The sequence below is a fragment of the Mesorhizobium sp. B2-5-13 genome, from assembly GCF_006440535.1.
Taxonomy (GTDB): Bacteria; Pseudomonadota; Alphaproteobacteria; order Rhizobiales; family Rhizobiaceae; genus Mesorhizobium; species Mesorhizobium salmacidum.
The window spans coordinates 1-54,826 of sequence record NZ_VFUI01000015.1 but is presented as its reverse complement, the minus strand read 5'-3'; the positions used below and the strand labels follow the sequence as shown (position 1 = coordinate 54,826).

Annotated in this window: 58 protein-coding genes and 3 tRNA genes (1 of these 61 cut by a window edge); 36 read left to right on the top strand and 25 right to left on the bottom strand. The window is 61.8% G+C overall.

The annotated features are described in order from the left end of the window. Together hisI and folE are read right to left on the bottom strand one after the other, a co-directional pair. Positions 1-454, bottom strand: partial view of a phosphoribosyl-AMP cyclohydrolase gene (gene hisI / locus FJ434_RS21945; protein WP_140751232.1) — the 5' portion only. It extends 8 nt beyond the left edge of the window; the window shows 454 of its 462 coding nt (coding positions 1-454); the start codon lies at positions 452-454; the stop codon falls past the left edge of the window. 42 nt (positions 455-496) lie between these two features. Beyond that, positions 497-1,132, bottom strand: a complete 636-nt coding sequence (folE, locus tag FJ434_RS21940; protein WP_140508795.1) for a GTP cyclohydrolase I FolE — start codon at positions 1,130-1,132, stop codon at positions 497-499. Positions 1,133-1,372: 240 nt separating this feature from the next. Here folE and FJ434_RS21935 point away from each other — a divergent pair, with 240 nt between their 5' ends. Continuing rightward, positions 1,373-1,819: an iron-sulfur cluster assembly scaffold protein gene (locus FJ434_RS21935; RefSeq protein ID WP_015317578.1), complete on the top strand. Its 447-nt coding sequence runs from the start codon at positions 1,373-1,375 to the stop codon at positions 1,817-1,819. Positions 1,820-1,860: 41 nt separating this feature from the next. After that, positions 1,861-2,019: a hypothetical protein gene (locus FJ434_RS29895; protein ID WP_181166055.1), complete on the top strand. Its 159-nt coding sequence runs from the start codon at positions 1,861-1,863 to the stop codon at positions 2,017-2,019. Positions 2,020-2,069: 50 nt separating this feature from the next. On the opposite strand, the gene panC is transcribed toward FJ434_RS29895, so the two are convergent. Together panC and panB are read right to left on the bottom strand one after the other, a co-directional pair. Beyond that, positions 2,070-2,921, bottom strand: coding sequence for a pantoate--beta-alanine ligase (gene panC / locus FJ434_RS21930; protein WP_140751230.1), 852 nt, complete (start codon positions 2,919-2,921; stop codon positions 2,070-2,072). Continuing rightward, positions 2,918-3,760 carry a 3-methyl-2-oxobutanoate hydroxymethyltransferase gene (gene panB / locus FJ434_RS21925; protein ID WP_140751228.1) on the bottom strand — a complete coding sequence of 281 codons (843 nt, stop codon included), beginning with the start codon at positions 3,758-3,760 and terminating at the stop codon, positions 2,918-2,920. The genes panC and panB overlap by 4 nt, the downstream gene beginning before the upstream one ends. A gap of 226 nt (positions 3,761-3,986) precedes the next feature. Here panB and FJ434_RS21920 point away from each other — a divergent pair, with 226 nt between their 5' ends. From FJ434_RS21920 to FJ434_RS21910, 3 genes are all read left to right on the top strand, one after another. Further along, positions 3,987-4,385, top strand: coding sequence for an NADH:ubiquinone oxidoreductase subunit NDUFA12 (locus FJ434_RS21920; RefSeq protein WP_140711475.1), 399 nt, complete (start codon positions 3,987-3,989; stop codon positions 4,383-4,385). Positions 4,386-4,523: 138 nt separating this feature from the next. Continuing rightward, positions 4,524-5,141, top strand: coding sequence for a DUF2155 domain-containing protein (locus FJ434_RS21915; RefSeq protein ID WP_140751226.1), 618 nt, complete (start codon positions 4,524-4,526; stop codon positions 5,139-5,141). 63 nt (positions 5,142-5,204) lie between these two features. Beyond that, positions 5,205-5,588 carry a hypothetical protein gene (locus tag FJ434_RS21910; RefSeq protein ID WP_140711859.1) on the top strand — a complete coding sequence of 128 codons (384 nt, stop codon included), beginning with the start codon at positions 5,205-5,207 and terminating at the stop codon, positions 5,586-5,588. A 10-nt stretch (positions 5,589-5,598) separates the two neighbouring features. Here the strand turns inward: FJ434_RS21910 and aat are convergent, their stop codons facing one another. The 6 genes from aat to FJ434_RS21880 all read right to left on the bottom strand — a co-directional run bounded on the left by aat (position 5,599) and on the right by FJ434_RS21880 (position 10,978). After that, entirely contained in the window at positions 5,599-6,216 is a 618-nt protein-coding gene (aat, locus tag FJ434_RS21905; protein ID WP_140508804.1) for a leucyl/phenylalanyl-tRNA--protein transferase, read from the bottom strand. 26 nt (positions 6,217-6,242) lie between these two features. Then, positions 6,243-7,586 (bottom strand): acetyl-CoA carboxylase biotin carboxylase subunit, encoded by a 1,344-nt coding sequence (accC, locus tag FJ434_RS21900; RefSeq protein ID WP_015318039.1) that lies wholly within the window; start codon positions 7,584-7,586, stop codon positions 6,243-6,245. Between the two features lie 10 nt (positions 7,587-7,596). Beyond that, the gene (gene accB, locus FJ434_RS21895; protein WP_140508805.1) at positions 7,597-8,058 is read right to left on the bottom strand and encodes an acetyl-CoA carboxylase biotin carboxyl carrier protein; all 462 of its coding nucleotides are present in this window, start codon (positions 8,056-8,058) and stop codon (positions 7,597-7,599) included. Between the two features lie 26 nt (positions 8,059-8,084). Next, positions 8,085-8,519 (bottom strand): type II 3-dehydroquinate dehydratase, encoded by a 435-nt coding sequence (gene aroQ / locus FJ434_RS21890; protein WP_140751224.1) that lies wholly within the window; start codon positions 8,517-8,519, stop codon positions 8,085-8,087. Positions 8,520-8,662: 143 nt separating this feature from the next. Then, a complete protein-coding gene (locus FJ434_RS21885) occupies positions 8,663-9,520 on the bottom strand; it encodes a DsbA family protein (protein ID WP_140751222.1) in 858 nt (285 codons plus the stop codon). 63 nt (positions 9,521-9,583) lie between these two features. After that, positions 9,584-10,978 (bottom strand): M48 family metalloprotease, encoded by a 1,395-nt coding sequence (locus tag FJ434_RS21880; RefSeq protein ID WP_140751220.1) that lies wholly within the window; start codon positions 10,976-10,978, stop codon positions 9,584-9,586. A gap of 147 nt (positions 10,979-11,125) precedes the next feature. On the opposite strand from FJ434_RS21880, the gene FJ434_RS21875 reads away from it, so the two are divergent. Both FJ434_RS21875 and FJ434_RS21870 read left to right on the top strand, forming a co-directional pair. Continuing rightward, complete coding sequence (locus FJ434_RS21875) at positions 11,126-12,274, top strand: aminotransferase class I/II-fold pyridoxal phosphate-dependent enzyme (RefSeq protein ID WP_140751218.1); 1,149 nt, start codon at positions 11,126-11,128, stop codon at positions 12,272-12,274. A gap of 4 nt (positions 12,275-12,278) precedes the next feature. Further along, positions 12,279-13,205 carry a glutaminase gene (locus FJ434_RS21870; RefSeq protein WP_140508812.1) on the top strand — a complete coding sequence of 309 codons (927 nt, stop codon included), beginning with the start codon at positions 12,279-12,281 and terminating at the stop codon, positions 13,203-13,205. A gap of 97 nt (positions 13,206-13,302) precedes the next feature. Here the strand turns inward: FJ434_RS21870 and FJ434_RS21865 are convergent, their stop codons facing one another. After that, positions 13,303-16,233, bottom strand: a complete 2,931-nt coding sequence (locus FJ434_RS21865; RefSeq protein ID WP_140751216.1) for a ribonuclease E/G — start codon at positions 16,231-16,233, stop codon at positions 13,303-13,305. Between the two features lie 653 nt (positions 16,234-16,886). Between FJ434_RS21865 and FJ434_RS21860 the strand changes: the two genes are divergently transcribed. The 7 genes from FJ434_RS21860 to FJ434_RS21830 all read left to right on the top strand — a co-directional run bounded on the left by FJ434_RS21860 (position 16,887) and on the right by FJ434_RS21830 (position 25,189). Continuing rightward, entirely contained in the window at positions 16,887-18,149 is a 1,263-nt protein-coding gene (locus FJ434_RS21860; RefSeq protein WP_140751214.1) for an N-acetylmuramoyl-L-alanine amidase, read from the top strand. Positions 18,150-18,363: 214 nt separating this feature from the next. Then, entirely contained in the window at positions 18,364-20,808 is a 2,445-nt protein-coding gene (locus FJ434_RS21855; RefSeq protein WP_140711480.1) for a penicillin-binding protein 1A, read from the top strand. A 123-nt stretch (positions 20,809-20,931) separates the two neighbouring features. After that, positions 20,932-22,063, top strand: a protein-coding gene (gene prfB / locus FJ434_RS21850) for a peptide chain release factor 2 (protein ID WP_140508819.1) whose coding sequence is annotated in 2 segments (ribosomal slippage) — positions 20,932-20,997 and positions 20,999-22,063 — 1,131 coding nt in all. Because the reading frame shifts where the segments join, the coding sequence is not laid out codon by codon here. A gap of 603 nt (positions 22,064-22,666) precedes the next feature. Then, positions 22,667-23,044 carry a hypothetical protein gene (locus FJ434_RS21845; RefSeq protein WP_140508820.1) on the top strand — a complete coding sequence of 126 codons (378 nt, stop codon included), beginning with the start codon at positions 22,667-22,669 and terminating at the stop codon, positions 23,042-23,044. Positions 23,045-23,160: 116 nt separating this feature from the next. Beyond that, entirely contained in the window at positions 23,161-23,529 is a 369-nt protein-coding gene (locus FJ434_RS21840; protein ID WP_027146857.1) for a GFA family protein, read from the top strand. Between the two features lie 152 nt (positions 23,530-23,681). Then, positions 23,682-24,332: an OmpA family protein gene (locus FJ434_RS21835; protein WP_015318025.1), complete on the top strand. Its 651-nt coding sequence runs from the start codon at positions 23,682-23,684 to the stop codon at positions 24,330-24,332. 251 nt (positions 24,333-24,583) lie between these two features. Then, the gene (locus tag FJ434_RS21830; protein WP_140751283.1) at positions 24,584-25,189 is read left to right on the top strand and encodes a hypothetical protein; all 606 of its coding nucleotides are present in this window, start codon (positions 24,584-24,586) and stop codon (positions 25,187-25,189) included. A 158-nt stretch (positions 25,190-25,347) separates the two neighbouring features. Here FJ434_RS21830 and FJ434_RS21825 read toward each other — a convergent pair whose 3' ends face one another. Together FJ434_RS21825 and FJ434_RS21820 are read right to left on the bottom strand one after the other, a co-directional pair. After that, positions 25,348-26,925, bottom strand: a complete 1,578-nt coding sequence (locus FJ434_RS21825) for a DEAD/DEAH box helicase (RefSeq protein WP_181166054.1) — start codon at positions 26,923-26,925, stop codon at positions 25,348-25,350. A 192-nt stretch (positions 26,926-27,117) separates the two neighbouring features. Then, complete coding sequence (locus tag FJ434_RS21820) at positions 27,118-27,888, bottom strand: NAD kinase (RefSeq protein ID WP_140751212.1); 771 nt, start codon at positions 27,886-27,888, stop codon at positions 27,118-27,120. 305 nt (positions 27,889-28,193) lie between these two features. On the opposite strand from FJ434_RS21820, the gene FJ434_RS21815 reads away from it, so the two are divergent. Together FJ434_RS21815 and FJ434_RS21810 are read left to right on the top strand one after the other, a co-directional pair. Then, positions 28,194-28,415 carry a hypothetical protein gene (locus tag FJ434_RS21815; protein WP_246672578.1) on the top strand — a complete coding sequence of 74 codons (222 nt, stop codon included), beginning with the start codon at positions 28,194-28,196 and terminating at the stop codon, positions 28,413-28,415. Positions 28,416-28,677: 262 nt separating this feature from the next. Beyond that, positions 28,678-29,247, top strand: a complete 570-nt coding sequence (locus FJ434_RS21810; protein WP_140751210.1) for a DUF2569 family protein — start codon at positions 28,678-28,680, stop codon at positions 29,245-29,247. A 99-nt stretch (positions 29,248-29,346) separates the two neighbouring features. Here the strand turns inward: FJ434_RS21810 and FJ434_RS21805 are convergent. Further along, positions 29,347-29,422, bottom strand: a tRNA-Thr gene (locus tag FJ434_RS21805). Between the two features lie 156 nt (positions 29,423-29,578). Between FJ434_RS21805 and FJ434_RS21800 the strand changes: the two genes are divergently transcribed. From FJ434_RS21800 to FJ434_RS21790, 3 genes are all read left to right on the top strand, one after another. Then, on the top strand, positions 29,579-29,746 hold the full coding sequence (locus FJ434_RS21800) for a hypothetical protein (RefSeq protein WP_140508825.1): 168 nt from the start codon (positions 29,579-29,581) through the stop codon (positions 29,744-29,746). A 160-nt stretch (positions 29,747-29,906) separates the two neighbouring features. Next, entirely contained in the window at positions 29,907-30,128 is a 222-nt protein-coding gene (locus FJ434_RS21795; RefSeq protein ID WP_140508827.1) for a hypothetical protein, read from the top strand. Positions 30,129-30,412: 284 nt separating this feature from the next. Beyond that, on the top strand, positions 30,413-30,718 hold the full coding sequence (locus FJ434_RS21790; protein ID WP_140751208.1) for a BA14K family protein: 306 nt from the start codon (positions 30,413-30,415) through the stop codon (positions 30,716-30,718). A gap of 89 nt (positions 30,719-30,807) precedes the next feature. Here FJ434_RS21790 and FJ434_RS21785 read toward each other — a convergent pair whose 3' ends face one another. Further along, positions 30,808-31,227, bottom strand: coding sequence for a hypothetical protein (locus FJ434_RS21785; RefSeq protein WP_246672579.1), 420 nt, complete (start codon positions 31,225-31,227; stop codon positions 30,808-30,810). Between the two features lie 116 nt (positions 31,228-31,343). Continuing rightward, entirely contained in the window at positions 31,344-32,165 is an 822-nt protein-coding gene (gene bhcR / locus FJ434_RS21780; protein ID WP_140751206.1) for an HTH-type transcriptional regulator BhcR, read from the bottom strand. A gap of 208 nt (positions 32,166-32,373) precedes the next feature. Here bhcR and gcl point away from each other — a divergent pair, with 208 nt between their 5' ends. The 3 genes from gcl to FJ434_RS21765 all read left to right on the top strand — a co-directional run bounded on the left by gcl (position 32,374) and on the right by FJ434_RS21765 (position 35,993). Further along, positions 32,374-34,155 carry a glyoxylate carboligase gene (gene gcl, locus FJ434_RS21775; RefSeq protein ID WP_140751204.1) on the top strand — a complete coding sequence of 594 codons (1,782 nt, stop codon included), beginning with the start codon at positions 32,374-32,376 and terminating at the stop codon, positions 34,153-34,155. 72 nt (positions 34,156-34,227) lie between these two features. Next, positions 34,228-35,025, top strand: coding sequence for a 2-oxo-tetronate isomerase (otnI, locus tag FJ434_RS21770; protein WP_140751202.1), 798 nt, complete (start codon positions 34,228-34,230; stop codon positions 35,023-35,025). Positions 35,026-35,075: 50 nt separating this feature from the next. Then, on the top strand, positions 35,076-35,993 hold the full coding sequence (locus FJ434_RS21765; protein WP_140751201.1) for a 2-hydroxy-3-oxopropionate reductase: 918 nt from the start codon (positions 35,076-35,078) through the stop codon (positions 35,991-35,993). A gap of 147 nt (positions 35,994-36,140) precedes the next feature. Here the strand turns inward: FJ434_RS21765 and FJ434_RS21760 are convergent, their stop codons facing one another. Next, positions 36,141-36,989, bottom strand: a complete 849-nt coding sequence (locus tag FJ434_RS21760; RefSeq protein ID WP_140508841.1) for an RNA methyltransferase — start codon at positions 36,987-36,989, stop codon at positions 36,141-36,143. A 199-nt stretch (positions 36,990-37,188) separates the two neighbouring features. Here FJ434_RS21760 and FJ434_RS21755 point away from each other — a divergent pair. Both FJ434_RS21755 and FJ434_RS21750 read left to right on the top strand, forming a co-directional pair. Continuing rightward, positions 37,189-37,273 (top strand) — tRNA-Tyr (locus tag FJ434_RS21755). A gap of 196 nt (positions 37,274-37,469) precedes the next feature. Next, a complete protein-coding gene (locus FJ434_RS21750) occupies positions 37,470-37,682 on the top strand; it encodes a hypothetical protein (protein ID WP_181166063.1) in 213 nt (70 codons plus the stop codon). A gap of 105 nt (positions 37,683-37,787) precedes the next feature. On the opposite strand, the gene FJ434_RS21745 is transcribed toward FJ434_RS21750, so the two are convergent. Next, positions 37,788-39,662 (bottom strand): DUF4396 domain-containing protein, encoded by a 1,875-nt coding sequence (locus FJ434_RS21745; RefSeq protein WP_140751199.1) that lies wholly within the window; start codon positions 39,660-39,662, stop codon positions 37,788-37,790. A gap of 196 nt (positions 39,663-39,858) precedes the next feature. Between FJ434_RS21745 and FJ434_RS21740 the strand changes: the two genes are divergently transcribed. The 6 genes from FJ434_RS21740 to FJ434_RS21715 all read left to right on the top strand — a co-directional run bounded on the left by FJ434_RS21740 (position 39,859) and on the right by FJ434_RS21715 (position 43,307). Further along, positions 39,859-40,290: a hypothetical protein gene (locus FJ434_RS21740; RefSeq protein WP_140711492.1), complete on the top strand. Its 432-nt coding sequence runs from the start codon at positions 39,859-39,861 to the stop codon at positions 40,288-40,290. A gap of 205 nt (positions 40,291-40,495) precedes the next feature. Continuing rightward, positions 40,496-40,990: a DUF1772 domain-containing protein gene (locus FJ434_RS21735; RefSeq protein ID WP_140508847.1), complete on the top strand. Its 495-nt coding sequence runs from the start codon at positions 40,496-40,498 to the stop codon at positions 40,988-40,990. A gap of 79 nt (positions 40,991-41,069) precedes the next feature. Continuing rightward, positions 41,070-41,255: a hypothetical protein gene (locus FJ434_RS21730; RefSeq protein ID WP_027146879.1), complete on the top strand. Its 186-nt coding sequence runs from the start codon at positions 41,070-41,072 to the stop codon at positions 41,253-41,255. Next, positions 41,252-42,148: an alpha/beta hydrolase gene (locus tag FJ434_RS21725; protein WP_140751197.1), complete on the top strand. Its 897-nt coding sequence runs from the start codon at positions 41,252-41,254 to the stop codon at positions 42,146-42,148. Before FJ434_RS21730 ends, FJ434_RS21725 begins: the two co-directional genes overlap by 4 nt. A 128-nt stretch (positions 42,149-42,276) precedes the next feature. Continuing rightward, the gene (locus FJ434_RS21720; RefSeq protein WP_140711495.1) at positions 42,277-42,687 is read left to right on the top strand and encodes a DUF427 domain-containing protein; all 411 of its coding nucleotides are present in this window, start codon (positions 42,277-42,279) and stop codon (positions 42,685-42,687) included. Positions 42,688-42,698: 11 nt separating this feature from the next. Then, the gene (locus FJ434_RS21715) at positions 42,699-43,307 is read left to right on the top strand and encodes an isochorismatase family cysteine hydrolase (protein ID WP_140508853.1); all 609 of its coding nucleotides are present in this window, start codon (positions 42,699-42,701) and stop codon (positions 43,305-43,307) included. 98 nt (positions 43,308-43,405) lie between these two features. On the opposite strand, the gene FJ434_RS21710 is transcribed toward FJ434_RS21715, so the two are convergent. From FJ434_RS21710 to FJ434_RS21700, 3 genes are all read right to left on the bottom strand, one after another. Beyond that, on the bottom strand, positions 43,406-45,007 hold the full coding sequence (locus FJ434_RS21710; protein ID WP_181166053.1) for a DHA2 family efflux MFS transporter permease subunit: 1,602 nt from the start codon (positions 45,005-45,007) through the stop codon (positions 43,406-43,408). Beyond that, positions 45,004-46,197, bottom strand: coding sequence for an HlyD family secretion protein (locus tag FJ434_RS21705; protein ID WP_246678361.1), 1,194 nt, complete (start codon positions 46,195-46,197; stop codon positions 45,004-45,006). Before FJ434_RS21705 ends, FJ434_RS21710 begins: the two co-directional genes overlap by 4 nt. A 118-nt stretch (positions 46,198-46,315) precedes the next feature. Further along, positions 46,316-46,498, bottom strand: a complete 183-nt coding sequence (locus tag FJ434_RS21700; protein ID WP_140711497.1) for a hypothetical protein — start codon at positions 46,496-46,498, stop codon at positions 46,316-46,318. Between the two features lie 165 nt (positions 46,499-46,663). On the opposite strand from FJ434_RS21700, the gene FJ434_RS21695 reads away from it, so the two are divergent. Genes FJ434_RS21695 through FJ434_RS21685 form a run of 3 tightly spaced genes read left to right on the top strand, consistent with a single transcriptional unit; the run spans position 46,664 to position 50,590 of the window. Beyond that, positions 46,664-47,281 (top strand): (2Fe-2S)-binding protein, encoded by a 618-nt coding sequence (locus FJ434_RS21695; RefSeq protein WP_140508859.1) that lies wholly within the window; start codon positions 46,664-46,666, stop codon positions 47,279-47,281. Continuing rightward, complete coding sequence (locus FJ434_RS21690; protein ID WP_140751193.1) at positions 47,282-48,307, top strand: xanthine dehydrogenase family protein subunit M; 1,026 nt, start codon at positions 47,282-47,284, stop codon at positions 48,305-48,307. Between the two features lie 3 nt (positions 48,308-48,310). Continuing rightward, the gene (locus FJ434_RS21685) at positions 48,311-50,590 is read left to right on the top strand and encodes a xanthine dehydrogenase family protein molybdopterin-binding subunit (RefSeq protein WP_140751191.1); all 2,280 of its coding nucleotides are present in this window, start codon (positions 48,311-48,313) and stop codon (positions 50,588-50,590) included. A 125-nt stretch (positions 50,591-50,715) separates the two neighbouring features. On the opposite strand, the gene FJ434_RS21680 is transcribed toward FJ434_RS21685, so the two are convergent. Continuing rightward, positions 50,716-51,135, bottom strand: a complete 420-nt coding sequence (locus FJ434_RS21680; protein WP_140751189.1) for a GNAT family N-acetyltransferase — start codon at positions 51,133-51,135, stop codon at positions 50,716-50,718. Positions 51,136-51,204: 69 nt separating this feature from the next. Further along, on the bottom strand, positions 51,205-51,834 hold the full coding sequence (locus FJ434_RS21675; RefSeq protein WP_140508867.1) for a LysE family translocator: 630 nt from the start codon (positions 51,832-51,834) through the stop codon (positions 51,205-51,207). Between the two features lie 174 nt (positions 51,835-52,008). Here FJ434_RS21675 and FJ434_RS21670 point away from each other — a divergent pair. After that, positions 52,009-52,082 (top strand) — tRNA-Gly (locus FJ434_RS21670). Between the two features lie 78 nt (positions 52,083-52,160). Here the strand turns inward: FJ434_RS21670 and FJ434_RS21665 are convergent. After that, entirely contained in the window at positions 52,161-52,625 is a 465-nt protein-coding gene (locus tag FJ434_RS21665) for a YidB family protein (RefSeq protein WP_027146890.1), read from the bottom strand. A 130-nt stretch (positions 52,626-52,755) separates the two neighbouring features. Here FJ434_RS21665 and FJ434_RS21660 point away from each other — a divergent pair, with 130 nt between their 5' ends. Then, entirely contained in the window at positions 52,756-53,013 is a 258-nt protein-coding gene (locus FJ434_RS21660; protein WP_015318000.1) for a GlsB/YeaQ/YmgE family stress response membrane protein, read from the top strand. A gap of 109 nt (positions 53,014-53,122) precedes the next feature. Here the strand turns inward: FJ434_RS21660 and FJ434_RS21655 are convergent, their stop codons facing one another. Continuing rightward, the gene (locus tag FJ434_RS21655) at positions 53,123-54,010 is read right to left on the bottom strand and encodes a DMT family transporter (RefSeq protein ID WP_140508871.1); all 888 of its coding nucleotides are present in this window, start codon (positions 54,008-54,010) and stop codon (positions 53,123-53,125) included. A gap of 292 nt (positions 54,011-54,302) precedes the next feature. On the opposite strand from FJ434_RS21655, the gene FJ434_RS21650 reads away from it, so the two are divergent. Further along, positions 54,303-54,826 (top strand): GTP-binding protein (locus tag FJ434_RS21650; RefSeq protein ID WP_027146892.1); only part of this gene is annotated, 524 nt, incomplete at its 3' end.

Below are 54,826 nucleotides of genomic sequence, written 5' to 3'. Positions count from 1 at the left end.
ATGGCTTTCGATAGGTGTTTTCCGCATCGAACAGCGGCTTGCTGCCGTCGTCGGCAAGCGTCCCCTTGCCGTCGATCAGCCCCACCGTCCGATAAAAGCATGAACGCCGGCCAGTGTGACAAGTTGCGTCGTGGCCCAACACTTTGACGCGCAACCATATGGCGTCCTGGTCACAATCCGTGAGCATCTCGACGACATGCTGGAAATTGCCCGAGGTTTCGCCCTTCTTCCAGAGTGCGTTGCGCGAGCGCGACCAGTAATGGGCAATGCCGGTCTCCAGCGTCAGCGCCAGCGCCTGCGCATTCATATGCGCGACCATCAGCAGCATGCCGTCGGCGGCATCGGTTACGACGACGGTGACAAGACCAGCGGCATCGAAGCGCGGCGAGAACACCGTGCCTTCTTCCAGGATCTTCTTGTCCGAGGGAGCTTTCGGAAATTCCAGTGCCGACATTGCCGGTCCATTTTCCTGTTGACCGTGACGTCGGCAAGGGGCTTACGCCCTGCCGCCGCGCACCATGGTGACAAAACGAACCTGCTCTTCGGGCGTATCCTTGAAGACGCCGGTGAAGGTGGAGGTCAGCGTGGTTGAGCCCTGCTTGCGGATGCCGCGCATGGCCATGCACATGTGCTCGGCCTCGATCATGACAGCGACGCCGCGCGGGTTGAGCACGTCCTGGATGACCCCGGCAATCTGCGCGGTCAGGGCTTCCTGCGTCTGCAGGCGATGGGCGAAGATATCGACGACGCGCGCGATCTTGGACAGGCCGACGACCTTGCCGTCGGGCAGATAGCCGACATGCGCCTTGCCGATGATCGGCACCATGTGGTGCTCGCAATGCGAATGGAACTGGATGTCCTTGACGATCACGAGATCGTCGTAGCCGGCGACCTCCTCGAAAGTACGGCCAAGCTCCTCGGCTGGGCACATATCGTAGCCGCCGAACATTTCACGGAACGCCTTGGCCACCCGCTTGGGGGTATCGATCAAACCCTCGCGATCCGGGTTGTCGCCGGTCCAGCGCAGCAATGTGCGCACGGCGGCCTCGACTTCGACCTCGCTCGGGCGGTCGGTGACCGGCTTTTCCATATAGGCCGACTGAGGCATGAGTTTCTTGATGACGGCATCCATAAAAGGCGTCTCCCGTAGTCCCTCTCTCAGGAGGAACGAGTTGAACGGACCACGACCTTTCGGTGTCGGAAACTCGCCCCGTTTCCAGCCCCGTAAGCGGCGTGAACTTCCCGGCAAGGACAGTGGCTCTCGCCGCCTTGTCGATACCGGACTGCCAGCATTATATATGGTCGTGCCGGGCGAATGAAAGACGCAACAACGGCAATCGCTGTTTGCTTGGCGGCGACGGATTGGAAAATAATGATCAACGACGTCTACAACGCGAAAATTCTCGGTTTTGCCGGAAACATCGCCCGCATCGGCCGGCTCGATCATCCCGACGCGACCGCGAAGGCGCATTCCAAGCTGTGCGGGTCGACCGTTACCGTCGACCTCAAGATGGAGGACGGCGTGGTAACCGATTTTGCCCACGACGTGAAAGCCTGCGCGCTCGGACAGGCATCGTCCTCGATCATGGCGCAACATGTCGTCGGCGCCAGTGCCGAGGAATTGCGCGCGGTGCGCGAGACCATGCTGAAGATGCTGAAGGAGAACGGCGCGCCACCCGAAGGACGCTTCGCCGACCTCGGCTATTTGGAGCCGGTGCGCGACTACAAGGCGCGCCATGCGTCAACCATGCTGACCTTCGACGCCGTGGTCGACGCCATCGGCCAGATCGAAAAGAAGCGCGCCGACGAAGCGGCCTGAGCGTGGCTTTGACCTTACGGTTATTGCATAAGTGATCGGCCGTGCCCTGGCGGGATCCGCCCGCCGTCGCCGCCCACTATGATTTGTGGCGCGACATCGTCGTCACATTCAACCCGGCAGACGATCCGGCGGCGGGACATCCGCCTCTGGACGTCAATGACCTCGATAAACTTCTCGAAAAATACAAGAAGGCAACGTAGCCGGATCCTGCCAGGCAGCGGCTCAGGCCGGAGCTTTCAGCGCGCGCCGATCAGGCGGTGGGAACTTCCACATTGTCGATCAGCCTGGTTTTTCCCAGCCAGGCGGCAGCGAGAACGCGGCCCGCTCGGTCGTGCCGCCATGGCGTAAGTGTCAGGCTTTCGCGGGCCTTGACGTAATCGACCTTCTGGAAGCCGGCTGCGATCAGGGCGCGGCTTGCGTCTGCGATCGTTTCCCCTTGACCTGCGCCCGCCGCCAGCGCCGCCGCCGCCTTGCGCAGGATAAGGTTGAGCTGGCGCGCGATCCGGAGTTCGGCTTCATCGAGATAGGCGTTGCGCGACGACATGGCGAGGCCATGCGCATCGCGTATGGTCGGCGCGCCGATGACTTCGACAGGCAGGTCGAGGTCGCGGCAAAGCTGCCTGACGACGCAAAGCTGCTGATAATCCTTTTCGCCAAAGATGGCGACGTCGGGTGCAGCCTGCAGGAGAAGCTTGGCCACCACGGTGGCGACGCCGTCGAAAAAGGTGGGGCGAAAGTCCGTTTCGAGCCCGGCTGACGGGCCGCCGACCGAGATTCTCGTGGCAAAACCGGCGGGATACATCTCGCTGACATCAGGCGTGAAGGCAAGATCTGCCTTGGCCGTCGCCAGCATGTCGAGGTCGCGGGCCAACTGGCGCGGGTACTTGTCGAGATCCTCGCTCGGCGCGAACTGCGTCGGATTGACGAAGATCGACACCACGCAGCGATCCGCTCTTTCGAGCGCGATCTTGATCAGCGAAAGATGCCCGTCATGCAATGCCCCCATGGTCGGCACCAAGGCGATGCGCAGCCCATCGCGCCGCCAGTCGCTAATTCGCGCGCGAAGCGCGGCAACGCTGTCGACGACGTCGGGCCGGCTCATGATTCATCCCCGCCATTTGTTCTCGAGAAGACGTGGGTGGGGCCGGGGAAATCGCGGTCCCGCACCTCCGATGCGTAGCGCTCGGCGGCATGCTGGATCACACTGCGCAGGTCGGCATATTGCTTGACGAATTTAGGCACGCGATCGACTGTTAGCCCGACCATGTCGTCGATGACCAGGATCTGGCCGTCGCACTCGCCGCTGGCGCCGATGCCAATCGTTGGAATGGCGATGCGGCGGGTGATGTCCGCGGCGACCGCCTCTACCGTTCCTTCGATGACCAGCGAAAACGCACCGGCTTTCTCGACCGCGCTCGCGTCGGCGATCAGGGCGGCCACATTCTCGTCCGTGCGACCCTTGATCTTGTAGCCGCCGTCCTTTTCCACCGATTGCGGCTGGAGGCCGATATGGCCCATGACCGGGATATCGGCGGCCACGATCGCCGCGATCTGAGCGGCCATGTCGACGCCTCCCTCGAGTTTCACTGCCTGGCAGCCGCACTCGCCGACGATGCGCCGCGCCGAGGCCACGGCCTGCGCGGCTGAATCCTCATAAGTACCGGCCGGCATGTCGACGACGACGCAGGCCTTGGCCGAGCCCCGCATCACGGCTTGGCCGTGCGCGATCATCATCTCCAGCGAGGCGCCCAGCGTCGTCTCATGGCCATGCAGGACCATGGCGACGCTGTCGCCGACCAGGAGCAGGTCGACATAGGGATCGAGCAGGCGGGCGATCGGGTAGGTGTAGGCGGTGAGGCAGACGATCGGCGTGCCGCCCTTGCGGCGGCGAATCAGGTCGGCGCCGATGCGGATATCGGTGGTCGGCAATTGCGTGGCCAATCGTCGCCTCCTTCTGCCCCGGCCGGATAGGATTTCCGCATGGGCGCGCAGAGCTTTAGAAAGAGCGGCAAGGCTTGGCAAGCGCGCATCCGGCCACCCCTTGGGATCACAGGCTTGTGTCGGGCCCTGGCGCGCCATTTGCCGCTCCCCGTGGCAAAACCCTTGCCTTCCCGAAGGCCTGACGCCATAAGCAGGGAACGGGCGCCGCCAGCGCGAGGGTTCTGAAATGAAGACTTTCCTAACGCAGTTTTTCACCTGGTGGAACAGCCAGACGCTGGGAACGCGCCTGCACACCTGGCGGCACGGCAAGGAAGTCGGCCAGGACGAGGCCGGCAATGTCTATTACGAAGGCGGCATCGATTCGGAAGGCCGCACGCGTCGCTGGGTTATCTACCGCAACTATTCGGAAGCCTCGGCCATCCCGCCTGGCTGGCACGGCTGGATTCACCATCGGGTCGATGTCGCTCCCCCCAGCGATGACTACCGGCCGCGCGACTGGCAAAAGCCGCATTTACCAAATCTGACCGGCACGCCGGCAGCCTATCGTCCGAAGGGCTCGCTGCTGACCAATCAACATCGCCCGCAGGTCACCGGCGATTACGACGCATGGACGCCGGGGTCGTAACGGCGCGGGTTGTAACGGTAAGGCGCAGGCCGGTCCTTTATCGCCACAATTGGTGTTTAGCTGCTTGCTGATCAGAAAACGGCGACTAGCCTTGGCGATCGACGGAATCACCTGGGCGCGAACCACCGGTACCCCTGCATGAGCTTTTTCAACCTGATATCGACAGGCGGTCTGGCGCTAGCCGCCAGCCTCGCCGTCAGCACCGTCGCCTTTTCGGCTTCACCCGCACCTGCACCCGCCGCTCCGGCGCCGACGGTGCCCGCGGGATCGGATCGCATCACCAACCCGGTCGCCGAGTTCGCTGGCATCGACAAGATCACCGGCCGCATCATTACTTTCGATGTCTATATCGACGAGACTGTGCAGTTCGGCGCCCTGCAGGTTACGCCACGGGTCTGCTATTCCAGGCCGGAGAACGAAGAGCCGAAGACCGACTCCTTCGTCGAGGTGGACGAGATCACGCTCGACCGCAAGATCCGCCGCATCTTCACTGGCTGGATGTTCGCCGAAAGCCCGGGTCTCAATGCCGTCGAACATGCCGTCTATGACGTCTGGTTGAAGGCGTGCAAGCAGAAGTCGGATGTGCCGGCGCCCGACGCTGGCAAGAGTGGTGCGACCAAGGCCGACGGGGCGAAGACCGACGCTTCGAAGCCAGCCGCAACCCAGTCTGCCTCGGCCAAGCCAAAGCCCACGGTCAGTCCGGACGCGGCACAGCCCGACGACGCCGCGGAACCGGCTACGACGGACACCAACTGATCTCTTGGAACCGCCATGGCTGGCGCGCGTTGGACAATCACCACGCGCGTGGAGGACACGCCAATGTCGGACAGCAAGCGGATCATGGCCAACAAGGCCGAGTTGCTGGAACTCGAAAAAGGGTTCTGGACGGGTGACGCTAGCTACTATGCTGCCAACGTTGATACCGAATGCCTGGTAGCGTTTCCGCAGATGGCACAGGCGATGGACAATGCCGATCTGGCCAAGACCGCAACCAAACCCAACCGCTGGCGCGACCTCGACATCGAGCTCAAGGGAATAATCGAACCCGGTAGCGATATTGTCATGCTGACTTACGAAGCGCGCGCGACGAGGGAGAATGGCGAGCCCTATGCAGCGCTGGTCAGCACCGGCTACGTCCATCGCGCCAACGGCTGGAAGATGATGTTCCATGCGCAGACGCCGCTGGCGGCCACCGCCAAATAGGCCTTGATCCCTACGGAAAAAACACCGCTTCACCTTTCAGCGCGTCGGCCAGCATCTTTTCGTATTTGCCGCGCGGCACGTCGACGGCGCCGAAGCGCTTGAGGTGTTCGGTGGTGAACTGCGTATCGAGCAGCGCGAAGCCCCGAGCCTTCAGGCGCTCGACGAGATGCACCAGGCAGGTCTTCGACGCGTCCGTCTCCTTGGAAAACATGCTTTCGCCGAAAAACACCCGCCCAAGCGAGACTCCATAGAGCCCGCCGACCAGACGCCCCTCGCGCCAGGCCTCGACCGAATGGCAGTGCCCCATGCGGTGCAACTGCACGTAGGCCTCGCGGATCGGCGCATTGATCCAGGTCGAGCGGCGCTCTTCGCGCTTCTCGGCACAACCGTCGATCGTCGCCTCGAAATCGAAGTCGAAACGAATTTCGAATGCGTGCTTGCGGATCGTCTTCTTCAGGCTTCTGGGTATGTGAAAACCTGCGAGCGGGATGATGCCGCGCGTCTCCGGCCGCACCCAGAAGACCTCCGGATCACCAGCACTCTCGGCCATCGGAAAGACGCCCGAGGCGTATGCCTTGAGCAGAAGGTCGGTGGGAATGCGATAGCCTGGCGCGTAGGGTCGGGTCATCGCGTCATCATAGCGCTAAGTTGGGGCTATTCGCCCTTGGCCAGATATTTTTCCAGCCAATGGATGTCGTAGTCGCCATTGGCAATGTCGGCATTACCGACGAGATCGCGAAACAGCGGCAATGTCGTTTTGATCCCGTCGACGACGAACTCATCGAGCGCCCGCCGCAGCCGCATCATGCATTCGACGCGGTTGCGTCCATGCACGATCAGCTTGCCGATCAGGCTGTCATAGTAGGGCGGGATCTTGTAGCCGGAATAGACACCGGAATCGACGCGGATGCCGAGGCCGCCGGGCGTGTGGAAATGGGTGATCGTGCCGGGCGAGGGGGTGAAGGTGCGCGGATCCTCGGCGTTGATACGGCATTCGATGGCGTGGCCGTTGAACTTGATGTCTTCCTGCTTGACCGAAAGGCCGCCGCCGGAAGCGACGCGGATCTGTTCGTGGACCAGATCGATGCCGGTGATCGCTTCCGTCACCGGATGCTCGACCTGGAGGCGCGTATTCATCTCGATGAAATAGAACTCGCCATTCTCGTACAGGAACTCGATGGTGCCGGCGCCCGAATAGCCGAGATCGGCAATCGCCTTGGCGCAGATGCCGCCGATGCGCGACCGTTCCTCGGCGTTGAGCGCCGGCGAATTGGCCTCTTCCCAGACTTTCTGGTGGCGCCGTTGCAACGAACAGTCGCGCTCGCCGAAATGCACGCCGCCGCCGAAGCCGTCGCCGAACACCTGCACCTCGATGTGGCGCGGTTTCTCCAGATATTTCTCGATGTAGACCGCGTCGTCGCCGAAGGCCGCGCCGGCTTCCGAGCGCGCCGTCTGCAGGGCGATTTCGAGGTCTGCCTCGGTATGCGCCACCTTCATGCCGCGTCCGCCGCCGCCGGCCGACGCCTTGATGATAACGGGATAGCCGATCTCGGCGGCGATGCGCCTGGCTTCCTTTTCTTCGGTCACCGCGCCATCGGAGCCGGGCACCACCGGAATGCCGAGGCGCTTTGCCGTGCGTTTGGCCTCGATCTTGTCGCCCATGATGCGGATATGGTCGCCGGACGGGCCGATGAAGGTGATGTTGTGCGCCGCCAGGATGTCGGCGAACTTGGCGTTCTCCGACAGGAAGCCGTAGCCCGGATGCACGGCGTCGGCGCCGGTGATCTCGCACGCCGCGACGATCTGGTGAATGTTGAGATAGCTGTCGCGCGACGGCGGCGGACCGATGCACACGCTTTCGTCGGCGAGCCTGACATGCATGGCGTCAGCGTCGGCGGTCGAATGCACCACCACGGTCTGGATGCCGAGTTCCTTGCAGGCGCGCAGCACCCGGAGCGCGATTTCGCCGCGATTGGCGATGAGGATCTTCTGGAACATCAGGTCCGCTCTACTCGATCACGACGAGCGGCATGCCGTATTCGACCGGCGTCGCGTCCTCGAACAGGATCGCCGTGACAGTGCCGGCGCGCGGCGAGGGGATCTGGTTCATTGTCTTCATCGCCTCGATGATCAGCAGCGTCTGGCCTTCCTTGACCTTCTGGCCGATCTCGATGAACGGCTTTGCGTCAGGAGACGGCGCCAAGTAGGCGGTGCCGACCATGGGCGAAGGGACGGCGTTCTTCGACACGTCGACAGCGGCCGGGGCAGCCGCCGTTGCAGATTGGGCGGCCGCTGCCGGCGCATAGGCCGGTTGCGGTGCGGCGATCGCATGGACGGTGGGCGCCTGCCGTGACACCCGAACCTTCAGGTCGCCGAGTTCAACCTCGATCTCGGTCAGGTTGGTGTCGTTCAGTATGCCCGCCAGATCGCGGATCAGTTGCTGGTCAACACCGGTCTTCTTTATCGACATTTTCGAGCCTTCTGTTTGTTGGCCGGTCATAGGCGTGCGGCCAGCGCTTGCAGCGCCAGCGTGTAGCCGAGCGGCCCAAAGCCACAGATCATGCCGACAGCGACCGGCGCGACCATGGAGACGTGGCGGAACGGTTCCCGCGCGTGAATGTTGGAAAGGTGAACTTCAGCGACCGGCAGTGGCGCGATCGAGCGGATGGCGTCGTGGATGGCAATCGACGTATGGCTGTAGGCGCCTGGGTTGATGACGATGCCGGCGGCCTTGTCGCCGGCTTCCTGGATCCAGTCGACAAGCTCCCCTTCATGGTTCGACTGGCGGAAATCGATCTCGATGCCAAGCGATTTGCCTGCCTGCCTGCAGTCGTCCGCGATGGCCGCGAGCGTCTTGCCGCCATAGATGCCCGGCTCGCGCTTGCCGAGCGCGTTGAGATTGGGACCGTTCAGGACGAAAACCGTTTTCAAGAAAGCCGACCTTTTCCGGCGCCGGCGTCAAGCCGGCGCGCTGGGCCTCTATACCGGGCATAGTCGTCTGCGGAAAGAGCGCAAGTGCGTTCTTTCACTGTCCACAACACGCCGAAATGCGCCCGTGAAAAACCGCTCGCCGGTCAAAGCGCGGCTTTCGCCGCCTTGATCTTTTCGGCGAGCACTTCCTGCCCGAGTGCCCCGAACACAACCTCGTTGCCGACGACGTAGGAAGGGGTTCCGGTGATCTGCAGCTTATTGGCAAGATCGTAGGTCTTGGAGAAGGCCTCGGGGATCGACGCGTCCTTCATCTTCTCGCGCAGCGTCGCCTCGTCGGCGCCGAGCGAAAGCGCGATCTTGATCGCTGTTGCCTCGGTGGCGCGCCCCTGGCCGCCAAGCAGCGCATTGTGGAACTCGCCGTACTTCTCCGGCATCATCAGGTGGAACGCCATCGAAACGACGCTGGCCTTCTGCGAATCCGGGCCGAGGATCGGGAATTCCTTGAGCACGAAACGCAGATCCGGATCGGACTTGGTCAGGGCCCGCATGTCCTCGATGGCGCGTTTGCAGAAGCCGCAATTGTAGTCGTAGAACTCCACGATCGTGGCCTTGCCGTTCGGATTGCCGACGACGCCGTCGAAGGTGGAGTTGAAGATCTGGTCCTTGGCGTTCTTGATGACGCCGAGCGCCGCGAGCCGCTGTTCCTCCTTCTGCTTGGCCTCGAGCGCGTCCTGCACTTCGAGCAGCACTTCCGGATTCTTCAGAAGATAGTCGCGGATGATTCCCTCGACCTCGGTGCGGTCGATTTTGGTGTCGGCCCCGGCCGTCTGGACAGGCTGTGCCGTCTGGACAGGCTGTGCCGTCTGGACAGGCTGAGCCGTCTGGACAGGCTGTGCCGTTCCGGCCTTCGCAATTTGCGGACTGCCGGCCACGAAACCGAAAGCCAGCATGGCAAGGGCGACCGCAACCCCCGTGGTGCCCAGCAGCAGTGCCTTTTTCATTGTTCTCGTTCCTTCTGCCTGTTTTCCGGTCTGTCGCAGCACGCGGCCGGAGGGTTCATGAGATTACTGGCTCTTGCCTGATGATTTGTAGTTTATGATGTCCTGGGCGCGTATCCAGCGTGGCTCACCGCGCTTCATCTGCTGTTGCGCCCGCATGGCGAAGATCTTCGCATCCTTGTAGTCGCCGGAATAGAAATGGCCTTCGGCGGTGGCAAGCTCGGCGCCCGGTATGTCTCCCAGCTCGCCGTAAGCCTGTGCCAGATAACGATAGCCGGTGGAATTTTCCTTGTCGCGCCCCAGGCCATTGTTGATCTGCACGACAGCTTTCTTGAGCGAGTCGGGCGTGCCGACCGCCATCAGCGCCTGGCCAAGCGAGACAGGCAGCAGGCCGGACCGTGCCGGATCGAGGCTGACCGCCTTGGCGTAGGCGTCGGCCGCATCCTTGGGCTTGTTCGCTTTCATCAATATATCGCCGCGCAGTTCCTGGAAGTAGGCATTCTTGGGCTGCGCCTTGATCAGGGCGTTGGTCTTGGCGAGCGCCGAGGCGAGATTGCCGTAGAGATAGGTCGACTGGGCATCGCCATAGAGCGCCGCCATGCTGCCCCGCATCTTTTGGATCAGCCGCGCCGCGGCGGCCTGGCCCTCCATGTAGACGGCAATCTTCACCCGCATCATGTCGTGGCGCTGCTGCAGCGTCGGCGGGTCGAGCTTGTCGACATTGGGGCTCTGCTTGACCAGCACTTCGAGGTTGGCGATGCGGTCCTGCGGCATGGGATGGCTGATCCGGTAGGGATCGACTTGCGCGCCCGACAGCGACAGCGCTGTCTGGAAGCGGTGGAAGGTCTTCAGCATGCCCATGCCGGACTGGCCGGTGGCGTTGAGATAGGTGATGGCCGAGCGGTCGGCCGTGATTTCCTCGGTGCGCTGATAGGCGAGGATGCTGCGCTGCGCCATCTCGCCGCCGCCAGCCGCCACGCCCATGCCGGCGCCGGCAAGGCCGCGGCTGTTGGTGGTCGCACCGGCAACCATGGCGCCGGCACCGAGCAAGCTGGCGATGATGGCCATTGTCTTGGCGCGTTCGAGCTGTTCGCGCAGTTTCTGCTGGTGGCCGCCGGCGATATGGCCTGCTTCGTGCGCGATGACGCCGATGATTTCGTTCGGCGTCTCAGCCGTCATCAGTGCGCCGGTGTTGATGAACAGCCGGCGCCCGGTGACGAAGGCGTTGAAGCTGGAATCGTTGACCAGCACGATGTCGATGCCGTCATTCGCGAGCCCGGCCGCCTTGAAGATCGGCCGTGCATAATCGCGCACCAGAGCTTCGATCTCGGCGTCGCGTACGACTGGCACGCCCTGGGCGAAGGCGGCCACCGAACCGGCCACGGCAACTGCGGTGGCAAGCGAAATCGTCGCGAAGACACGCGCCGCGTTGGCAATCGTCGATCTGGGTCGGCTCAACATAATGTGTCCACTGGTAGACGAGCGGGCGAAAGATGAAAAGTCGGCGCCTGAAAAACTTCCTCAACTTGTGATCCTCACATCAATCGGGCATTTGTGCGGCGCATGCGTCAGGACCTGGCGCGCTCAATCCTCGGGACAGGGGTAAAAATGGTCGTTTCGCTCTCCCATCGCGGCAATGTCGAGCCGTTCCACGCCATGGATGTGCTGGCCGAAGCGAACCGGCTGAAGGCCCTAGGCATACCGGTGATCTCCATGGCGGTTGGCCAGCCATCCGATCCAGCGCCTGTACGGGTTCGCGCCGCCGCGGCCAAGGCACTGGAGGATGGACGCATAGGCTATACCGACACCTTGGGTCTGGCCTCGCTGCGCAAGGCGATTGCCGGGCACTGCGCGGATCATTATGGCCTCGATGTCGACCCCGGCCGGATCGCGGTGACCACCGGATCGTCGGCGGCCTTCAATCTTGCCTTCCTGGCGATGTTCGATCCAGGCGATCGGGTCGCCATCGCCGCTCCCGGCTACCCCGCCTATCGCAACATCATGGCAGCCCTCGGCATCGACGTGGTCGAAATCGAGCTCGGTGACGCGGCTTATCTGCATGCCGGCCATCTGGAGGCCGCGCATCGCGAGAAGCCGCTGAAGGGCGTGCTGTTTGCAAGTCCGGCCAATCCGACCGGCGCCGTCATACCGGCCGACGAGCTGGCGATCCTGGTCACCACGGCGGAGTCGCTCGGTATCGCCGTCATTTCCGATGAGATCTACCATCGGCTGGCCTATAGCGCCCCCGACACCACGGCTCTCGCCTTTAGCAACAGCGTGACTGTGATCAACTCTTTCTCGAAATACTACTGCATGACCGGCTGGCGCATCGGCTGGATGGTGTTGCCGGACGAACTCGTGCGCCCCGTCGAACGCATCGGCCAGAGCCTCTACATCTCGCCGCCGGAGCTGTCACAGATCGCGGCGATCGAGGCCTTTGCCGCAACCGAGGAATTGGAGGCGGTAAAACGGCGCTATGCCTGGAATCGCGAGCTCTTGATGAAGCGTCTCCCGGAGCTGGGTTTTCCCCTGGCGGCACCCATGGATGGCGCCTTCTATGCCTTTTGCGATGTCACCCGGCACAGCAATGACAGCATGGCCTTTGCCCGCAAGATGCTGGCCGAGGCGCATGTGGCGGCGACGCCCGGCCGCGACTTCGACACTCGGGCGGGGCACCGCACGATGCGGTTTTCCTATGCCGGCAGCCACGACGACATGGTCGAGGCGATGGCGCGCATCGAACGCTGGTTGAGGTAACGCCATGCCGCTCGAACAGGCGCTGGCGGAAGTCGCGGCGGAAATGGCTGAACGCACCGATCGCGGCGATGTCGCGACCTATATTCCCCAATTGGGCAAGGTCGATCCGAAGAAATTCGGCATCGCGGCCGTTACCAATGACGGCCGCACGCTGGTGGCCGGCGATGCCGACCAGGCTTTTTCGATCCAGAGCATCTCGAAGGTGTTCACCCTGACGCTGGCGCTCGGCAATGTCGGCGACGCATTGTGGAAGCGGGTGGGGCGCGAGCCCTCCGGCAACCCGTTCAACTCGATTGTCCAGCTCGAGCATGAGAACGGCATTCCGCGCAACCCGTTCATCAATGCCGGCGCCATCGTCATTTCCGACATCCTGCTTGCAGGCCACCAGCCGCGCGAGGCGATCGGCGAGATCCTGCGCTTCATCCAGTTCCTCTGCGACGATGAGACAATCATCATCGACCGCGAGGTCGCGGCGTCGGAACGCGCCACCGGCTACCGCAACTTTGCGCTCGCCAATTATATGAAATCCTTCGGCAATCTCCATCATGCGCCGGAACTGGCGCTGGGTGTCTATTTCCACCATTGCGCCATCGCCATGAGCTGCCGACAGTTGGCGATGGCCGGCCGCTTTCTCGCCAATGGCGGCAAGAACCCGGCAACCGGACATTCCGTGGTGTCGGCGGAGCGGGCGCGGCGCATCGGCGCCATGATGCTGACCTGCGGCCACTATGACGGCTCCGGCGATTTCGCCTTCCGTGTCGGTATCCCCGGCAAGAGCGGCGTCGGCGGCGGCATATTGGGTATTGTGCCGGGTGTCGCTTCGCTCGCCGTCTGGTCGCCCGGCCTCAACGCCAACGGCAATTCCAAGCTGGGTTCGCTCGCGCTGGAAAAGCTAGCCAGGATGATGAACTGGTCGATCTTCGCGCCATAGGGATCACGACCTGCCGGATATGAAAAATCCCGCGCCGTTCGTTTCGATCGGCGCGGGATTGTTTTTGTTAGAAAACCAATTCAAGCACTTGAAAAACTTAGAAAAAGCCTTTCCGCTGCCACCAGCCGGCACGCTTGGGCTTTTCTTCGGTCTTGGCTTCCGGCTCATCGGCGACGGTCGAGGAAACCACCGGTACGACAGGTGTATCGGCGGCTGCCGCCTTGCGGCGTGATGGCCGGGCTTTCGGTGTCTCTCCGGCGACCGCCGCCTCGTCCGATGCCGTGGCTGGCGTTTCGGCGAGTGCCACTTCCGCGGTCGGCTCCCCGGCGACGGCCTCGGCTGCTGCCTTCTTCGGCTTGGCTGCGCGGCGTGGCTTCTTGGGCTTCTCGGTGCTTGGCACCTCATCGCTGACTGGAGCCGCCGGTTCTTCGACGGCAGCGGCAGCCACCGGCTCGATCGCCGCAGGCTCGCTCAGGGAAGCGTCAGCTTCGGCAGGCTCGGTCGTTTCGCCTGCCGCCGCCTCGGTCTCGCCTTCACCGTCTTCGCGACGATTGCGCTTGCCACCGCGCTTGCCGCGCCGGCGCTTCTTGCCCTGGCCATCGTCGGATGCTTCCGCCGTTTCGACGGTCTCGCTTGCGGCGACCGCAGCCTCGTCGTGTGCCTCGGCATCGTCATGGTCCGCCGCGCCTTCCGACGCGGTGAAGCCGTCATCCGACGTGGAGAGGGACGCGCCGTCCGTCGGGGCGCCATGCTCGCGTTCGCGATCCTTGCCGCCGCGCCGCCTGCGACGCTTGCGGCGCTTGCGGTCGCGGCCTTCGCCTTCCTCGCCGGATCTGGGCTGCTGATGCTGTGACGGCTGGGCGTGCCGTGGTTGCTCGGCCGGTACCGGTGCTTCGTCATCTTCCTCGACAACGACAATCTCGTCCTCGGGCTCTTCCGGCTCGACATAGGCCGGCAGGCTGCGCGCCTCGACGAAGCCTTCCGGCTTTTCGGCCAGCGCGCCGCGGAAGATCGCGTAGTGCTGGGCACCGACCGCATCGTCGGCCTCGATGGTGACGGTCAGGCCGAAGCGGCTTTCCAGTTCCACCAGCGTGCCGCGCTTGTGGTTAAGCACGTAGAGCGCGGTCGCGGCCGGCGTGCGCACCGTGATGTGGCTGCGCGAATCCTTGAGCAGGAACTCCTCGATCGCCCGCACCACCATCAGCGCCACCGACGAATCGGAGCGCACATGGCCGGTGCCGCCGCAATGCGGGCACGGCTTCATGGTCGATTCCAGCACGCTGGCGCGGATGCGCTGACGCGACATCTCCATCAGGCCGAAATGCGAGATGCGGCCGACCTGAATGCGGGCGCGGTCGTTCTTGAGGTGATCCTTAAGCCGCTTTTCGACGGAGCGGTTGTTGCGGTTCTCCTCCATGTCGATGAAGTCGATGACGATCAGGCCGGCAAGGTCGCGCAGCCGGAGCTGGCGGGCGACTTCCTCGGCCGCTTCCAGATTGGTGTGGAGCGCGGTGTCCTCGATCGAGTGCTCCTTGGTGGAGCGTCCCGAATTGACGTCGATGGCGACCAGCGCTTCGGTCTGGTTGATGATGATGTAGCCGCCGCTCTTTAGCGTCACTTGCGGCTGCAGCATGCGGTCGAGCTGCGCCTCGATACCGTTGCGCACGAAGATCGGCGTCGTGTCACGGAACGGCTGAACCACCTTGGCGTGGCTCGGCATCAGCATGCGCATGAAGTCCTTGGCTTCGCGATAGCCCTCTTCGCCGGAAACCAGGATCTCGTCGATGTCCTTGTTGTAGAGATCGCGCACCGAGCGCTTGATCAGGCTGCCTTCCTCATAGACGAGGGCAGGGGCCGTGGACTGCAGCGTGAGACTGCGCACGTTCTCCCACAGCCGCATCAGATATTCATAGTCGCGCTTGATCTCGGCCTTGGTGCGGCTCTCGCCGGCGGTGCGCAGGATGACGCCCATGCCTTGCGGCACTTCGAGATCGGCAACGACTTCCTTGAGGCGCTTGCGGTCGACCGCGCTGGTGATCTTGCGCGAAATTCCGCCGCCGCGCGCTGTGTTCGGCATCAACACCGAATAGCGGCCGGCAAGAGACAGGTAGGTGGTGAGCGCCGCCCCCTTGTTGCCACGCTCCTCCTTGACGACCTGCACCAGCAGGATCTGCCGGCGCTTGATCACTTCCTGGATCTTGTACTGGCGGCGCACCGGCTTGCGGCGGTTGCGCACTTCCTCGAGCGCGTCCTCGGCGCCGACCGATTCGATCTCATGATCGTCTGGATGGGAAGAGGATACCTCCTCGAGCATCCCGCGATCATTGTCGGAGGAAGTGGCCTCGCTGCCCTGTTCCGCCTGCGGGACGGGTTCGGAAATCACATCGCCTTCGACGGAGGCGGCGATCGACTTGGGGCCTCCCTCGCTGGCCTCGTTTTCATCCTGTTCGGAAGAACCACCGTCATGTTCGGATGCGCCGGCGTCTTCCGAGGCATCGGACGCGTATTCCGCGGTCCCTGAAACGTCGGACATGTCCTCGGCTACGGCATCCGGGCCATTGTCGTTGTTTTCGTCTGTTTCGCCGGCGGCTTCGTTTGCCTCGCCGGAATCGGCCGTGCCGGCATCGCGTCTGTTTTCACCACGGTCGCGGGTCTTGCCGCCGCGCCGGCGACCGCGCCGTCCACGATCCCGGCTCTGGCGATCGTCGCCTTCGCCGTCCTCGTTCTCCTCGTCCTCGGCCTCCTGCGCTTCCGCACGCAGCAGTGCCTGACGGTCGGCGACCGGAATCTGGTAGTAATCGGGGTGTATTTCACTGAAGGCGAGAAAACCGTGACGGTTGCCGCCATATTCGACAAAGGCTGCCTGAAGGGAGGGTTCGACGCGCGTTACGCGGGCGAGGTAAATGTTTCCTTTGAGCTGCTTCTTGTCCTGGGATTCAAAGTCGAATTCTTCGATACGGTTACCGCGTACGACGACTACGCGTGTTTCCTCCGGGTGGGAGGCGTCTATCAGCATTTTGTTGGGCATTATTTCGTTTCCCCCCGGCAGCCGTCAGCCGCAGCTGGCGGGGCAAAGCCCGCTGCTGTGTGTCTGGATGAGAGTGGGTGCCGGATAATTGAACGTCCGCCGGACGCTGCCTGCGTGTCATGGCGGTGCCGCCCGCAGCCATATTGGCGCGGTTTGATGCGGACCTTTCCATGATTGCGCTTGAAGCCATCGTCACCAGCAGAACCTTTTGAACCAAAGCCCGGAAACCGGACCAGCTTGTTTGCTCATACAGAGCCGGCGCGGGAACAAACCCGGCCGTTTTCCTCACGCAGGCGATTCCCCCGCCACGGGAGCACACCTGCGAAATTCGTCGCAATCACCTGAAGCCTTTTCGCGTGAAGCGAAAGGAGCCGCCTTTCATCTGACCCTGTAGCAGGAAGCTGCGGAGGAGGGCGGTTCCAGGATTGCAGTGATCCACCATCGCTTTTATGATTTGGCGGGTTGGAAGGCAACCCCGATTTCCGATGCCGGCAAAAAGCAGTTCCGTAGCGTAAGCCTGGTTCCGATCCTTGCGTGAAAAGGCTTGGTTAACCTTCTCTGGATACCAATCGTTAATCGAGTTCGCGGCCTAACCGGCACTTCGACTAAACGAGCCAGCGCCTGGCGCCAAAGCGGGAGCGACTAGAAGAGAGATGGGACTGGCGGACTTCACAGACAAGGGATGTCGTGTTGGCGGCCAGATTCTCCGTGCCTTCTATCTCGTGTTGCTGGTGGTGTTTTCGTCCGCCTTTTCCACGATTGCCAGTGCCGCCGACGCGCCGCTTGTGGCGAAGGGCTACAAAATGGCCGGCGATGCCACCAAGATGCGCATCGTCATGGATTTCGATCGCGAGCCTGACATCAAATGGTTCCTGCTGCGCGGACCCAACCGCCTTGTCATCGATCTTGCGAACACCCGATTTGCCATCGATGCCAAGGATTTGAAGCCGCGTGGCCTGGTCAAGGGCGTGCGGCTCGGCGAACTCGGCGAGGGCGTTTCGCGACTGATCCTGACAGGCAAGGGACCGTTCGCCGTCGACAAGCTCGATGTGCTCAAGAACGAGGAAGGAACCGGCTACCGCATTGCCATCGACATGTCGGCGGCGTCCGAACGTGAGTTTGACGCCGCCCTTGCCAATCAGGCGCTGACCACCGGTTCCACGGTTTCGACCGATAAAGGCGGCCGGGTCGGCACGGGACCTGTCTCCAATCCCGGCCACAGGTTCACCGTCGTCATCGACCCCGGCCATGGCGGCGTGGACGGCGGCGCCGAAGGCCTGAACGGCACCATCGAGAAGAACGTCACACTGGCCTTTGCCACTGAGCTGCGCGACAAGCTCGCGGCCGTCGGCAGATACGATGTCTTCATGACCCGTGATACCGATGAATATCTGCGCCTGGACGACCGCGTCCGCATTGCGCGCCAGCATGAGGCCGATCTGCTTATTTCGATCCATGCCGACACGATCAGCGTCAAGGGCATCCGCGGCGCCACTGTCTATACGGTCTCCGACAAGGCTTCCGACCCTCAAGCACAGGCGCTTGCCGACCGTGAAAACCTGTCGGACCAGTTCGCCGGCATGGTCATCAAGGACGACAACAAGGAAGTGACTGACATCCTGATCGACCTGATCCGCCGCGAGACGCACAATTTCTCGATGAGTTTTGCCCACACCTTGGTCGGTCAGCTCTCGACCAGCGTCGGCCTTATCAACAATCCGCAGCGTTCGGCCGGATTCAAGGTGCTGAAGGCCCCGGACGTGCCGTCCGTGCTGGTCGAGCTCGGCTATCTCTCCAACGCCAAGGACGAGGCGCAACTGCTCGACACCGAGTGGCGCGGCAAGGCAGCGCAAAGCATCACCAACGCCGTCGCGTTGTTCGCTTCCGCCCGTGCCGGGGCCCGAACCGGAGGTTGACAATGCCCGGCAGCGCCTGCAACCAGAGGCGGCGTTGCGGGATGACAACACTCGCCGCTTTTATTTCCGGCTTGCGGCCGCGAAACGCGGCCCTGCCGTATTTTGTCCACATGGTGGCGACATGGGTTTTCGATTACGGGTTGGGACCGGCTCGAAAGCTTGCGTGGAAGGCGGCTTCGTTTAGGAAATTCCCGAACCAAGGACTGGAGCGGGTATGATTCGTCTCATTGGCTATTTCTTCGGCATCGGCACGACGCTGGCCCTCCTGGCCGCGGCGGGCGTTGCCCTTTACATCGGCCATGTGGCAAAGGATCTGCCAGACTACGAAGTGCTGGCCAAGTACGAGCCTCCGGTGACCACCCGTATCCATGCCTCGGATGGCGCGCTGATGGCGGAGTATGCACGGGAACGGCGCCTTTATTTGCCGATCCAGGCCATCCCGGATCGCGTCAAGGCTGCCTTCCTGTCCGCGGAGGACAAGAACTTCTACAGCCACCCTGGTGTCGACATAACGGGGTTGGGCAGAGCGGTGATGACTTACGTTTCGGGTGGCCCCATGCAGGGCGGCTCGACGATCACCCAACAGGTTGCCAAGAACTTCCTGCTGACCAACGAGCGCTCCCTGGAACGCAAGGTCAAGGAAGCCATCCTTTCGTTCCGCATCGAGCAGGCCTATTCCAAGGATCGTATCCTCGAGCTCTATCTCAATGAGATTTTCTTCGGCTTCAATGCCTATGGCGTTGCCGGTGCCGCACTGACCTACTTCGATAAATCGGTGAACGAACTGACCGTGGCCGAGGCCGCTTATCTGGCATCGCTCCCGAAAGGTCCGGCCAACTACAATCCCTTCAAGCACGCCGACCGGGCAATTGAACGGCGAAACTGGGTGATCGGCCAGATGGTCGAAAACGGTTACGTTACGCCCGAAGAGGGCGCGAAAGCGAAGGCCGAGCCGCTTGGCGTTGCTCCGCGCCGCACCGGCTCCTACCTTTTCGCCGGCGAGTATTTCACGGAAGAGGTTCGTCGGCAGATCATCGCCCGCTACGGCGAGAACGCCCTCTATGAGGGCGGGCTGTCGATTCGCACCACCCTTGACCCGAAGGTCCAGCTCATTGCCCGCAAGGCGATGCAGAATGGGTTGATGAAATACGATACTTTGCGCGGCTATCGCGGGCCGGTGAAGACGATCGACGTCTCCGGCGACTGGGGTGTGCCATTGGGTGCCGTCAAGGGACTGGAAGACGTTCCCGAGTGGTCGCTGGCCGTCGTGCTCGACAGTTCGGCGTCCGGGCTGTCGATCGGCCTTCAGCCCGCACGCCAGGCGTCGGGCGATATCGTGAAGGAACGCGTCGAAGGCACCGTCAGCAAGGAAGACATGGGCTTTGCCATGCGCCATGTGGTCGACGGCAAGACGGTCAAGGCCAGGTCGCCGGCCGACGTGCTGAAGCCGGGCGACGTCATCTTCGTCCAGAAGAACGACGGTTCCGACAATACCTACAGCTTGCGCCAGGTTCCCGAGGTGGCAGGTGGCCTGATCGCGATGGATCCGCACACCGGCCGCGTGCTGGCCATGGTCGGCGGTTTCTCTTATTCGCAATCCGAATTCAACCGTGCCACGCAGGCGATGCGCCAGCCGGGCTCGTCGTTCAAGCCGATCGTCTATTCGGCCGCGCTCGACAATGGTTATACCCCGGCCTCGGTAATCATGGACGGACCGATCACCATCCAGAGCGGCAACACAACCTGGACGCCGAAGAACTATGACGGCACGGTCGCCGGCCCGGCAACGCTGCGTTCCGGCATCGAGAAGTCGCGCAACCTTATGACGGTGCGGCTTGCCAATGACATGGGCATGAAGCTGGTCGTCGAATATGCCGAGCGCTTCGGCGTCTATGATCATCTGGCGCCATACCTGCCGATGGCGCTGGGTTCGGGCGAGACGACCGTCATGCGCATGGTTTCGGCCTATTCGATCATGGCCAATGGCGGCAAGTCGATCAAACCGACGCTGATTGACCGCATCCAGGACCGCTACGGCAAGACGGTGTTCAAGCAGGATGAGCGTGGCTGCGAAGGCTGCAACGCGCCTGAATGGAAAAACCAGCCGGAGCCGGAACTGGTCGACAATTCCGAGCAGGTGCTCGATCCGATGACCGCCTACCAGATCACCTCGATGATGGAAGGTGTCGTCCAGCGCGGCACAGGCGCCACCATCGGCGAGCTTGGCCGCCACATCGCCGGCAAGACCGGCACCACCAATGACGAGAAGGACGCCTGGTTCATCGGCTATACGCCGAACCTCGTGGTTGGTCTCTACATGGGCTACGACACGCCGCGCGGCCTTGGCCATGGCGCCACCGGTGGCGGCCTTGCCGCCCCGATCTTCAAGGATTTCATGCGCGTGGCGCTGGACGGCACGCCCAATGTCGACTTCAAGGTGCCCGACGGCATGAATCTGATCGCCATCAACCGCAAGACCGGCATGCGCGCCTCCTCGGGCGATCCCGGCACCATCATCGAGGCCTTCAAGCCGGGCACCGGCCCCGCCGACAGCTACTGGGTGATCGGCATGGGCGCCGACGGCTCCAACGCTTCCGGCGGGGCACTGTCGCCGCAGGCCAACCAGGCCATCCAGGACGGCGGCGGCGGCCTTTACTGACGAATTCAAACGTCCGAACGGGCCAGCCTGAGGCTGGCCCATTTCGCTTTACACATGGCGGCACCGTCCCTATGTATCGCGCCGACCGAAGCGTCATTCAGCAACAGGACAAAATATCAGGCCATGCGCGCGGAAACGCAGAATATTGTCGATGAGATCAGGCAGGCGATTACCCTGCTGAGGAGGCATCTTTGACTGGGATCAGGCCATAAAGCGGCTTGAATACCTGAACGTGCGGGCCGAGGACGCAAGCCTCTGGAACGAACCGCTGGAAGCGCAGAAGCTGATGCGCGAACGCCAGGGCCTCGAGGAAGGCATCGCGGCGGTCAAGGGCCTGACCCAGGCGCTGGAAGACAATATCGGCCTGATCGAGCTTGGCGAGGAAGAGGGCGACGAAGGCGTCATCGCCGAGGCCGAGGCCGCGATCCGCTCGATGCAGGGGGAGGCAAAGGCCCGCCAGGTCGAGACGTTGCTCTCGGGCGAGGCCGACGCCAACGACACCTATCTCGAAATCCATGCCGGCGCCGGCGGTACCGAAAGCCAGGACTGGGCCTCGATGCTGTTGCGCATGTACACGCGCTGGGCCGAGCGCCGCCGCTTCAAGGTCGAGGTGCTGGAAGTGCATGACGGCGAAGAGGCCGGCATCAAGTCCGCCACCTTGCTGATCAAGGGGCACAATGCCTATGGCTGGATGAAGACCGAATCCGGCGTCCACCGCCTGGTGCGCATCTCACCCTATGACAGCAATGCGCGCCGTCATACGTCCTTCTCCAGCGTCTGGGTCTATCCCGTCGTCGACGACAGGATAGAGATCGACGTCTCCGAATCCGACGTGCGCATCGATACCTATCGTTCGTCCGGCTCGGGCGGCCAGCACGTCAACACCACCGATTCGGCCGTGCGCATCACCCATATCGCCACCGGCATCGCGGTCGCTTGCCAGGCCGAACGCTCGCAGCACAAGAACAAGGCCAAGGCTTGGGAAATGCTGCGCTCGCGACTCTACGAGGAAGAGCTTAAAAAGCGCGAAGCGGTCGCCAACGCGACCGAGGCGTCGAAGAGCGATATCGGCTGGGGCCACCAGATCCGTTCCTACGTGCTGCAGCCCTATCAGTTGGTGAAGGATCTGCGCACCGGCGTCGAAAGCACCAACCCGTCTAGCGTGCTCGATGGCGATCTCGACGACTTCATGGAAGCCTCGCTGTCGCAACGCATCGAGGGCGGCGCGGGCGAAGTGGTAGCCGACCTGGATTAGGCTGCTCATGCGGGCAATGACGGCGAGCTCGTCGCAAAAGCGGACGTATCGCCGTGCGGTGAGCGGTTGACCACACGCTTTCCGCCGGTGCCAGCCACAAGCGCGCCGGCCATCGCAAGGTTTCTGGTTCGGCGTATTGCTCTCGTGCGGGAAGAGGGTCTTTTCCTGTCCCCAAAACGGGCGCGTCGCATGTTTGTCATTCGTCCGGTTGCCCACATCTTCGTGGCTGCAGGGCGGCTGGTTCTCCATCGCGGACGATCTGCGGCAATGTCACCAGTGATCAAGAGCATGTGATTGCCCGCATCTGACGATCGGCCGGCTGGAACCACTCCGGATCAATCCCGTTGTTTGCATGCCCCGCCTGCCGGGAACAAACCTGGCCTGAATCTCGTCAGCGGTAGCAGTATGTCATGCGCTTGCGCCCATATCCGGGCGCTGCGGCTTCTTGCGCCGACCAAGGAATCAGCCCAGCATCCAAGCGCTGGGAGACAAAAAGCATTTATGGCCGGACGCGGCATATCTGCGACCTGACGATCCGGCCACTGGGAAGAAACGTTCCGGGAACGGGCAGGCGAAATGCTTGACGCTCGAAAGGAACGTCCTATGTCCGCTGCCACGCCCAGATCGGCCCGAGCCGTTCAACCGGTCGGCCGACTTATGTTTTCCCTGTTCGCCGTTGGCGTGATCGCGATGTGCGCGCCAGCTGCCTTTGCTCATGACGCCACGCCCACGGCGGCAAAGCCGCAGGGTTGGAGCTATCCATTCGCCTGCTGCGCCAACTATGACTGTCGTGCCACGCATACCGGCGAGGTGCTGGAGAAACCCGAGGGCTACGTGATCGCCGGCACCGGCGAGGTGGTTCCCATGACGGACAAGCGCATCAAGGACAGCCCTGACGGCGAGTTTCACTGGTGCGCTCATCAGGCCGGTCTCGACGCCGGCAAGACGATATGCCTGTTCGTGCCGCCGCGCTCTTTTTGATGCTGCGCCGGCGGCCAACGCCATTCGGCAGACGCGTCTGCTGACGGACGGTTGTCAGGATCGCTTCTTTATGGTGCCTTGCCGCTTGGGCGACGGACAATGGAGAGGTGATGTTCATGGCCATCAAGGGAAGCTGCCACTGCAAGGCGACGATATTCGAGGTGTCGGAGGCGCCGCGGACGGTGACACAATGCACCTGTTCGTTCTGCTCGAAACGCGGCTCGCTCTGGGCCTATTACACCCCGTCCCAGTTCAAGCTCATCACGCCGCTGAAGAACGTTTCCTTTTACCAATGGGGCTCGAAGACCGTAAAGCATGGTTTTTGCGCAACCTGCGGCTGCGGCACCTTCACCGAAACGCCGGACTGGTCGACCGGCGAGCCGGATTTCGACAATCCGAAGATCAGCGTCAACTCGCGGCTGTTCGATGACTTCGACCTCGACAAGGTCGAAGTGGTGGTCATTGACGGCAAGAATCTCTGGTAGCCCGCCAAGGTGCTTCGATGCGCAACGGACCCGGGGGAAAAGCCGCGACGGCCACTTTTCCCGTTCCGTTTTTCGCCGCATTTCGTGGTACAAGTCGCGACAAGGGCTGATTTGGCGCCATCGTAAGGCGTGACTTGGAGAGGGACCATCCTATGAAGAAGACCGTGCTCGTCGTTATGGCGACGGCTCTGCTCGTGACCGCGTGCACCACCACCGATCCGTATACGGGCGACCAGAAGATTTCCAACACGGCCGCAGGGGCGGGTCTTGGCGCCCTGGCAGGCGCCAGCCTTGGTCTGCTTGCCGGCGGCAATGACCGCCGCAATGCGCTGATCGGCGCCGGCATCGGCGCGCTGGCAGGCGGCGCCATCGGCGCCACCATGGACCAGAACGAGGCTGAATTGCGCCGGCAGCTCGAGGGCACCGGCGTCAGTGTCACCCGTAGCGGCGACCAGATCATCCTCAACATGCCGTCCGACATCACCTTCAACACCGACCAGGACGCGGTGAAGCCCGGCTTCTACCAGGTGCTGAATTCGGTGGCGCTGGTGCTGAAGAAGTTCAAGCAGACCACGGTCGACGTTTTCGGCCATACCGATTCGACCGGTGGCGACCAGCACAATTTCGATCTGTCGCAGCGCCGTGCGCTGGCGGTCGCGAATTATCTGTCCGGCCAGGGCGTCGATCAGCGCCGCTTCGCCGTCACCGGATTTGGCAAGACGCGGCCCGTCGCCTCCAATGCCACTGCCGAGGGCCGGGCCCAGAACCGACGCGTCGAGATCCAGCTGTCGCCGCTCACCTGAGCAGAATGGCGTCTCATGCGAAAAACGGCCCCCAACGGGGCCGTTTTTTTATCCAGGCGTATTTTGGCGCCCGGTTTCATGACGGCGATCAAATAAAATTAGCAATATCTAATAAGTGCTTTTCCGCAGCCGTGGAAAGGATTAGCATCGACGCTGTTCCAGAGGGGATGGGGCGGTTTAATCGGCCGCGCAATCAACATCTTTGCCGCCTCGGTCTTGCACGGCCAGATCATGAAATCTGGGAGGAATGCATGACAAGAACAGCCAGTCTTGGGCGCTGCGGCGTCCTGGCTTTGACAAGCGTTGTAGGTGCATGGTTAGGCCTCGCCACGGCTCATGCCGAGGACGCCAACAAGGCCGACATCGACGCGTTGAAGAAATCGCTCGCCAAATATCAGGACTACACCGCCGCCGTCCGCGATCTCTACCTGTCGACAGTCGGCTGCGTCTATTACAGCGGAGAAAAGATACTCGGCTCCATGGATTATCCGAAGGGCGCCATGGGCATCCATTTCGTCAACGTTCCAAGTGTCGGCCAGAAACTAGATCCGATGCATCCCAATGTGTTGATCTACGAACCAACGAAAAAAGGCCTGCACTTGGTTGGGGTGGAGTGGCTGGTGCCGCTGACCCCGGACGTCAAGGAGCCACCAAAGCTGTTTGGTCAAACCTTCATGGGCCCGATGGAGGGGCACTATCCGCTCATCCCGAAGGAGTTCGTCCACTACGATCTTCACGCCTGGCTCGATGACAATCCGAACGGCATGTTCAGTCCGACGAATCCGAAGGTGAAATGCAACAAGGCCGAGTTTCCGATGCTTGAGAAACCGACCAAGATGATGCCCGGACCGATGTGACCTGGAGCGGACCAGCGTCCAATAGAATTGCCGAACCGCGCCAATGCTTCGTTTCCACGCAATTCCGGACGGAAAAGCGCTAGGCGGCTTTCCTCGAATTGCTCTTGGCGGCAGGGCAAAAAAGGAGGCAAGCCGGGTAGCCGGCTTGCTGGTTGGAATCAGACCTTGGCGACGATGCGCATGAAGGCCGGCATGTCGTCGCCGAAGCCGACTGTGGTGTCGTTGTCTTCCTGATGGTGGCGGGCAGGGCGGTTGTTGCTGCGCTGCGGCCTGGTGTCACCACGCTCAGGTGCGCGCGGCTCATTGCGGTCGGATGATTTGCGTTCGGTGTTTTCCGAACGGATTGCATCCTTGCGCGCGCGCCGTTCGACAATATCGGCCGTCTCGGCCACATCGGGCTGCGGTTGAGCAACCGCGGTCGCGGCATCTTCCTCGCTGTGTCTGCCGCGACGCTCGCCGCCCTTCTTGCGTCCGCCCCTGTCGCTGCGGTCCTCGTCCTTGCGGCCGGCGCGGCGCGGCGCGCCTTTGCCGCGGCGCGGAGCATCGTCCTCGCCTTCGCTGGCAACCACCGTCGACAGGTCGCCGTCATGCCATTCGATCTTGGTGCCGATCAGCCGTTCGATGGCGTCGATATACTTGGTGTCGGACTTGGTCGCGATGGTGAAGGACTTGCCTGAGCGCCCGGCGCGGCCTGTGCGGCCGATGCGGTGGACATAGTCCTCGGCATGGATCGGCACGTCGTAGTTGAAGACATGGCTGACATCGGGAATGTCGAGGCCGCGCGCGGCGACGTCCGAGGCGACGAGATAGCGCAGCTTGCCGTCGCGGAAATTGGCCAGCATCTGCATGCGCGCGCGCTGGTCCATGTCGCCATGCAGCGCACCGGCGTCGAAGTCATATTTCAGCAGCGAGCGGAACAGCTCCGAAACCTCGATCTTGCGATTACAGAAGATGATCGCGTTCTTCAGCTCCGCGTCCTCGGCCTTGATCAGGTTGCGCAGTGTTTCGCGCTTGTCCCAAGGCTTCGAGCCCGATTTGACCAGCCGCTGGGTGATGTTGGTAGCCGCCGACGCGGCCTTGGAGACCTCGACGCGCACCGGCGCATGCAGGAATTTTTCCGTCAGCTTGGTGATCTCTGGCGGCATGGTCGCCGAGAAGAACAGCGTCTGCCGGGTGAAAGGGATCATCTCGCAGATACGCTCGATGTCGGGAATGAAACCCATGTCGAGCATACGGTCGGCCTCGTCTATGACCAGGATCTCGACACCGTTGAGCAGCAGCTTGCCGCGCTCGCGGTGGTCGAGCAGACGGCCTGGCGTAGCGATCAGCACGTCGGCGCCGCGCTCCAGCTTCTTGTCCTGCTCGTCAAACGACACGCCGCCGATCAGCAGCGCGATGTTGAGCTTGTGGTTCTTGCCGTATTTGACGAAGTTCTCTTCGACCTGCGCGGCAAGCTCACGCGTCGGCTCCAGGATCAGCGTGCGCGGCATGCGGGCGCGGGCGCGGCCCTTTTCGAGCCGGGTCAGCATCGGCAGCACGAAGGAGGCGGTCTTGCCGGTGCCGGTCTGGGCAATGCCCAGCACGTCCTTGCCGAGCAAGGCGTGCGGGATCGCGCCAGCCTGGATCGGGGTCGGCTGGGTGTAGCCGGCATCGGTGACTGCGGAAAGCACCTTCGGCGATAGGCCGAGGTCTGAAAAGGTCAACGCTTCTTGAGCGATCGTCGTGTCTGAGGACAAGTGTTGCTGTCTTTGGCTGGTTCGGGGAAGCGCAACGTCATTCGTCGCGGCAAGCGCCACGCGCCTGCAAGATTGGTATTGCGATTAGGCGCAAGCCCACGATTTGTCAACAGAAACGGGCAGGATTGGCGCGATTGTGAAGTTGTAACCTTAATCGCGATGCTTAATCCGGCCGCTTGTCTCTGTGCCGGCTCAGTAACGGAACTGTTCGGCCAGGATGCGTTCGTTCCAGGAGTGGTTGGGATCGAATAGCAAAGTCGCGGTGGCAGTCGGCGATTCCCGTACCGTGACCGAGGTCACCGCCTTGACCTCCGTGTGGTCGGCGGCTGCGTTCACCGGCCGCTTTTCCGACTCCAGAATGTCGAAGCGCACGGTCGCCTTGTTGGAAAGCAATGCGCCGCGCCAGCGTCGCGGACGAAACGGGCTGACCGGCGTGAGAGCCAAAAGGGGCGCGTCGAGCGGAAGGATAGGGCCGTGCGCGGAAAGATTATATGCGGTCGATCCGGCTGGCGTCGCGATCATGACGCCATCGCAGTTCAGTTCCTCGAGCCGTATCTGGTCATCGACGCTGATGCGGATCTTGGCCGTCTGATAGGATTGACGCCACAGCGCAACTTCGTTGATCGCGAGCGCCGTGACTTGTTCGCCATCCGAGGTGGTTGCCAGCATCTCCAGCGGGCGGATCGTTTCGGCGACAGCGGCCGCGATGCGCTCGGTGAGTCCTCCCGACCGGTACTCATTCATCAGGAAGCCGATTGTGCCACGGTTCATACCGTAGACTTTTTTTCCCGTACCCATCGTGTCGCGCAAGGTCTGCAACAGGAAGCCGTCGCCACCCAGCGCCACCACAACAGTCGCCTCGGCGACCGAACATTGGCCATAGCGCGCCGACAGGCTCTCCAGCGCCGCCTTGGCGTCTGTTGTCTCGGACGAGACGAAAGCGATGCTGTTGGCTGTGCTCATGGCTTCCCGATCGCGACCGATTGGCGCCGGCAGGTTCCGGCCGCGCCAGCGCCGGGGTAGCATGAGGCGGGCGGGTCTGCAAAGAGAGCCTCTGCCGGTTCACGGAGCGACGGTGCGGCAGTGCCGCCGCATGGGGCGGTCGCGGTTGATGTCGTGGCGCGACCGAATGTGATGGTTAATGCCAGGCTTAAGGTCTCGTAAAGCCGGACCGATCATGTTAGCCGGCATGGGTGGCGTGGGGCGCCCGCAGCATCTACCTTATCCTTCGGGACGCAAGGGCGCTGCGGCACGTTAGATTTGTGCGCGTGATCCCGCGGATCCTGATGCCGGGGGACATGCGCCAGCCAGACGAGGCCGACATATTGCCGGTAGCACGCCTGATCATCGTCTTTGTCATGTTGGGAAGTTTTGCGCTTGTCTTCGCCGAACTGGTGCGCCAGTCGGAACAAATGAGCGCCAGGCCGGTCCCCACGGCCTCACGCTGCGGTGATGCCGCCGGGATGCCTTGCCCGCAAAGAGCGCTGTAGGCCGCCAAAATAGGCTCATCGATCCTGCACCAACCAAGTCTTCGCCGACGCCCGGCGGCGCTAGCGGTTTCTCAGGAGTGTTCCCGCAGATGGCAGCCTGCCGCTTCCGGGACAGAGCAGGATATTGGCGGCGGCGATCGGGGTGTGAGGGAGCAGGCAGGAGAAATCGTCGCTTCGGTATCGTTGTCTACGAAAAATTCAGCTCTTGAGTTGAACTTGAAATATGATACAACTTATAAGGGTATTAAAAAGGGGGGAATAAATGGGAACGTTTTCCATCTGGCATTGGGTGATCGTGCTGCTGCTGATCGGCGTGCCTGTTTTCTTTGCTGTCCGGTCAGCCGCGAAGCCGTCACAGAATCCTGAGGCTCTTGTGGGCTTCGGTGGCTGGCTGATGCTGCTGGCGATCGGTCAGACATTGTCACCGCTGCGCACGCTCGCCGACTTCGCCAATTCGACCGACGGCTACCGGCAACTCATGACTCTCCCAAATGGGCCGCTGGCGGTGTATGGGGAGGTTGCCCTCAATCTCGCATTTCTGGCGCTTCAGCTGGTTGTGCTGGTTTCGATGCTGCGGCGAAGCCGCCGGTTCCCGCAACTGTTTCTGCTTCAGTGCCTTGCGATCCCTGTCGTTTTTGTCCTGGATACGATCTGGACTTCGTCAATTCTGGGCGTTCCGGTGAACCAGGTGCTCGCAGGCGATGCGCTGGTGGCACCCCTCGCGTCTTTCGTGGGGGTCGGCATCTGGGCTGCTTATGTCTACAAGTCTGTGAGGGTGAGGAATACGTTCACCAGGACGAACGTGTCGGCCCAAATCGCGAGCGCCTCATAGAGAGTGGCGGCGCTCGTAATCGCTCTACACCGGGGTTTCGGAGGACCTGCTTCTAAGGGCTTGGGGTGGCCCGCCACCCGGAGCTCGAAGAGCGAAGGCTGGTGCCCCCGGACGGAATCGAACCGCCGACCTTCGGTTTACAAAACCGCTGCTCTACCAGCTGAGCTACAAGGGCACGGCGCTCCGGTTAGCATATTTGTTGCGCCAGTAAAGACAAAACTCCGTTTTTGGGCGTCGGCCGTGGTGGATGATGCCATGGCCCGTGCTGAAATCCGCAAACGCGCTTCCTACATGAGGATGAGGGTGCAATCGCTTCGGATTGGAGTGTCGCATGATAAGGCTTGTCATCATTCTCCCTATCGTCATCGTGGCGTGGATGCTGCTGGTGAAGCTCATCAGCGATGTGAAGAAGGCCAATGTCGACTGGACGGGCGTCACAACGATCATCGGTTTCATCGCGCTTGCCTTCTGGCTTCGCCATATCACCGGCATGGGCTGAGCCCGTGGTGAGTAAAGTGGTCATGGCGCGAACTGCCTGCTCACTACACGCCCACCGTGTTTCAAAAAAATCTCTGGAACTGTCGAACCTTTCGCCGCGGCGCGCCGACTGATCCTTGGAGGCGAATGGTCGCCTCGATCAAAGGATCCAGGAGATCATTATGCTTAAGCGCAGTCTTGTTTCCGGCCTCGTCGCCATCGTCGTTGCATCCGGCGCGCTCGCCGGCACCGTCCAGTCTTCGTCGGCTCATGGCATGCATCACCATCATCGTCATTTCGACGACTACCTCTACTATCAGGATTACCCGGACTACCCGGATTACTGGTGGATCTATGGCCATCATCATCACCGTCATCACCACCACCGCATCATCATCTACTGAGCGCAGCCTGACGGCGTGATTGAAAACCAATCCAGAAAAGGGCGGCTTCGGCCGCCCTTTTTGCATCGATCTGTCGCCGTCACGGCCGATGACGCGATTGGGCGCAAGGTGCCTGAAGCGCCGGAATCTGGATGATCAACGCCGGCGGGGCCGCCGCGCCTTCAGGCAGCGGATCCCAGCTTCCCCGAAAAAAATCAAACCCCGTCGAACCTTTTTCAATGCCGCGGCGACAGATGATCAAGGGGCGGATGGATCGCCTCGGTTAACGAAGCAAGGAGATCATCATGTTCAAGCGCACACTCGTTTCCAGCCTCATCGCCACCACCATCGGCGCCACCGCTTTGGTCGGCACCGTCCAGCCATCGGCGGCTCACTCGCATCACCACGACCTCGGCATCGGCATCGCCGCCGGCGTCGGCGGCTTCGTCCTCGGCAGCCTGCTTGCCCAGCAGCAACCGCGTACGGTCTATACCGACGAAGATGGCGGTTCCTGGCACGTCCGCCGCTGCTTCGACCGTTACGCGAGCTACGACCCGGATTCCGATACCTATATCGGCCATGACGGCTACAGCCATTACTGCCGACTCTGAGGGGAGGCGGGCGACAGGAAAGAGGGGAGGCGGGCGACAGGAAAGAGGGGTTGCGAGGCAGCCCCTCTTCGTCGTTTGAAGGCCGTCTTCTAGAGGTGCGTCTTCGGGTCGAGGATCGGCAAACCGGCCGCGCGGCAGGAGCCGCCAATTTGAAGCCGGGCAGCCTCCGTATCGTCGCCCATCGCGACCAGTTCAAAGCTGCTTGCGGCTTGCGGATAGACTTTGGCGATGAATGGCTTGTCGCCGCCATCGACGCCAGGCGAGGTCTTGGCGTTGACGGTGCCGCAGACCACGATCTCCTGGCGGCCGTCAAGCGTTCGCTCGCCGGCGAGCATGGTCCCGAATCTGGCGGAGGCCGAATCCAGCAGGCGCTGGCGGATGCCGGTCGTGATGATCTCTTCCAGCGCGAGTGAGATCGGGATGGGATTGACCCGCTGGCCGCCGGTATCGGGTCGTGGCGTCGTCGCCACGCATCCGCAAAGCGAAGCGGCGAGCAGAAGCTGAACCATTTTCCTCATTCGCGCCCTGTCGCATGCATTCGGGCGCCACGGCAAGACGGCCAATTTTATTCAGCGCGCGCCATGTCGGACATGCGGCTCCAAACACCTTGCCATGCGCTTGGTGATCAACTGAACGCCACGCCGCCTATCATCTTGGTCACCTGGATCGCGGCGTCGCGCACAAGCGGGCCGATCTCGGCCAGTCGGTCGGGCGTGACCCGTACCGTCGGTCCGGAAACGGAAACGCCGCCGATCGGTTCGCCATACTCGTTGAAAATGGCGGCGGCGACACAACGCATGCCGGGGTGGCGCTCCTCGTCGTCTACCGACCAGCCGCGATGCTTGGTGGCCGCCAGATCATGGGCGAGGGAAGAGATGTCGGAAAGGGTCTTGTCCGTATAGCGCTGCAGGCCCACCTTGCGCAGGATGGCTCCGACGCGCTCCGGTTCGAGATGCGCCAGCACCGCCTTGCCGATGCCCGAGGCATGGAAGGGACTGCGCGTTCCCGGCCGAAAGAAGGCGCGGATCGCCTGGTGTGTTTCGACCTGGCTGACGAAGACCACGCAGTCGTCCTCGGCGACGCCGAGATTGGCGGTCTCGCCGGTCTTCTCCATCAGTTCCTGCATGACGATGCGGGCACGATCCACAAGCTTGCGGCGGCGCAGGAACGCCGCACCCATGCGGTAGGTCTCGACACCGATCGACCAGAGCTGGTCTGATGTATCGAACTCGACCATGCCGTGGTTTTCGAGCGTCGTCAGCATGCGGTAGGCGGTGGAGGCGGCGAGCCCGGTTTGCGCCGATATCTCGCTCAGCGACAGACCGCTGCCTTCCGCGACAATGGCCAGAATGCGCAAGGCACGGTCGAGCGACTGCACCGAGGCAGCTTCGGCCGGACCATTGAAGGAGCGCGGACGCCCGCGCTGACGTTTTTCGTTCGTTTCCATGGCCGGCATTCTCGGGCGTTTCTTCCAAGATGCAATGAAAAAGTTTTTCAGGAATTCCCGAGCGCAAATCCCTGGAAAAGAGAAAAGTCAATGAAATCAGTGGATAGTCATCGTTTTCTCAAAATGAAAAAATATTCTGGAAAAATTGAAAAATAGCCGGCCCGGTGACATCCTTAGCCATCCAACAATCATCTCGTGGAGGCTGGAAATGGCAAGGATGCGCGCTGTCGATGCCGCTGTTCTCGTTCTCGAAAAGGAAGGCATTTCCTGTGCCTTCGGCGTGCCGGGCGCGGCGATCAATCCGCTGTATTCGGCGATGAAGGCGAGGGGCACCATCCGCCATGTCCTTGCCCGCCACGTCGAAGGCGCCTCGCATATGGCCGAAGGCTATACCCGCGCCAAGGCAGGCAATATCGGTCTCTGTATCGGCACTTCGGGGCCGGCCGGCACCGACATGATCACCGGGCTCTATTCGGCCGCGGCCGATTCCATTCCGATCCTGTGCATCACCGGACAGGCGCCGCGCGCGCGCCTCAACAAGGAGGATTTCCAGGCTGTCGACATCGCCGCCATCGCCGCGCCCGTCGCCAAATGGGCGGTGACGGTCATGGAGCCCTATCTGGTGCCGATGGCGCTGCAGAAGGCGTTCCATCTGATGCGCTCGTCGCGGCCGGGTCCGGTGCTGATCGACCTGCCGGTCGACGTCCAGCTGGCCGAGATCGAGTTCGACATCGATGCCTATGAGCCGCTGGCTCCATTCAAGCCGGCGATGACACGCGCCCAGGCCGAAAAGGCGCTGGCGATGCTCAACGCGGCCGAGAAGCCGCTGATCGTCGCCGGCGGCGGCATCATCAATGCCGACGCCTCCGACCTGCTGATCGAATTTGCCGAGATCACGGGCGTTCCGGTGATCCCGACGCTGATGGGCTGGGGCACGATCCCCGACGATCACCGGCTGATGGCCGGTATGTGCGGGCTGCAGACTTCGCACCGCTACGGCAACGCCACCATGTTGGAAGCCGATTTCGTCTTCGGCATCGGCAACCGCTGGGCCAACCGCCACACCGGCTCGGTCGACGTCTACACCAACGGCAGGAAATTCATCCATGTCGACATCGAGCCCACTCAAATAGGCCGTGTCTTCGCGCCCGATCTCGGCGTCGTCTCCGATGCGGGCGCGGCGCTGAAGATGCTGCTCGACGTCGCCACCGAGTGGAAGACGGCGGGCAAGCTGCGCGACTGGTCGGACTGGGCCAAGGAATGCCAGGGCCGCAAGAAGACGATGAAGCGCAAGACGCATTTCGACCAGGTGCCGCTGAAGCCGCAGCGTGTCTATGAGGAGATGAACAAGGCGTTCGGCCGTGACGTTACCTATGTCACCACCATCGGCCTGTCGCAGATTGCCGGGGCGCAGTTCCTGCATGTCTACAAGCCGCGCAACTGGATCAATTGCGGCCAGGCCGGTCCGCTCGGCTGGACGCTGCCGGCAGCACTTGGCGTCCGCGCCGCCGATCCAGACCGCACCATCGTGGCGCTGTCGGGCGACTATGATTTCCAGTTCATGATCGAGGAACTGGCGGTCGGCGCGCAGCACAAGCTGCCCTACATCCACGTCGTCGTGAACAATGCTTATCTCGGCCTGATCCGCCAGGCCCAGCGCGGTTTCTCGATGGATTATGAGGTCAGCCTCGCTTTCGAGAACATCAACCGTACCGGCGATCCCGAGGCCGGCTACGGCGTCGACCATGTCGCCGTCGCCGAGGCGATGGGCTGCAAGGCGGTCAGGGTGCGCAAGCCGGAGGAATTCGCCGGCGCTTTCAAACAAGCGGAGCGATTGATGAGGGAACACCAGGTTCCGGTCGTGCTCGAATTCATTCTCGAACGGGTCACCAACATCTCGATGGGCACCGAGATCGACAAGATCACCGAATTCGAGGACCTTGCCGAACGTCAGGAAGACGCGCCGACCGCGATCGTGATGCTCGACTAATTTTTGTTTGAACATCGGATTATCCCAAAACCGGTTTCCACTTTTGGGTCCGATGCCCCAGGGAGAAAAAGAATGCCGCGGTTTTCAGCCAATCTGTCGATGCTCTTTGGCGAGCATGATTTCCTCGACCGTTTCGATGCCGCCGCCCGCGCCGGCTTCAAGGGTGTCGAATATGTCGGCCCTTATGATCACGCGCCCGATGTGGTGGCCGCACGACTGAAGAAGAACGACCTGACGCAAGTGCTGTTCAACCTGCCGGCGGGTGACTGGGCCAAGGGCGAGCGCGGCATCGCCGTGCTGCCGGATCGCGTGCCGGAATTCCGCCAGGGCATTGCCAAGGCGATCACCTATGCGCAGGCGCTTGGCTGCGGGCAGGTCAACTGCCTCGCCGGCATCGCGCCGCAGGGCATTGCACGGGATACGCTTGGAAATGTCTTTGCCGAAAATCTCGCCTTCGCGGCGGAGAAGCTGCAGCAAGCCGGCATCAAGCTGCTGATCGAACCAATCAATACGCGCGATATTCCCGGCTTCTTCCTGAACTATTCCGACCAGGCGCTGGCCCTGATCGACCGCGTCGGCTCGAAGAACCTGTACCTGCAATACGACATCTATCACATGCAGATCATGGAGGGGGATCTCGCCCGTAAAATCGAGGCAAACCTCGGCCGCATCGCTCATATCCAGCTTGCGGACAATCCCGGCCGTCACGAGCCGGGGACGGGCGAGATCAATTATCCTTTCCTTTACGACCATATCGATCGGATTGGCTATTCCGGCTGGGTGGGGGCGGAATACAAGCCGAAGGCGGGGACGGAAGCCGGACTGGGTTGGTTCAGGGAACTGACCGGGCGGGGAAGCGCGGCGGCGTAGTGGGAATTTCGCGCCACGGCACGCTGCCCTGACAGAGACGGAGAGAAACAATGGAAATTATCGGCTTTATCGGCCTCGGCACCATGGGCGCGCCTATGGCGGGGCATCTGCTCGACGCCGGCTACAGCGTCATCGCCAGCGACCACCGCTCCAAGCCGCCGGCCGATCTCATTGCCAAGGGCCTGAAGACGGTTACCGGCCATGCCGCCGTGGCCAAGGCCGCCGAGATCATCATCATCATGGTGCCGGATACCCCACAGGTGGCCGAGGTGCTGTTCGGTCAGAACGGCGTCGCGTCCGGCCTGACCAAGGGCAAACTCGTCATCGACATGAGTTCGATCTCGCCGATCGAGACAAAGGAATTCGCAAAAAGGATCAACGATCTCGGTTGCGCCTATCTCGATGCGCCGGTTTCGGGCGGTGAGGTCGGCGCCAAGGCAGCATCCCTCAGCATCATGGTCGGCGGCGACGAAAAGATCTTCGAGCGTGCGAAACCGGTTTTCGAAAAGATGGGCAAGAACATCACGCTGGTCGGGCCGAACGGTGTCGGCCAGACCACCAAGGTCGCCAACCAGATCGTCGTCGCGCTAACCATTGAAGCCGTCGCCGAAGCACTTGTTTTTGCATCCAAAGCCGGCGCCGATCCGGCCAAAGTCAGGCAGGCGCTGATGGGCGGGCTGGCAGCGTCACGCATCCTCGAAGTGCATGGCGAGCGCATGGTCAAGCGCACCTTCGCTCCGGGTTTCCGCATCGAACTTCACCAGAAGGATCTCAACCTGGCACTGGAGGGTGCGAAAGCGCTCGGTGTGTCACTGCCCAACACCTCGACCACCCAGCAGCTGTTCAATTCCTGTGCGGCCAATGGCGGCGCGAAGGAAGATCATTCCGCGCTGGTGAGGGCGCTGGAGCGGATGGCGAATTTCGAGATCGGTGGCGAGCCAGCCGAAGTGAAAGGCAAAGCGGCATAGGTCGGGAGAGGGCGGCATAACGTTCCCAAGCCGTCACCTTTTGTCCTCACCCAGGAACGGGTTCCGGCAAGCGTCGCCGGAACCCGTTTTGGTTCCTGGCGAGAGGCTTGCCGCTCCCAGTCAGCGCGAGAGGCTTGCCGCTCCCAGTCAGCCGCGCTTCAGAAATGCCCGCGCTGCATAAAGGCTGACCGCCGCTGCGTTCGACACGTTGAGCGAGCGGATAGCGCCGGGCATGTCGAGGCGGGCCAACGTCGTCACGGTCTCGCGCGTCTTCTGGCGCAGGCCCTTGCCTTCGGCGCCGAGCACCAGCGCTATCCGGTCTCCGGCAAAGCTGATTTCGAGTTCCGCCGGCCCGTCCGAATCAAGCCCGATGGTCTGGAAGCCGGCCTCGTGCAACTGGCCCAGCGCATCGGCGAGGTTCTTGACCTCGATCTGATCGATATGCTCCAGCGCGCCGGAGGCGGATTTTGCCAGCACGCCGGATTCCTGCGGACTATGGCGGGCCGTGGTGATCAACGCGCCGGCGCCGAAAGCCACCGCCGAACGCAGGATGGCGCCGACATTGTGCGGATCGGTGACCTGGTCGAGCACCAGCACCAGCCTGGTGTCGCCGAGTGCGTCGAGGCGCTTGGGCTTCAGCGGCTCCGCCTCGATCAGTACGCCCTGATGCACGGCGTCCGAGCCGGTGACTTTGTCGATGTCCCTGGGTTCGACCAGTTCCGCCTTGAAGGGCAAGGCGGCGAGATCGGCTATCTCAAGGCGCTCGGCCGCATTGCGCGTCACCAGCATTTTCTTGATCCGGCGGCGCGGATTGTCGAGTGCCGCACGCACCGTATGCAGGCCGTAGAGCCGCACCAGCCCGTCGGCCGCGTTTTCGCCTGGTGGCACGGGTTGCCGGGGCTTGAACGCCGGCGCGCCGCCGCTTTTCTCGTCGCGAAAGGCGCGGCGCAGCTTGGCGTAGTGGGTGTCTTTCGGGGTATTGGAATTGTTGCTCATGGCCGGCTTCTATAGCCGTCTCCTCCCGCCAAGGATATGCCCTGTCGCCGCAGCCGGCGAACAACATCGAAAAACCCTTCCTGCGCGGTTGACACCCACTGGCCTTGCCGCCATAAGGCGCTTCGCTGGTTTCGGAGAAGACACAACTCGGGTCCGAAATTGGCGCGAATGCCTCGTTGCATGGCTGCGGCGGCAGATTGGAGAGGTGCCCGAGTGGTTAAAGGGGACGGACTGTAAATCCGTTAGCTTAGCTTACGTTGGTTCGAATCCAACCCTCTCCACCACTGCCGGCCCGGAAGCCCTGAACGCGAAAAACATCGGACCGACGTCAGCTTGCCGTCTGAGCCGCTCGCACGGAAACGTGCCATCGCTTGATCCGCATCTTGGACCGGATCAAAACGAAGCAGAGGGTGATCGCAGGCACCGCTCTGTACGGAATCGACAATTGGCTCCTGTGTGAAAATGCGCGATCATTGGAAAATGGCACGCAAATTGGACGACAAACTCGATTGCAAGACTTGTGGGACGATCCAGATGGACATTCCCGACGACGCCACGGAGTCGACGCCAATTTATTGCAGCAATTGCGGTGCTTTTCTCGGCGAATGGGGTGAATTGCAGGACGATTTCTACCGCCAGGCTCGCGACGCCGAGGCATTCGACCTGCGCGACGGCAACATTATCAAGAAGTAGGATGCGATGAACGCAACCTCCGGATTGTCGCGGGGGTGCCGGGTCGCCATGGGACCGCTCCTCTGTCGGCAGAGCGCACCTGTTCGGCTATCGGCTCAGTCTCGATTAGCTGACGTCGATGATGACCATCAACCCGCCGCCGCCCTTTTCCTCGACATTGTTGTTCGTCGTGTGATGCGGAATGTGGCAGTGGATCAGCCATTTGCCGCGCTGTCGCGCCTTCCAGACGACGTCATAGCGTTGCCCTGGCCCAACGTTGATCGTATCGGCCAGGAAACGCGCCGGCGGGGCAAGTGTTTCGCCATCGCGGGCAACGACCTCGAAGGGGCCGCCATGGATATGCATTGGATGGATAAAGCCATTATTGGTGCCGATGAAACGCACTTTCAGCGTCTCGCCGAGCTTCATGTGGATCGTATCGGTTGAGGGATAGGCCCTGCCGTTGATGGTGAAAAAATTCGGCATGCCGCCTTCCATCGGCATCGAGGGATAGGTCAGCCCATCGCGCACCAGCCATTCCTGTAGTTCGAGCGCGTAGTCATGGTCGGCCTGAACCTCATCGGCGGGGTTGGAGGGGTCGATGATCAGCGCGCCATAGAGGCCGAGCGCCTGGGTGCGGTCGGGCTTGGCGTGCGGATGATAGAAATAGGTCCCATGCTGGGTGGCGGTGAATTCATAGGAATAGGATTGCCCGGGCTCGATCGGCGCCTGAGTAATCTCGGCGGGGCCGTCCATCTGGTTCGGCAGGATCATGCCGTGCCAATGCACCGTGGTTTCCTCCGGTAGGTCATTGGTGACATTGATGCGGACCCTGTCGCCCTGTCTGATGTGGATGCGCGGCCCGGGAATCTGTCCGTTATAGGCATAGGCATCGACCGCGACGTCGGGCAATATCTGCCAACGGATCACCGACGGCCTGAGCTCGAACACCTTGATGCCGTTCTCCAGGCGAAACGGCAGTTCCTGGTCGCCTCTGGCAGCGAGATCGTAGGACGCTGTCACCCGACGCGGATCGGTTGCCGCCATGTCACGCATGGCCTCGGCCGGCGTTTCGCGATCCATGATCATGCCTTGCGGCATGATCACCCCACCGACGTCACGCGCCGATAGCGTCAAGTTCAGCCAGTTCGCCGGCGCGGCCATGCCGACCGCCAGCGTGATCAAGGACACCAGGCCAAGGGCCGCGATCTGCGTGGTCGTAGCGTCCGAATTCATCTGGTGGCCACTGCTTTTGGCCCCGTGGGAGGTTTTGTCGTGGTGTCGTCCTTGCCGTTGGTGCGCAGACGGTTCTCGGCTGCTCGTTCCGGTGGTCTGCGGGTGCAGCGTCATCAGCCCATGCTTCAATCCGCGCGCCACCAGCCAGACATTGGCGGGATAAGCGAGCGTGAAGCCGGCGATAACGCCGATCGACATCACGCCCCAGAACAGAAGTTCCGTCGGCTCCATCGCGCGCATGTCACGTCCCATCATCAAGAAGCTCATGACAGGTGCCATTCCTGCCATCATGAAATTCATCGAGATGAACTCGGGCAGGAAGCTCTTGCGCACATTCTGCCAATAGGTGCCGCCCATCATCGACTTCATGAACAGCGACTGGAAGATGAACAGGCCGAAGGCGAAGCCGGAGACATATTCGACGACGAGATCGAGCCACATCGGCAAGCCGAGCATCGCCGTGATGACGGCGGCCAGAATGATGCCTGTCGCATCCCCGGCAACGCAGTGAATGGTCGAGCCGACGCCCTGCTTCCACAGCGGCCGTGTAAAGTCCTCGTGCTCGCCCGGTCGTGGTTCCTTGTCGGCCAACACATAGAGCAGCAGGCCGATTGGGCCCATATAGAGGGTCACCAGGATGAAGCCCCACTTCATCACCACCGGTTCGGGATTGTTGCGGTACTGGTCGAAGCCGACATAGAGAGTGGAGGCAGCGGCAACAGAGAACCAGATGGCAAGGAAATAGTCGATCGGCTGGATGAGCATGGATGCATCCTGATCCTGGATCAGTGGCTTATGGAAAGGCCCTCCATTCGGTGAACGCTGTCAGCGCGTTTATGATCCGCCCAGCCGCATTTTGGTGGGGGCCGAATTCTCCGGTTTTGCGCCCTTGTCGAAGCACCGCCGCGCGATAATTCCCTTGAAGGCGTGGGCACTTCTCCCTCCACGACAGGAGCTGACCATGAAACACCAGACACTCGATCAACTGCAGGCCGTCGCCAGGATTGAACCCTCGGCGCCACATACGGAAATGACGCGAGATGAGCGTATCGCGCGATGGGCTGAACTTCTCGATCAGAATCCCGAGCGATGCCTTGGCGCGTTTACAGGCACCGAACACATGCATCCGGAAGCACGCGCCATGGCACGCGGCGAAGGGTCGGCAATAACTGTTGCCTTCGAAGACCCGATGCTGCGCGCGTCGGGTCTAAGGGATGACACCTATGGCGAGGCCAAGCGCTTCTTCGAACTGAACGACTGGCAACTGCATGACATCGTTTGCGATTGTCACGTAGGCGCTACCATGAAAGCGCGGTGGGCTGCGGCTCGGGTCCGCGCGACAATTGGCGGCAACAGGTTTCTTACCTGGTTGAGGCAAAGGATCATGTTCTGACGCGCCGGGCGGCTTAGGTGAGGATCGTCTCCTGTTCGCAACCGCGCGCGGTGCGACCCCACCTGACCCGTCTTGTCGATCAATCCCTGTGCTCGTGGCATAGCCGAACGGCTGCACGATGACTTCCCTGCGTTCTGCCGGCCACGGCGGCGGCTAACCGTCTCCCTATGCCGATTGCGAAAGGGCACGGTTAAAGAGTAACAGCATGCGCGTCTTGATGGTTTTCACGCTCCTGCTGGTTGCAATCGCAACAGCGCTCTCGCTGGCACATGCGTTGGAGCTACCGGGCAAAATACGCCTGAAAGAGGCGACCTACAAGGCAGTGCAGACGATCTACTATCCCGGCTTCACGATCGGCGGTTTTGCCGAAATCGGAGGCATCCTCGCGCTCGCCATCCTGCTCTATTTGACGCCTTCTGCAAGTACTCGTTTCTGGTGGACGCTCGCGTCGCTATTCTTCCTGGCCGCGCAACACGCGACCTATTGGTTGCTCACACACCCCGTCAATAATTTCTGGGTGCAGGACGTCGCCATGCCGAGATCGGGCGTGGCGTTTTTCTCGATGTTCGCTCGGAAGCAAGATGGTGATTGGAGAGATTTCCGGAATATGTGGGAGATGTCGCACGTCATCAGAGCATTCCTTGCAATGACGAGCCTGACCTCAATCGCCGTTGCGGCAACGCTTTTTGCGGATGGCTGATCGGCGGGCACCCGAGCGGCAAACCGGGCAACCAAATTCGCAGAGCCTCGTTGTCGAACATCGGCCAGAGGAGGTTTCGATGAAGAAATCCTTGTCGCTTCTAGTGTTGGCTGCTGCCCTCGCGCTCGGTGCCTGTGATGACAGCACCGAACCGACGAAAGCCAACACCGACGCCATCAACAAGAATCCGCAGGTTGACCAGGATGCCAGACCCAAGTCGACGACTGGCGGCGACCAGCCGGTAACAGCGCCGGAGAGCAAATGAACCCTGTCTCATTTTGCGATACGCCACTGCTGCGCATCGCCTATCTCGATGGTGGCCCGCAAGACGGTCCGCCGGCCGTCCTGCTGCATGGCTGGCCGGACGACGCGACCACTTACGCGCGCATTTCGCCGGTCCTTCACGAGGCCGGCTTTCGGACGTTTTCGCCGTGGCTGCGAGGTTTTGGACAGACGTCGTTCCTGTCGAAAGAAACCATGCGATCCGGCGAAATTGCCGCAATGGCGCAGGACGTGCTGGACTTTGCCGATGCGCTTGGCCTCAGCCGCTTTGCGATCGTCGGTCACGACTGGGGAGCACGGATCGCCTACCTCCTGGCCTCGATCTTTCCCGATCGCATCAGTTGCTGCGCTGCGCTATCGCTTGGCTGGCAACCCGGCAAACCGGCAACGCCGGCGCCTGAACAGGCGAAAGCGTTTTGGTATCAATGGTTCATGGCAACAGCGCGCGGCGCCGAGTTCGTGCGAAAGAACCGCAAGGAATTTGCCAGATTCCAATGGGACAGCTGGAGCCCGTTGGGGTGGTTCGACGACACCATTTTCGATAAAGTGGCCGTATCCTTCGACAACCCGGATTGGCCGGACGTGACGTTGCATTCCTATCGGGTTCGCTGGGGTGAGGCGGAGCCCGATCCGTGCTACGCGGAGCTGGCCCGCCGGCAAACATCGGTCAAGATCATCACGGTTCCGACCTTGACGCTTCATGGTGGCGACGACCGTGTTGTACTGCCCCCATCGTCGGAAGGACTGGAGGAGCATTTCACGGCGCCCTACAAACGAGTGGTCCTGGACGCGGTCGGGCACTTCCCGACACGTGAGGCTTCACACGAGGTTTCGCGGCTGTTGGCGAGCTTTCTCGACAGTTTCGGTAGCCGATAATCGCTTGGCTCGGCGGTCCATTTGGCTTCACCGCACAAGCTGGAACCTGATGCATCGCCGCGCATTTCGTTTTCATTGATGGATCGAAACGCAGTCTGACGATCAAACGATAGCCAGGGAGAATTCGGATGCAAACTTCAGTTGCAATGTCAGAACACGACTTTCGTCCACTGACCATAGAGCCGTTTGCCGGAACGGTGACCGTGCGATTTTCCGATGCTGTGGTCGCAGCCACGGAGCGCGCGAAGCTAGTCAGGGAAGAGGGACAGGAGCCGACGTTCTTTATCCCTTTCGAGGACATCTATTTCGAGCTTTTCGAAAAGACCAACACCACAAGCAGCTCACCGCTCAAGGGAACCGCGAGCTATTGGCGGGTCCATGCCGTCGGTAGCTCGGCCGATGACTTCATGTGGGCATACGAGACGCCCGATACGGCAGCGCGAGCCATCGCAGGTCATGGCACCTTCGATCCGCAAAAGGCGCGCATCGATGTCGACCCGGTGGAGGACAAACGGCACACCCCGCATGTCATGGAATAGGACTATCTTCGATGTCGATGTCGGGCTTGGCATATGGTCCGTTGGGGCATCGGTGCATGCATGTCTGTGTCGATATGCAAAAGCTGTTTGCCGAGCCGTCGCAGTGGGCGACCCCCTGGATCACCCGTGTCCTTCCTCATATCGAAAGGTTGGTCGAAAGACGAGCGCCACAGACCGTCTTCACGCGCTTCCTGCCCGCGCAAAAGCCGGGGCAGGGCGTTGGTACATGGAAGCGCTATTATGAGCGCTGGGCCTCGATGGCGATCGAGAATATTGGTCCCGAAATGGTCGCCCTGTTGCCGGCATTAGCCGCTTACTGCCCGCCAGCGGCCATCATCGACAAGCACATATACTCGCCTTGGTTCGAAGGTCACCTCCGGGCTTTTCTGAACGAACGCGACATCGATACGTTGGTCATCACCGGCGGCGAAACCGACGTGTGCGTTCTGGCTACGGTGCTCGGAGCGATCGATTTCGGCTATCGCGTGGTTCTCGTTACGGATGCGCTGTGCAGTTCTTCCGACGCAACGCATGACGCGCTGCTGACCGTTTATCACCAACGGTTCGCGCAGCAGGTGGAGACCGTCGAGATGGAGACGGTTCTCTCGAACTGGATCTGACGTTGCCGGTCATTCGCCACATTCAATGCCGGCGACTTGCAATAAGTGCCGGGAAAACGCAGGCGGCAGAAGTTCTGGAAGAGATCGGCGGGGCGCGGTTATTTCGGCTGGCGCTTGTCGGGTTTTGGAGACCGCAGCAGCAAGGCGAGGGGAACAAACAGTGCCGTCGCGATGGCGCAGTAGCGAAAAACGTCGATATAGGCGAGCAGCGAGGCCTGGCGCGCGATCAACTGCCCGAGCCAGCCGACGGCTTGCTGCTTGGCCTCAAGCATGTTCGAGCCCTGGGCGACAAAGTGATCCGTCACCTGACGCAGCAACTGCTGATAGGCGGACGACGATTGCGCGGTATGGCTGACAAGGTTCGATTGATGCAGCTGCGCGTTTTGCGCGATCACGGTGTTCGACAATGACACGCCGATGCTCCCGCCGATGTTGCGGGCGACGTTGATCAGCGCCGACGCCTGGTTGGTCTTCTGCGGAGCGAGGCCGACATAGGCCGCTGTCGAAATGGGAATGAACAGGAACGGCAGGCCGATCATCAGAAAGACGCGCGCGAAGGCAAAGAAGCGGAAGCTGGCATCGGGGGTGAGCGACGTCATGTGCCACAAGGCGACCACGACAACGGACATGCCCATCACAATCAGATATTTGGGCTGCACCAATCCGGCGGCAAATCCGGAAATCGGCATCAGGATCAGCATGGCGATGCCGCCGGGCATCATGGAAAGGCCCGACAGGGTGGCCGTATAGTCGAAGGCGGTCTGTTGCAGCTGCGGCATCAACTGCGTGGTGCTGAACAACACGGCGCCGACCGCCATCATCACCAGGAACGACGTACCGAACTGGCGGCTGAAGAGCAGGCGTATATCGACGATCGGATCGCGGTGACTAAACTCCCATGGGATGAGCAGCAGGAACGAGATCGCCGAAATCACGGCAAAAGTCGTGATGAAACCCGATGCGAACCAGTCGTTGCGCTGACCCTCATCGAGGAAGATTTCCAGGCAGCCAAGAGCGGTGGCGACCAGGATGAACCCGACCCAATCTATTCTGAGGCCGCCCTTCAGCCGCTCCTGACGTTCGCGCTCGATCACGTCCGGCTCGACAAGCAGCCACTGCACCAAGGCAAGCGACATGATGCCGAACGGCACGTTGATGAAGAATATCCAGTGCCAGGAGAAATGGTCGGTCAGCCAGCCGCCGAGGGTCGGCCCGACTGTCGGTGCGACGATGACGGCGACGCCATAAAGGGCAAAAGCCTGGGAACGCTTCTCGGGCGGAAAGGTATCGGCAAGGATGGACTGTTCGCTCGGCGCCATGCCGCCGCCGCCGAGACCCTGCAGGATCCTGAAGAAAATAAGCATTTCCAGATTGGGCGCGAGGCCGCAAAACAGCGATGCGATGGTGAACGTTGCCACGCAAAGCATGTAGTAGCGCTTCCGCCCGATCACGCTGGCCAACCAGCCGCTGACCGGGATGATTACGGAATTCGCGACCAGGTAGGTAGTGATCACCCAGGTGCTCTCGTCCATCCCGGCAGCCAGGCTGCCGGCGATGTTGCGCAGGGCCACATTGGCGATCGAGGTATCCAGCACCAGCATGAAGGTGGCGATGGAGACGACGATGGCGATCAGCCACGGGTTGCGCCCGCCGGCGGCCGACCGGCTTTCGCTTTGGTCGCCGGAGATTTCGCCAGTCATCGCACCTTGACCGTCGGCACCACCGACAGGCCCGGCCCCAGCAGCACGCCGGGCGCTTTGTCGAAGACGATCTTCACCGGCACGCGCTGCACCACCTTGACGAAGTTGCCGGTGGCGTTTTCGGCTGGCAGCAGGCTGAAGGCGGTGCCACTACCCGCCTGGATGCTGTCGACGCGGCCATGAAAAGATCTTTCCGGATAGGCGTCGATGTCGATGTCGACCGGCTGTCCCGGCCGCATCAGATCGAGCTGTGTCTCCTTGAAGTTGGCCTTCACCCAGACTTCGTCGGGAACAAACATCATCAGAACCTGGCCTGGCTGGGCATAGGTGCCGTTGGCGACCGAAATGCTGGTTGCCCGCCCGGCGACCGGTGCGGTGATGGTTGTGCGGGACAGCATCGTACTCGCCTGGTTCTGGCTGGCCCTGGCCTGATCGAGCTTGGCTTCGGCGCTCTTGGCCTGCGCCTGCAAAACAGCGATCTGGCTCTTGGCCGCAGCCACATTGGCTTGGGCGCTGTCGAGAGCAGCCTGATCCTGGCGCAGCGTGGAAGCGGCCTGCTGCGCCTGCTGCTGGGTGGCCGTGCCCTTGGCAAGAAGTTCACGGTTCCGCTGGTCCTCGGCTTTGGCAAAATCGAGGGCGGCCTGCGCTTGCGCCACCTGCTTCTGCGCTTCATCGATCTTTGCGTTCTGAGCTGCGATCTGAGCCCCTACGTCGACAATGTCGGCCTGCGCCGAGGCTACCCCGGCATCGGCCTGCCTGAGGCTGGCCCGATAGTCGCTGTCATCGATGCGCAACAGGACGTCACCCGCCTTGACCGGCTGGTTGTCGGTCACCGCAAGGTCAGTGATCCGTCCTGATATCTCGGCGCTGACCGTTATCGTGCGGGCGTCGATGAAAGCGTCGTCGGTCGATTCATACTGGCGGGCATTCAGCCACCATATGACCAGCCCCACCGCGGCCAGCAGCAGCACGATCAGGATTGCAATGGACGCGTAAGGATGCTGCCGGGGGAAAGCTAGGAGGCTGGGCTTTTGTTCATCCGCCTCCTTGTCCCGCGTTTCGCGCTCCGGAGCGTTAGGCTGCGCCACATCGCCCATGCGTTTTAGCGACGCATCCGGTCCGGCCTTGCTCGAAGCGCCGCGCGCATTCCTGATTCTGTCTGGTTCTTCAGTCTCGGTTTTTGCGTCCACGGGGAGAACTTTCAAGGATGGCGCCAACCGCTTAACGACCGACTAAACGACAGCTCTTCACAAAAGTTCCTGACGAACAGGCTGGGCGGCATTGGTCGGGGATCAGCTCCAAAGCCACTCAACGGACGGCAAATCTGATCACCGCGATGAGGATCACGATGCCGACCAGTCCTGCGATGAAGATGATCCGGCGTGTGCGGGTGCGCAGGATGATCTCACCTTGCCGCGCCTGTTCAGCCGAAAAGACAGGGCCTTCGTCACCATTTCGATCGCTGCGCCGATCGCTCGGATCATTGCTCATGATCGCCTCCTTCCTGGAAACCTGTCGAGGACAACCACGGCCTTGCGGCTTAAGTTCCGCACGGCCGTCCTGCAAAAGAAACGATCACAGCGGTGTGAGGAGGGAACTTTGCCTCCCACGAGCAGTTTGGTCCGCTTGAGACTCCAGCCAGCCGGAAAGCCAGCCATGTCCAATTCCACAAATCCCAGCGGCCTGAGCAGACGCACCTTCATGACGGGTTCTGTTACGGCGGCAGCCGCAGTGCCTCTCATGGTCACCTCGACAAGAGCCGCCGAGCCATCGCCCGCCAGAGCGGTCGAACCGCGCGACCTGTCGACGATTTCGCTTCGGATCAACAAGCAGGCCTACACCCTAGCACTCGACAATCGAACGAGCCTGCTTGACGCCCTGCGTGATCATGTTGGTCTGACTGGTACCAAGAAGGGTTGCGACCACGGCCAGTGCGGCGCCTGCACCGTTCTTGTCGATGGGAAGCGGGTGCTATCCTGCCTGAGCTTCGCCGTCATGAACCAAGGACGCGAGGTCACGACTGTCGAAGGCCTGACTTCGGCCGACGGCGAACTGCACCCGGTACAGCAGGCGTTCGTCGATCATGACGCCTTTCAATGTGGCTACTGCACGCCGGGCCAGATCATGTCCGCCATCGGTTGCATCGATGAAGGCCATGCCGGTTCGGAGGATGACATCCGCGAATATATGAGCGGCAATCTGTGCCGGTGCGCGGCCTATCCGAACATCGTTGCGGCGATCATCCAGGCACGCGACGAGATCAGGAGAGCCTAGATGCGTCCCTTCCTCTATGAAAGACCAACGAGCGTCTCGGCGGCGATCGCCATAGCGTCTCATCTTGAGGACAGGCATGTTGCGCCAACACAGGCCAACACCCAGTTCATCGCCGGCGGCACCAATCTGGCTGACTACATGAAGCTGGGTGTCGCGCAGCCGGAGCGGTTGCTCGACCTTAACGAGCTTGCCGAGCCTGCTTTGCGTCAGATCAAAACCGACGACGACGACACCATCCGTTTCGGTGCGCTGGTTCGCATGGGTGAGGCAGCCGATAACAATGAAGTCAGGCGCCGCTGCCCGCTTCTTGCCGACAGTCTGAAATTCGCGGCCAGCGGCCAGCTTCGCAATATGGCCAGCCTAGCCGGCAATATCCTGCAGCGAACGCGGTGCGAGTATTTTCGCGAAACCTCCTGGCCGTGCAACAAGCGGGAGCCCGGCTCCGGCTGTGCGGCGATGGAAGGGGTAAACCGCCAACATGCCGTGCTCGGCGTCAGCGATGCCTGCATCGCTACCTATCACGGTGATTTCGCGCAGGCGCTGATCGCGCTCGACGCGGTCGTTGAAGTGGAAGGGCGGCGTGGCCAGCGCAAGATCCCGATCGCCGAGCTGCATCGGCTTCCCGGTGACACGCCCAACATCGAGACGGATCTGGCCGCCGATGAAGTCATCGTCGCCATCGATGTTCCGCTTGGCGCATGGAGCCGTCGCTCGCGCTACCTGAAGATACGCGACCGCGAATCCTACGCATTCGCGCTGGCTTCGGCGGCAGTTGCGCTGGAGATGGATGGAAACACGGTCGGGCAAGCGCGCATAGCGCTCGGCGGCGTCGCGACGGTGCCGTGGCGCGCGAGGGCGGCGGAGGATGCGCTGCGCGGCAATGCCCTTGACGACAGGACCGCGGCAGCTGCGGCCGAAGCCGCATTCGCCGATGCCAGGCCACGAGAACACAACGCATTCAAGATACCGCTGGGAAAGCGCACGCTGGTGCGAGCGCTGCTCGAAACCCGTGACATGAAGGTCTGAGCCATGAATCAAGCCGCGCCAGTTCCAAAAGAAAACCAAGGCCAACCGGTTGTCCGCATCGACGGCAGGCTGAAGGTTACCGGACAAGCCAGCTATCCGGCCGACATCGCCACGGCCAATGTCGCTTATGGCGCTCTTGCCACCAGCAGCATCGCTCGGGGCAAGGTTTCCAAACTCGATACCGATGACGCCAGGGCCGTGCCCGGAGTGCTGGACATCATCACCTATGGCGACATGGATCAGACGGACACTCCGAAATTTGGCAACACCGGTGCGAGCTCTATCGCACCCCTGCATGACAAGACGATTTTCCACGACGGCCAGATCATCGCTCTGGTCGTTGCCGAGACATTCGAGGCGGCGGAGGAAGCGTCGATGTTGATCCGCGCCGACTACGAAGACGAACCGCCCAGCGCCAGCTTCGATTCCAAAGGCGTGAAAGTGGAACCGGCGGCCGGCAAAAGCCCGATGTTGCAGGAGGATGTCAAAGCAGGCGACTTCGACGCTGCCTATGCATCCGCTGCCGTCAAGATCGACCAAAAATACTCCACGCCGACCCAGCATCACAATCCGATCGAACTGTTCTCGACCACGGCGATGTGGCAAGGCGATCAACTCACCGTCCATGAGCCAAGCCAGAATGTCACCGGCTGGAAAATCGAACTTGCCCGGCAGTTGAAGGTCGACCCTGCCAATGTGCGGATTGTCAGCCCTTATGTCGGGGGCGCCTTTGGTTCCAAGGGACCGATGACGGCTCGCACGGCAATTGTCGCGGTTGCCGCGCGTCGTGTTGGGCGGCCGGTACGCTGCGTCGTCAGCCGCATGCAGGCCTTCAACACCCAGACCTATCGCGCCGAGACCAGGCATCGAATTCGCATAGGCGCCAGCAAGGACGGCCGCATCACGGCGTTCGGACATGAGGGCTGGGAGGTGACGTCACGCCCTGACCCTTATGTCGTCGGCGGCACGTCCGCCACCGGCCGCATGTACAATTACGGTTCGGTGCTCACTCATGTTTCGGTCGTCCATGCCGACCGCAACACACCGGGCTACATGCGCTCACCGCCGGAGACGCCCTACGTCTACGCGCTTGAGAACGCCATGGACGAAATGGCTGTGGCGCTCGGCATGGATCCCGTCGAGTTTCGGCGCATCAACGAGCCTGAAAGAGAGCCTATCGGCGGCAAGCCATTCTCCAGCCGGTCGCTGGTCAAATGCTACGACCAGGCTGCGGAGGCCTTCGGCTGGTCGAAGCGTAATGCGGCGGTCGGATCGATGCGGGAGGGCGACTGGCTGGTCGGCATGGGGTGCGCGACCGCAATCTATCCCACGGCAAGCGCGCCATGCGCGGCCCGTGTTCGCCTGACCGCCGATGGACAAGTTCGCGTTCAGTGCGGCTCGCATGAGATCGGCACTGGTGTGCGCACCATCGCCGGGCAGATGGCCGCCGAACGTCTGGGGATAGGGATGGACAAGATCAGCGTCGAGATGGGCGACAGCGCCCTGCCGCCGGCGCCGGTCTCGGGCGGCTCGATTTCGACAGCGAGCGTCTGCTCGGCGGTTCTGAAGGCCTGTGACGCGGTGCGTGCCAAACTTTTCGCGGCAGCCGTCGCTGGAGACGGGCCGCTGGCCGGTTCCGGCAATGCCAAGCTGGAGATGGAGCAGGAGAAGATCGTGGCAAGCGGCGGCAAATCCGCCAAGCTGTCGGATGTCTTCAAGGCGATGCAGATCGGCGCGATAGAGGAATACGCCGAGTTTGCGCCAAAGGGTTCGACCCCGGAAGCACTGAAGAAGCTCTATGCCGGGCAAGCGGAGTTCCACGGCGGCGATCAGGACAAGGACTCCGTGAAATATGCCTTTGGCGCTGAATTCGTCGAAGTGCGCGTCAACAGCTACACACGAGAAATCCGGGTGCCGCGCGTGGTCGGTGCCTTTGCGGCGGGACGCATCATGAACACGCGCACCGCGCGCAGCCAACTGATGGGCGGCATGATCTGGGGTATCGGCCAAGCCCTTCACGAGGCGACGGAAATCGACCGGCGCAACGCCCGTTACGTCAATCGTGATTTGCAGGACTATCTGGTGCCGGTCAACGCCGACATCAAACAGGTCGACGTCATCCTCGTTCCCGAGGTCGACCTGGACGTCAATCCGGCCGGCGTCAAAGGCTTGGGGGAGCTCGGCAATGTCGGGACCGCGGCGGCCGTGGCGAGCGCCGTGTACCATGCCACGGGCAAGCGCATTCGAGACTTGCCGATCAGGATAGACGATTTGATAAGCTGACGATCACAGGTTGCGACAGGGGGTGACTGACGCGTAGGCGCAAAGATCCTGCGGCTTTTCAAGAGCAACCCTCGTCGCGCGACCATGCCTGCCGATCAGGGGTATCGCGGCCTCTTGCGCCAGCATCAGAGGGTTTTGCGCAGGAAGATGCGGGCAGTGCCCTGAAGGCCGAACTCAACCCTGCCAAATTCCTCGTAGCCGTGGCGGACATAGAAGCCGGGCGCCTGGAAGCTGCTGGTCTCGACCACCGCACGTTGGCAACCGCGCTTCCTCGCTTCCGCTTCCACGGCAGCGAGCAGGCGGCTGCCATGTGATCTGCCCCGAATGCTTTCAGGCACGAAGAACATGTCGAGGAACAGCAAGCCGAGTTCGGTCCTGCCCCACAGGCCGCCAAGGATGTTTCCCGAGGTGTCGCGCAATACGGCGCCGATCGGCACGCGGTCGTCAACGCCGGTTTTGGCCACATTGTAGCGATAGAGGGTGGCGCCCGCCTCCGCCTTGGCGCGCCCATTCCCCCTGACCAGCTGAACGTGGATGTCTGGCATTTGGTGTTCCGTGGCCGCAGCCTCGAGACCGATGTCGGATCGATCCTGTTCTCTCTTGAAAGGTCCGTGCTATTTACCGCCTCCGACGGCCATCCGGACGCCAAGACCGACGATGCAGCAGCCAGCTATCCGTTGCTGCCAAAGCCTGATGCCCGGCCGCCGCATGATCCATTCACCCAGTGTGCCGGATGCGACTGCATAGGTTCCCAGAACCAGCACGCCGGTCAGTTTCTGGGTCGCGCCAAGCAACAGCATCTGCAGCCAGACCGAGCCGCGGGTCGGATCGACGAACTGAGGCAGAAAGGCGATCATGAAGGTCATGGGCCAGGGATTTATGAGATTGGCGATCATGCCTTCGCGCATCGCGGCGAGCGGCCCCACGCGCCTGATCTGATCGACCTCCAGGTCCTCCTTCGTCCCGGACAGTAAACGTATGCCAAGCCAGACCAGATAGGCTGCTCCGGCCCAGCGGAGCGCATCGAATGCCAGTGGTGATGCACGCAACAGCGAGGAGACACCCAGGGCGATTAGAGGCAATTGCACCAACCCGGCGCCCAATGTCATTCCCACGACCGTAAACAGCGCCGTGCCACGCCCTTGCCCGATGCCACGGGCCATCACAAGCATGCTGTCGGGGCCAGGTGGCATCTGCAACAGGATCACGGTACCGACAAAGGCAAACCAGAGATGGGTGTCCATTCTCGTTCCTCCGCCTTGAACCTAGCTTACTTTTCAACCTTCGGGCTCTGCTTCCCATGCTTTTGCATGAGATGTTGATCGGACAATGAGGTCGAGCCTGGCCTGCAATTTCGGCGGGGTCGCGAGAGGCTCCTTGACCTTCGGAACCTTGTCGAATAGCTAGGGCATGCGTGCGCGGGTATGGTGAAATGGTATCACATGAGCCTTCCAAGCTCTTGGTGCGGGTTCGATTCCCGCTACCCGCTCCAGGTTTCCAGCGACACCGTCGGCAAGCCGAAACACTGCGCGGCAAGCGCGCAGCGCTTCAGGCATCGGTGTGCGCCGCGCTAGCTGTTGAACGCTGACGCGACCTGGTGCTGTTGCGGCATCTGGCCGTTCGGCGTCAGCTTGTCGACGATGCCGGGCAGGGCCGCGGATAGTTGCTTGAGCAGTTCCTGCTCGTCGAGCCCTGTCCGTTGGGCGATCTCGCGAATGACCTGCGGTCCGATCGCGTTGCCCAGCTCGTTGGCGTTGATCGACTGGTTCTGCCCTGTGCCGACCCAGGAGTCGGCGACATTGCCATGGCCGGCGTTCTTGAGCTTGTCGAGCAGGCCGCCCAGTCCGCCGAGCAGGCCGCCGTCACCGGACGCGGTTCCGACGGGTGTGGGATCGGCCGGCGCGGGAGCTTGGGGCTGCTCCGGCTGTTCGGCACTTCTGCCGCTCAGCATCTTTCCGACCAGCAGGGCACCGAGCGCGATCATCAGCGGTTTGGTGATGTTGCCGCCGGGAACGGCGTTGTCAAAAAGTCCCATAGTGGATCCTCCATCTGGCCAAGCCCGGCCCATCTTCAACAATGACGCAATCGGGCGGAATTTCAACCTGGCTTGTGGTTTTGACATTCATATGAAAATGTTCGGTTGGCGGAGGAATGGAGAGGAAAAAATGGGTATCATCAGCTGGATCATTCTCGGCGTCATCGCCGGCTTCATCGGCAGCAAGATCGTCAACAAGACCGGTCAGGGCATGATCATGGATATCGTGCTCGGCATTGTCGGTGCCATCGTCGGGGGCCTGATCTTCAGTGCCTTCGGTGCTTCGGGCGTCACCGGCCTCAACATCTACAGCCTGATCGTCGCGGTCGTGGGTGCCGTCGTGGTGTTGTGGGCCTACCATCAGTTCGCGGGCAAGCGCACCATCTAGACGTGTCGGCAGATTACCAGCTCTGCCGAATCCTGAATTGCGATAATCCGCCGTTGGTGCTGCCTGCACTCACGGTGTTGGAACCTACAATGCCGGTGCGCCCCGCCGATCAGGCGACCACGGCCAGCCGGCGCTTGCGCTGGTCCAGCGACACGATGGTCAACCCACTGCAGACGACCAGCAGGATGCCGCAGACCGCCAGTGCATTGGGGAATTGCCCGAACACCAGCAGGCCCGAAATGACGGCCCAGACCGTGAAGCAGTAGTAGAAAGGCGCTACCGCTCCGGTCGGCCCGACGCGATAGGCCATGAAGATGAAGAAGTGGCCGAAGATCAGGAAGAAACCGGCTCCCGCCATCAGCAGCAGGTGGTGCGCCTCCGGCGCTACCCAGCGCTCGGAAACCAGATGCGCGGCGCCGGCGCCGATCAGGACCACGACGACCGCCGAGATCGCCACGATCATTCCTGGCACTTCGGCGGTGATCTTGCGGCCGGCCAGATCGCGGGCGGCGGCGAATGTCGCGTTGCCTAGCGCCAGCAAGGCGTAGACCGAAATGCCTTGCATGGTCGGCTGCGCCACCATCAGCGCGCCGATGAAGCCCAGCCCGATCAGCGCCATGCGCTGGCCGCCGATGCGCTCGCCAAACAGGATCGAGGATCCGACCAGCATCAGCAGCGGCGTGATCTGCCCCAGCGCGGTGGAATCGGCGATCTGCATGTTGGCGAGCGCGACGACGTAACAGAGGATCGCCGCCAGTTCGAGCAGGTTCCTGCGCAGCACCCGCTTGTCGAAGATCAGGGGGATCTGCTTGCCGTAGCCGAGCGCAAACAGCAGCGGAAAGCCCCACAGCGTTGCCGCGGCACCGCGCAGGAAGAGCACTTCGTAGGACGGCAAGCCCGCAGTGGCGAGCTTCATCATCGTGTCGTTGACCAGATATGACCCGGTCGAGACGATCATGAACAGCGGGCCGCGAATGGCAGTCGGGATGAAATGCATCGGCGCAGGAAATCAGACCCGGATCGCCGCCGCAATGGGCCATGGGCCGCCGGCAGATCCGACAGCGACAGATACGCAGGCCCCGGAATCCTCCGATTGTTCCGTCGGACCTTCGCCCATTCCCTTTTCAACGGCGGGACCCTATATCAGCGCCAATCCCCGCAATCGGATCATGGGTTCTGGCCGAGTGAGATGGCGTCCGGGCAAAAGACGCTTGTGTTTTTTGGCCTTTCTCGCTAATCGCCCCGCATTCGACTGAACTGAAGGTCCAGGCCGTCCAAGGAAAGAGACTATGGCAAAAGGTAAATTCGAGCGCACTAAGCCTCATGTGAACATCGGCACGATTGGTCACGTCGACCATGGCAAGACGTCGCTGACGGCTGCGATCACCAAGTATTTTGGCGAATACAAGCGCTATGACCAGATCGACGCGGCGCCGGAAGAGAAGGCGCGCGGCATCACGATCTCGACGGCTCACGTCGAATACGAGACGGCCAACCGCCACTACGCGCATGTCGACTGCCCCGGCCACGCCGACTATGTGAAGAACATGATCACCGGTGCCGCGCAGATGGACGGCGCGATCCTGGTCGTGTCGGCCGCCGATGGCCCGATGCCGCAGACCCGCGAGCACATCCTGCTTGCCCGTCAGGTCGGCGTGCCGTCGATCGTGGTGTTCCTGAACAAGGTCGACCAGGTCGACGACGCCGAGCTGCTCGAACTGGTCGAGCTCGAGGTTCGCGAACTTTTGTCGAAGAACGAATTCCCCGGCGACGACATTCCGATCGTCAAGGGTTCGGCGCTGGCAGCGCTTGA

Excerpts from the sequence above, each read along its gene's own strand:
- folE (WP_140508795.1), bottom strand. The coding sequence starts at position 1,132 with ATGGATGCCGTCATCAAGAAACTCATGCCTCAGTCGGCCTATATGGAA.
- FJ434_RS21935 (WP_015317578.1), top strand. The coding sequence starts at position 1,373 with ATGATCAACGACGTCTACAACGCGAAAATTCTCGGTTTTGCCGGAAAC.
- panC (WP_140751230.1), bottom strand. The coding sequence starts at position 2,921 with ATGAGCCGGCCCGACGTCGTCGACAGCGTTGCCGCGCTTCGCGCGCGA.
- FJ434_RS21920 (WP_140711475.1), top strand. The coding sequence starts at position 3,987 with ATGAAGACTTTCCTAACGCAGTTTTTCACCTGGTGGAACAGCCAGACG.
- FJ434_RS21915 (WP_140751226.1), top strand. The coding sequence starts at position 4,524 with ATGAGCTTTTTCAACCTGATATCGACAGGCGGTCTGGCGCTAGCCGCC.
- FJ434_RS21910 (WP_140711859.1), top strand. The coding sequence starts at position 5,205 with ATGTCGGACAGCAAGCGGATCATGGCCAACAAGGCCGAGTTGCTGGAA.
- aat (WP_140508804.1), bottom strand. The coding sequence starts at position 6,216 with ATGACCCGACCCTACGCGCCAGGCTATCGCATTCCCACCGACCTTCTG.
- accC (WP_015318039.1), bottom strand. The coding sequence starts at position 7,586 with ATGTTCCAGAAGATCCTCATCGCCAATCGCGGCGAAATCGCGCTCCGG.
- accB (WP_140508805.1), bottom strand. The coding sequence starts at position 8,058 with ATGTCGATAAAGAAGACCGGTGTTGACCAGCAACTGATCCGCGATCTG.
- FJ434_RS21885 (WP_140751222.1), bottom strand. The coding sequence starts at position 9,520 with ATGAAAAAGGCACTGCTGCTGGGCACCACGGGGGTTGCGGTCGCCCTT.
- FJ434_RS21880 (WP_140751220.1), bottom strand. The coding sequence starts at position 10,978 with ATGTTGAGCCGACCCAGATCGACGATTGCCAACGCGGCGCGTGTCTTC.
- FJ434_RS21875 (WP_140751218.1), top strand. The coding sequence starts at position 11,126 with ATGGTCGTTTCGCTCTCCCATCGCGGCAATGTCGAGCCGTTCCACGCC.
- FJ434_RS21870 (WP_140508812.1), top strand. The coding sequence starts at position 12,279 with ATGCCGCTCGAACAGGCGCTGGCGGAAGTCGCGGCGGAAATGGCTGAA.
- FJ434_RS21865 (WP_140751216.1), bottom strand. The coding sequence starts at position 16,233 with ATGCCCAACAAAATGCTGATAGACGCCTCCCACCCGGAGGAAACACGC.
- FJ434_RS21860 (WP_140751214.1), top strand. The coding sequence starts at position 16,887 with ATGGGACTGGCGGACTTCACAGACAAGGGATGTCGTGTTGGCGGCCAG.
- FJ434_RS21855 (WP_140711480.1), top strand. The coding sequence starts at position 18,364 with ATGATTCGTCTCATTGGCTATTTCTTCGGCATCGGCACGACGCTGGCC.
- FJ434_RS21845 (WP_140508820.1), top strand. The coding sequence starts at position 22,667 with ATGTCCGCTGCCACGCCCAGATCGGCCCGAGCCGTTCAACCGGTCGGC.
- FJ434_RS21840 (WP_027146857.1), top strand. The coding sequence starts at position 23,161 with ATGGCCATCAAGGGAAGCTGCCACTGCAAGGCGACGATATTCGAGGTG.
- FJ434_RS21835 (WP_015318025.1), top strand. The coding sequence starts at position 23,682 with ATGAAGAAGACCGTGCTCGTCGTTATGGCGACGGCTCTGCTCGTGACC.
- FJ434_RS21830 (WP_140751283.1), top strand. The coding sequence starts at position 24,584 with ATGACAAGAACAGCCAGTCTTGGGCGCTGCGGCGTCCTGGCTTTGACA.
- FJ434_RS21820 (WP_140751212.1), bottom strand. The coding sequence starts at position 27,888 with ATGAGCACAGCCAACAGCATCGCTTTCGTCTCGTCCGAGACAACAGAC.
- FJ434_RS21810 (WP_140751210.1), top strand. The coding sequence starts at position 28,678 with ATGGGAACGTTTTCCATCTGGCATTGGGTGATCGTGCTGCTGCTGATC.
- FJ434_RS21800 (WP_140508825.1), top strand. The coding sequence starts at position 29,579 with ATGATAAGGCTTGTCATCATTCTCCCTATCGTCATCGTGGCGTGGATG.
- FJ434_RS21795 (WP_140508827.1), top strand. The coding sequence starts at position 29,907 with ATGCTTAAGCGCAGTCTTGTTTCCGGCCTCGTCGCCATCGTCGTTGCA.
- FJ434_RS21790 (WP_140751208.1), top strand. The coding sequence starts at position 30,413 with ATGTTCAAGCGCACACTCGTTTCCAGCCTCATCGCCACCACCATCGGC.
- FJ434_RS21785 (WP_246672579.1), bottom strand. The coding sequence starts at position 31,227 with ATGGTTCAGCTTCTGCTCGCCGCTTCGCTTTGCGGATGCGTGGCGACG.
- bhcR (WP_140751206.1), bottom strand. The coding sequence starts at position 32,165 with ATGGAAACGAACGAAAAACGTCAGCGCGGGCGTCCGCGCTCCTTCAAT.
- gcl (WP_140751204.1), top strand. The coding sequence starts at position 32,374 with ATGGCAAGGATGCGCGCTGTCGATGCCGCTGTTCTCGTTCTCGAAAAG.
- otnI (WP_140751202.1), top strand. The coding sequence starts at position 34,228 with ATGCCGCGGTTTTCAGCCAATCTGTCGATGCTCTTTGGCGAGCATGAT.
- FJ434_RS21765 (WP_140751201.1), top strand. The coding sequence starts at position 35,076 with ATGGAAATTATCGGCTTTATCGGCCTCGGCACCATGGGCGCGCCTATG.
- FJ434_RS21760 (WP_140508841.1), bottom strand. The coding sequence starts at position 36,989 with ATGAGCAACAATTCCAATACCCCGAAAGACACCCACTACGCCAAGCTG.
- FJ434_RS21750 (WP_181166063.1), top strand. The coding sequence starts at position 37,470 with ATGGCACGCAAATTGGACGACAAACTCGATTGCAAGACTTGTGGGACG.
- FJ434_RS21745 (WP_140751199.1), bottom strand. The coding sequence starts at position 39,662 with ATGCTCATCCAGCCGATCGACTATTTCCTTGCCATCTGGTTCTCTGTT.
- FJ434_RS21740 (WP_140711492.1), top strand. The coding sequence starts at position 39,859 with ATGAAACACCAGACACTCGATCAACTGCAGGCCGTCGCCAGGATTGAA.
- FJ434_RS21735 (WP_140508847.1), top strand. The coding sequence starts at position 40,496 with ATGCGCGTCTTGATGGTTTTCACGCTCCTGCTGGTTGCAATCGCAACA.
- FJ434_RS21730 (WP_027146879.1), top strand. The coding sequence starts at position 41,070 with ATGAAGAAATCCTTGTCGCTTCTAGTGTTGGCTGCTGCCCTCGCGCTC.
- FJ434_RS21725 (WP_140751197.1), top strand. The coding sequence starts at position 41,252 with ATGAACCCTGTCTCATTTTGCGATACGCCACTGCTGCGCATCGCCTAT.
- FJ434_RS21720 (WP_140711495.1), top strand. The coding sequence starts at position 42,277 with ATGCAAACTTCAGTTGCAATGTCAGAACACGACTTTCGTCCACTGACC.
- FJ434_RS21715 (WP_140508853.1), top strand. The coding sequence starts at position 42,699 with ATGTCGATGTCGGGCTTGGCATATGGTCCGTTGGGGCATCGGTGCATG.
- FJ434_RS21710 (WP_181166053.1), bottom strand. The coding sequence starts at position 45,007 with ATGACTGGCGAAATCTCCGGCGACCAAAGCGAAAGCCGGTCGGCCGCC.
- FJ434_RS21700 (WP_140711497.1), bottom strand. The coding sequence starts at position 46,498 with ATGAGCAATGATCCGAGCGATCGGCGCAGCGATCGAAATGGTGACGAA.
- FJ434_RS21695 (WP_140508859.1), top strand. The coding sequence starts at position 46,664 with ATGTCCAATTCCACAAATCCCAGCGGCCTGAGCAGACGCACCTTCATG.
- FJ434_RS21690 (WP_140751193.1), top strand. The coding sequence starts at position 47,282 with ATGCGTCCCTTCCTCTATGAAAGACCAACGAGCGTCTCGGCGGCGATC.
- FJ434_RS21685 (WP_140751191.1), top strand. The coding sequence starts at position 48,311 with ATGAATCAAGCCGCGCCAGTTCCAAAAGAAAACCAAGGCCAACCGGTT.
- FJ434_RS21680 (WP_140751189.1), bottom strand. The coding sequence starts at position 51,135 with ATGCCAGACATCCACGTTCAGCTGGTCAGGGGGAATGGGCGCGCCAAG.
- FJ434_RS21675 (WP_140508867.1), bottom strand. The coding sequence starts at position 51,834 with ATGGACACCCATCTCTGGTTTGCCTTTGTCGGTACCGTGATCCTGTTG.
- FJ434_RS21665 (WP_027146890.1), bottom strand. The coding sequence starts at position 52,625 with ATGGGACTTTTTGACAACGCCGTTCCCGGCGGCAACATCACCAAACCG.
- FJ434_RS21660 (WP_015318000.1), top strand. The coding sequence starts at position 52,756 with ATGGGTATCATCAGCTGGATCATTCTCGGCGTCATCGCCGGCTTCATC.
- FJ434_RS21655 (WP_140508871.1), bottom strand. The coding sequence starts at position 54,010 with ATGCATTTCATCCCGACTGCCATTCGCGGCCCGCTGTTCATGATCGTC.